This is a genomic window from Pseudomonas plecoglossicida NBRC 103162 = DSM 15088 (assembly GCF_000730665.1).
In the GTDB taxonomy this organism is placed as follows: domain Bacteria; phylum Pseudomonadota; class Gammaproteobacteria; order Pseudomonadales; family Pseudomonadaceae; genus Aquipseudomonas; species Aquipseudomonas plecoglossicida.
The window spans coordinates 1-54,526 of the sequence record NZ_BBIV01000035.1 but is presented as its reverse complement, the minus strand read 5'-3'; the positions used below and the strand labels follow the sequence as shown (position 1 = coordinate 54,526).

At 63.7% G+C, this 54,526-nt stretch carries 51 protein-coding genes and 4 pseudogenes (1 of these 55 cut by a window edge); 30 read left to right on the top strand and 25 right to left on the bottom strand.

Annotated features, from left to right (window positions below; all coding sequences use genetic code 11):
- Both PPL01S_RS18790 and PPL01S_RS18785 read right to left on the bottom strand, forming a co-directional pair.
- Nucleotides 1-1,434, bottom strand: partial view of a sensor histidine kinase gene (locus PPL01S_RS18790; protein WP_028625782.1) — the 5' portion only. Its footprint begins 597 nt before the window's first position; the window shows 1,434 of its 2,031 coding nt (coding positions 1-1,434); it begins with the start codon at nucleotides 1,432-1,434; its stop codon lies beyond the left edge, outside the window.
- A gap of 39 nt (nucleotides 1,435-1,473) precedes the next feature.
- Nucleotides 1,474-2,391, bottom strand: coding sequence for a putative 2-dehydropantoate 2-reductase (locus PPL01S_RS18785; RefSeq protein ID WP_028625783.1), 918 nt, complete (start codon nucleotides 2,389-2,391; stop codon nucleotides 1,474-1,476).
- A 99-nt stretch (nucleotides 2,392-2,490) separates the two neighbouring features.
- Here PPL01S_RS18785 and PPL01S_RS18780 point away from each other — a divergent pair, with 99 nt between their 5' ends.
- From PPL01S_RS18780 to PPL01S_RS18770, 3 genes and pseudogenes are all read left to right on the top strand, one after another.
- Nucleotides 2,491-2,976: a YajQ family cyclic di-GMP-binding protein gene (locus PPL01S_RS18780; RefSeq protein ID WP_016395531.1), complete on the top strand. Its 486-nt coding sequence runs from the start codon at nucleotides 2,491-2,493 to the stop codon at nucleotides 2,974-2,976.
- Between the two features lie 114 nt (nucleotides 2,977-3,090).
- Entirely contained in the window at nucleotides 3,091-3,930 is an 840-nt protein-coding gene (locus tag PPL01S_RS18775; RefSeq protein WP_016395532.1) for a mechanosensitive ion channel family protein, read from the top strand.
- A gap of 118 nt (nucleotides 3,931-4,048) precedes the next feature.
- Nucleotides 4,049-4,843 (top strand): annotated as a pseudogene (locus PPL01S_RS18770) (MFS transporter); the annotation flags it as partial.
- A 187-nt stretch (nucleotides 4,844-5,030) separates the two neighbouring features.
- Here PPL01S_RS18770 and PPL01S_RS18765 read toward each other — a convergent pair.
- Both PPL01S_RS18765 and PPL01S_RS18760 read right to left on the bottom strand, forming a co-directional pair.
- Nucleotides 5,031-6,578, bottom strand: coding sequence for an AmpG family muropeptide MFS transporter (locus tag PPL01S_RS18765; RefSeq protein WP_028625784.1), 1,548 nt, complete (start codon nucleotides 6,576-6,578; stop codon nucleotides 5,031-5,033).
- 43 nt (nucleotides 6,579-6,621) lie between these two features.
- Complete coding sequence (locus PPL01S_RS18760; RefSeq protein WP_028625785.1) at nucleotides 6,622-6,975, bottom strand: MGMT family protein; 354 nt, start codon at nucleotides 6,973-6,975, stop codon at nucleotides 6,622-6,624.
- A 153-nt stretch (nucleotides 6,976-7,128) separates the two neighbouring features.
- Here PPL01S_RS18760 and PPL01S_RS18755 point away from each other — a divergent pair, with 153 nt between their 5' ends.
- The 5 genes from PPL01S_RS18755 (at nucleotide 7,129) to groL (ending at nucleotide 11,714) form a co-directional block, all read left to right on the top strand.
- The gene (locus PPL01S_RS18755; protein ID WP_028625786.1) at nucleotides 7,129-8,139 is read left to right on the top strand and encodes a DUF481 domain-containing protein; all 1,011 of its coding nucleotides are present in this window, start codon (nucleotides 7,129-7,131) and stop codon (nucleotides 8,137-8,139) included.
- An 83-nt stretch (nucleotides 8,140-8,222) separates the two neighbouring features.
- Nucleotides 8,223-8,954, top strand: a complete 732-nt coding sequence (locus PPL01S_RS18750; RefSeq protein WP_016395537.1) for a HugZ family pyridoxamine 5'-phosphate oxidase — start codon at nucleotides 8,223-8,225, stop codon at nucleotides 8,952-8,954.
- 67 nt (nucleotides 8,955-9,021) lie between these two features.
- On the top strand, nucleotides 9,022-9,483 hold the full coding sequence (locus tag PPL01S_RS18745) for an FxsA family protein (protein WP_016395538.1): 462 nt from the start codon (nucleotides 9,022-9,024) through the stop codon (nucleotides 9,481-9,483).
- A 245-nt stretch (nucleotides 9,484-9,728) separates the two neighbouring features.
- The gene (locus PPL01S_RS18740) at nucleotides 9,729-10,022 is read left to right on the top strand and encodes a co-chaperone GroES (protein WP_016395539.1); all 294 of its coding nucleotides are present in this window, start codon (nucleotides 9,729-9,731) and stop codon (nucleotides 10,020-10,022) included.
- A 48-nt stretch (nucleotides 10,023-10,070) separates the two neighbouring features.
- Nucleotides 10,071-11,714, top strand: coding sequence for a chaperonin GroEL (groL, locus tag PPL01S_RS18735; protein WP_028625787.1), 1,644 nt, complete (start codon nucleotides 10,071-10,073; stop codon nucleotides 11,712-11,714).
- Nucleotides 11,715-11,810: 96 nt separating this feature from the next.
- Here the strand turns inward: groL and PPL01S_RS18730 are convergent, their stop codons facing one another.
- Complete coding sequence (locus PPL01S_RS18730; RefSeq protein WP_016395541.1) at nucleotides 11,811-12,539, bottom strand: phosphatase PAP2 family protein; 729 nt, start codon at nucleotides 12,537-12,539, stop codon at nucleotides 11,811-11,813.
- 180 nt (nucleotides 12,540-12,719) lie between these two features.
- Between PPL01S_RS18730 and colR the strand changes: the two genes are divergently transcribed.
- From colR to PPL01S_RS18705, 5 genes are all read left to right on the top strand, one after another.
- Entirely contained in the window at nucleotides 12,720-13,403 is a 684-nt protein-coding gene (colR, locus tag PPL01S_RS18725) for a two-component system response regulator ColR (protein ID WP_003255215.1), read from the top strand.
- Nucleotides 13,393-14,697, top strand: a complete 1,305-nt coding sequence (locus PPL01S_RS18720) for a sensor histidine kinase (RefSeq protein WP_016395542.1) — start codon at nucleotides 13,393-13,395, stop codon at nucleotides 14,695-14,697. Before colR ends, PPL01S_RS18720 begins: the two co-directional genes overlap by 11 nt.
- 127 nt (nucleotides 14,698-14,824) lie before the next feature.
- Nucleotides 14,825-15,505, top strand: coding sequence for a class I SAM-dependent methyltransferase (locus PPL01S_RS18715; RefSeq protein ID WP_016395543.1), 681 nt, complete (start codon nucleotides 14,825-14,827; stop codon nucleotides 15,503-15,505).
- Nucleotides 15,506-15,511: 6 nt separating this feature from the next.
- On the top strand, nucleotides 15,512-16,213 hold the full coding sequence (locus PPL01S_RS18710; protein ID WP_016395544.1) for a lipopolysaccharide kinase InaA family protein: 702 nt from the start codon (nucleotides 15,512-15,514) through the stop codon (nucleotides 16,211-16,213).
- The gene (locus PPL01S_RS18705) at nucleotides 16,210-16,440 is read left to right on the top strand and encodes a hypothetical protein (RefSeq protein WP_016395545.1); all 231 of its coding nucleotides are present in this window, start codon (nucleotides 16,210-16,212) and stop codon (nucleotides 16,438-16,440) included. The genes PPL01S_RS18710 and PPL01S_RS18705 overlap by 4 nt, the downstream gene beginning before the upstream one ends.
- Before the next feature lie 111 nt (nucleotides 16,441-16,551).
- Here PPL01S_RS18705 and PPL01S_RS18700 read toward each other — a convergent pair whose 3' ends face one another.
- The 9 genes from PPL01S_RS18700 to PPL01S_RS18660 all read right to left on the bottom strand — a co-directional run bounded on the left by PPL01S_RS18700 (nucleotide 16,552) and on the right by PPL01S_RS18660 (nucleotide 30,014).
- Nucleotides 16,552-19,596: a multidrug efflux RND transporter permease subunit gene (locus tag PPL01S_RS18700; RefSeq protein ID WP_016395546.1), complete on the bottom strand. Its 3,045-nt coding sequence runs from the start codon at nucleotides 19,594-19,596 to the stop codon at nucleotides 16,552-16,554.
- A 13-nt stretch (nucleotides 19,597-19,609) separates the two neighbouring features.
- The gene (locus tag PPL01S_RS18695) at nucleotides 19,610-20,758 is read right to left on the bottom strand and encodes an efflux RND transporter periplasmic adaptor subunit (RefSeq protein WP_016395547.1); all 1,149 of its coding nucleotides are present in this window, start codon (nucleotides 20,756-20,758) and stop codon (nucleotides 19,610-19,612) included.
- 158 nt (nucleotides 20,759-20,916) lie between these two features.
- Nucleotides 20,917-22,014, bottom strand: a complete 1,098-nt coding sequence (locus PPL01S_RS18690) for a DUF1513 domain-containing protein (RefSeq protein ID WP_016395548.1) — start codon at nucleotides 22,012-22,014, stop codon at nucleotides 20,917-20,919.
- 2 nt (nucleotides 22,015-22,016) lie between these two features.
- On the bottom strand, nucleotides 22,017-23,081 hold the full coding sequence (locus PPL01S_RS18685; protein ID WP_016395549.1) for an imelysin family protein: 1,065 nt from the start codon (nucleotides 23,079-23,081) through the stop codon (nucleotides 22,017-22,019).
- 19 nt (nucleotides 23,082-23,100) lie between these two features.
- Nucleotides 23,101-24,525 (bottom strand): di-heme oxidoreductase family protein, encoded by a 1,425-nt coding sequence (locus PPL01S_RS18680; RefSeq protein ID WP_016395550.1) that lies wholly within the window; start codon nucleotides 24,523-24,525, stop codon nucleotides 23,101-23,103.
- Nucleotides 24,526-24,712: 187 nt separating this feature from the next.
- Entirely contained in the window at nucleotides 24,713-26,050 is a 1,338-nt protein-coding gene (locus PPL01S_RS18675) for an imelysin family protein (protein WP_028625788.1), read from the bottom strand.
- 160 nt (nucleotides 26,051-26,210) lie between these two features.
- The gene (locus tag PPL01S_RS18670; RefSeq protein ID WP_016395552.1) at nucleotides 26,211-28,262 is read right to left on the bottom strand and encodes a putative bifunctional diguanylate cyclase/phosphodiesterase; all 2,052 of its coding nucleotides are present in this window, start codon (nucleotides 28,260-28,262) and stop codon (nucleotides 26,211-26,213) included.
- Between the two features lie 269 nt (nucleotides 28,263-28,531).
- The gene (locus tag PPL01S_RS18665; RefSeq protein ID WP_016395553.1) at nucleotides 28,532-29,128 is read right to left on the bottom strand and encodes a superoxide dismutase; all 597 of its coding nucleotides are present in this window, start codon (nucleotides 29,126-29,128) and stop codon (nucleotides 28,532-28,534) included.
- 286 nt (nucleotides 29,129-29,414) lie between these two features.
- Complete coding sequence (locus tag PPL01S_RS18660) at nucleotides 29,415-30,014, bottom strand: LysE/ArgO family amino acid transporter (protein ID WP_016395554.1); 600 nt, start codon at nucleotides 30,012-30,014, stop codon at nucleotides 29,415-29,417.
- Nucleotides 30,015-30,103: 89 nt separating this feature from the next.
- Between PPL01S_RS18660 and PPL01S_RS18655 the strand changes: the two genes are divergently transcribed.
- The 3 genes from PPL01S_RS18655 (at nucleotide 30,104) to PPL01S_RS18645 (ending at nucleotide 32,944) form a co-directional block, all read left to right on the top strand.
- On the top strand, nucleotides 30,104-30,994 hold the full coding sequence (locus PPL01S_RS18655; protein ID WP_016395555.1) for a LysR family transcriptional regulator ArgP: 891 nt from the start codon (nucleotides 30,104-30,106) through the stop codon (nucleotides 30,992-30,994).
- Nucleotides 30,995-31,039: 45 nt separating this feature from the next.
- Entirely contained in the window at nucleotides 31,040-32,035 is a 996-nt protein-coding gene (locus PPL01S_RS18650) for an NAD-dependent epimerase/dehydratase family protein (protein ID WP_016395556.1), read from the top strand.
- A gap of 87 nt (nucleotides 32,036-32,122) precedes the next feature.
- Nucleotides 32,123-32,944, top strand: a complete 822-nt coding sequence (locus PPL01S_RS18645) for a coiled-coil domain-containing protein (RefSeq protein WP_016395557.1) — start codon at nucleotides 32,123-32,125, stop codon at nucleotides 32,942-32,944.
- Nucleotides 32,945-33,010: 66 nt separating this feature from the next.
- Here the strand turns inward: PPL01S_RS18645 and PPL01S_RS18640 are convergent, their stop codons facing one another.
- On the bottom strand, nucleotides 33,011-34,060 hold the full coding sequence (locus tag PPL01S_RS18640; RefSeq protein ID WP_016395558.1) for an alkene reductase: 1,050 nt from the start codon (nucleotides 34,058-34,060) through the stop codon (nucleotides 33,011-33,013).
- A 17-nt stretch (nucleotides 34,061-34,077) separates the two neighbouring features.
- The gene (locus PPL01S_RS18635) at nucleotides 34,078-34,380 is read right to left on the bottom strand and encodes an ArsR/SmtB family transcription factor (RefSeq protein ID WP_016395559.1); all 303 of its coding nucleotides are present in this window, start codon (nucleotides 34,378-34,380) and stop codon (nucleotides 34,078-34,080) included.
- 150 nt (nucleotides 34,381-34,530) lie between these two features.
- Between PPL01S_RS18635 and PPL01S_RS18630 the strand changes: the two genes are divergently transcribed.
- A complete protein-coding gene (locus tag PPL01S_RS18630) occupies nucleotides 34,531-35,127 on the top strand; it encodes an acyl carrier protein phosphodiesterase (RefSeq protein WP_016395560.1) in 597 nt (198 codons plus the stop codon).
- Between the two features lie 21 nt (nucleotides 35,128-35,148).
- On the opposite strand, the gene PPL01S_RS18625 is transcribed toward PPL01S_RS18630, so the two are convergent.
- Nucleotides 35,149-35,937, bottom strand: coding sequence for a lysophospholipid acyltransferase family protein (locus PPL01S_RS18625; protein WP_016395561.1), 789 nt, complete (start codon nucleotides 35,935-35,937; stop codon nucleotides 35,149-35,151).
- Nucleotides 35,937-36,692, bottom strand: coding sequence for an L-ornithine N(alpha)-acyltransferase (gene olsB / locus PPL01S_RS18620; RefSeq protein ID WP_016395562.1), 756 nt, complete (start codon nucleotides 36,690-36,692; stop codon nucleotides 35,937-35,939). Before olsB ends, PPL01S_RS18625 begins: the two co-directional genes overlap by 1 nt.
- Nucleotides 36,693-36,836: 144 nt before the next feature.
- Between olsB and PPL01S_RS18615 the strand changes: the two genes are divergently transcribed.
- The 6 genes from PPL01S_RS18615 (at nucleotide 36,837) to PPL01S_RS18590 (ending at nucleotide 41,581) form a co-directional block, all read left to right on the top strand.
- Nucleotides 36,837-37,724 carry an acyl-CoA dehydrogenase middle domain-containing protein gene (locus tag PPL01S_RS18615; protein WP_016395563.1) on the top strand — a complete coding sequence of 296 codons (888 nt, stop codon included), beginning with the start codon at nucleotides 36,837-36,839 and terminating at the stop codon, nucleotides 37,722-37,724.
- A gap of 67 nt (nucleotides 37,725-37,791) precedes the next feature.
- Nucleotides 37,792-38,874: a serine hydrolase domain-containing protein gene (locus tag PPL01S_RS18610; protein ID WP_028625789.1), complete on the top strand. Its 1,083-nt coding sequence runs from the start codon at nucleotides 37,792-37,794 to the stop codon at nucleotides 38,872-38,874.
- Nucleotides 38,871-39,167 (top strand): hypothetical protein, encoded by a 297-nt coding sequence (locus tag PPL01S_RS18605; RefSeq protein WP_016395565.1) that lies wholly within the window; start codon nucleotides 38,871-38,873, stop codon nucleotides 39,165-39,167. Before PPL01S_RS18610 ends, PPL01S_RS18605 begins: the two co-directional genes overlap by 4 nt.
- Before the next feature lie 44 nt (nucleotides 39,168-39,211).
- On the top strand, nucleotides 39,212-39,793 hold the full coding sequence (locus PPL01S_RS18600; protein ID WP_016395566.1) for a YceI family protein: 582 nt from the start codon (nucleotides 39,212-39,214) through the stop codon (nucleotides 39,791-39,793).
- Nucleotide 39,794: 1 nt separating this feature from the next.
- A complete protein-coding gene (locus PPL01S_RS18595) occupies nucleotides 39,795-40,952 on the top strand; it encodes a phospholipase D-like domain-containing protein (protein WP_016395567.1) in 1,158 nt (385 codons plus the stop codon).
- Between the two features lie 50 nt (nucleotides 40,953-41,002).
- The gene (locus tag PPL01S_RS18590; RefSeq protein WP_016395568.1) at nucleotides 41,003-41,581 is read left to right on the top strand and encodes a DJ-1/PfpI family protein; all 579 of its coding nucleotides are present in this window, start codon (nucleotides 41,003-41,005) and stop codon (nucleotides 41,579-41,581) included.
- A 103-nt stretch (nucleotides 41,582-41,684) separates the two neighbouring features.
- On the opposite strand, the pseudogene PPL01S_RS25190 reads toward PPL01S_RS18590, so the two are convergent.
- Nucleotides 41,685-41,831, bottom strand: a pseudogene (locus PPL01S_RS25190) (nuclear transport factor 2 family protein); the annotation flags it as partial.
- Between PPL01S_RS25190 and PPL01S_RS18580 the strand changes: the two are divergent.
- A pseudogene (locus tag PPL01S_RS18580) lies at nucleotides 41,831-42,316 on the top strand (GNAT family N-acetyltransferase); the annotation flags it as partial. The pseudogenes PPL01S_RS25190 and PPL01S_RS18580 sit on opposite strands and share 1 nt — an antisense overlap.
- A pseudogene (locus tag PPL01S_RS18575) lies at nucleotides 42,313-42,729 on the top strand (nitrilase-related carbon-nitrogen hydrolase); the annotation flags it as partial. The pseudogenes PPL01S_RS18580 and PPL01S_RS18575, both read left to right, overlap by 4 nt.
- Before the next feature lie 60 nt (nucleotides 42,730-42,789).
- Here the strand turns inward: PPL01S_RS18575 and PPL01S_RS18570 are convergent.
- Nucleotides 42,790-44,313, bottom strand: coding sequence for a fumarate hydratase (locus PPL01S_RS18570; RefSeq protein ID WP_016395572.1), 1,524 nt, complete (start codon nucleotides 44,311-44,313; stop codon nucleotides 42,790-42,792).
- Nucleotides 44,314-44,562: 249 nt separating this feature from the next.
- Between PPL01S_RS18570 and PPL01S_RS18565 the strand changes: the two genes are divergently transcribed.
- Complete coding sequence (locus tag PPL01S_RS18565) at nucleotides 44,563-45,483, top strand: iron-sulfur-binding ferredoxin reductase (RefSeq protein WP_028625790.1); 921 nt, start codon at nucleotides 44,563-44,565, stop codon at nucleotides 45,481-45,483.
- A 126-nt stretch (nucleotides 45,484-45,609) separates the two neighbouring features.
- Here PPL01S_RS18565 and pyk read toward each other — a convergent pair whose 3' ends face one another.
- On the bottom strand, nucleotides 45,610-47,064 hold the full coding sequence (pyk, locus tag PPL01S_RS18560; protein ID WP_016395574.1) for a pyruvate kinase: 1,455 nt from the start codon (nucleotides 47,062-47,064) through the stop codon (nucleotides 45,610-45,612).
- 226 nt (nucleotides 47,065-47,290) lie between these two features.
- Between pyk and PPL01S_RS18555 the strand changes: the two genes are divergently transcribed.
- The 3 genes from PPL01S_RS18555 to sbcB all read left to right on the top strand — a co-directional run bounded on the left by PPL01S_RS18555 (nucleotide 47,291) and on the right by sbcB (nucleotide 49,642).
- Entirely contained in the window at nucleotides 47,291-47,680 is a 390-nt protein-coding gene (locus PPL01S_RS18555; RefSeq protein WP_016395575.1) for a tetratricopeptide repeat protein, read from the top strand.
- A gap of 119 nt (nucleotides 47,681-47,799) precedes the next feature.
- Nucleotides 47,800-48,159: a PilZ domain-containing protein gene (locus tag PPL01S_RS18550; protein ID WP_016395576.1), complete on the top strand. Its 360-nt coding sequence runs from the start codon at nucleotides 47,800-47,802 to the stop codon at nucleotides 48,157-48,159.
- 46 nt (nucleotides 48,160-48,205) lie between these two features.
- Nucleotides 48,206-49,642 carry an exodeoxyribonuclease I gene (sbcB, locus tag PPL01S_RS18545; protein ID WP_028625791.1) on the top strand — a complete coding sequence of 479 codons (1,437 nt, stop codon included), beginning with the start codon at nucleotides 48,206-48,208 and terminating at the stop codon, nucleotides 49,640-49,642.
- A gap of 69 nt (nucleotides 49,643-49,711) precedes the next feature.
- On the opposite strand, the gene mvaT is transcribed toward sbcB, so the two are convergent.
- Nucleotides 49,712-50,089, bottom strand: coding sequence for a histone-like nucleoid-structuring protein MvaT (gene mvaT, locus PPL01S_RS18540; RefSeq protein ID WP_008097674.1), 378 nt, complete (start codon nucleotides 50,087-50,089; stop codon nucleotides 49,712-49,714).
- 286 nt (nucleotides 50,090-50,375) lie between these two features.
- Between mvaT and purU the strand changes: the two genes are divergently transcribed.
- Nucleotides 50,376-51,227: a formyltetrahydrofolate deformylase gene (gene purU / locus PPL01S_RS18535; RefSeq protein WP_016395578.1), complete on the top strand. Its 852-nt coding sequence runs from the start codon at nucleotides 50,376-50,378 to the stop codon at nucleotides 51,225-51,227.
- 263 nt (nucleotides 51,228-51,490) lie between these two features.
- Here the strand turns inward: purU and gpgF are convergent, their stop codons facing one another.
- Genes gpgF through gpgS form a run of 3 tightly spaced genes read right to left on the bottom strand, consistent with a single transcriptional unit; the run spans nucleotide 51,491 to nucleotide 54,358 of the window.
- On the bottom strand, nucleotides 51,491-52,483 hold the full coding sequence (gpgF, locus tag PPL01S_RS18530; protein ID WP_028625792.1) for a glucosaminyl phosphatidylglycerol flippase: 993 nt from the start codon (nucleotides 52,481-52,483) through the stop codon (nucleotides 51,491-51,493).
- On the bottom strand, nucleotides 52,480-53,244 hold the full coding sequence (gene gpgD, locus PPL01S_RS18525; protein WP_016395580.1) for an N-acetylglucosaminyl phosphatidylglycerol deacetylase: 765 nt from the start codon (nucleotides 53,242-53,244) through the stop codon (nucleotides 52,480-52,482). The genes gpgF and gpgD overlap by 4 nt, the downstream gene beginning before the upstream one ends.
- Nucleotides 53,237-54,358 carry an N-acetylglucosaminyl phosphatidylglycerol synthase gene (gene gpgS, locus PPL01S_RS18520; RefSeq protein WP_016395581.1) on the bottom strand — a complete coding sequence of 374 codons (1,122 nt, stop codon included), beginning with the start codon at nucleotides 54,356-54,358 and terminating at the stop codon, nucleotides 53,237-53,239. Before gpgS ends, gpgD begins: the two co-directional genes overlap by 8 nt.
- Nucleotides 54,359-54,526 lie beyond the last annotated feature (168 nt).

Sequence of the window (54,526 nt, the reverse complement as noted above, 5' to 3'; positions counted from 1 at the left end):
GCCATCGAGCAGCTGGGGCACCTCGCGGTTTTCCAGGTAACGGTTGACGCTGGGCAGGTCGATGCCCAGCTCGCTGGCCTGTTCCTGGTTGCGCGGCAGCTCCGGCGACAGGCGCCGACGAATGTTCTGCACGTTGTGCAGGATCGCGCCCAGCGGGTTGTTGATTTCGTGCGCCATGCCGGCTGCCAGGCCGCCGACCGAGAGCATTTTCTCCGACTGCACCATCATTTCCTCGAGTGACAGGCGCTGGGTGATGTCGTCGATACGAATGACCACGCCACGGCCACCACCGCCCATCAGCGGGTAGAAAGTCAGGGCGTAGTGGCGCAGGTCGTCGCCCTTGGGCCAGGTGACCCGCTCGATCTTCGCCACCCGATGCTTCTCCACGGTTTCCTTGAGCTGCGGCAGAAACGGCTTGAGGGGCTCGAAGGCGATGAAGATCGGCTGGTTCAGCGCCTCGTCCAGCGGCGTGCCGGAGAGCACCGTGGCTTCGTGGTTCCACTGGGTGACGTAGAGTTGTTCGTCAAGGGCGATCAAGGCCGACGGCATGGAGTCGATGATGCTGTTGAGGTAGTTCTGGAAGCCCGTCAGTTTCTTCTCGATCTTGCTGCGCACCTGGACTTCCAGCTCCAGCTTGCGGTTGGTATGGCGGGTTTCCTCGGCCAGGCCCTGGGCCTGGTCATAGGCCATCTGGAATTCGTCGCGGGTGCGCTTGAGCTGTTGTTCGCGGGCTTCGATACGCGACAGCATGGTGTTGAAGGCCTGGGCCAGGCTGCCGATCTCGTCGTCGTTGCCACGGGTGGCACGCAGGGCGTAGCTCTCTTCGCGGGTGACCTGACGGCTGAGCTCTTCGAGCTGGTTGATCGGCTGGGTGATCAGGCGCTTGATCTGCCGGGCGATGACCAGCCACAGCAGCACGCTGAACACCAGGATCGCCAGGCTGGCGCTCAGCGTGCCGGTGTAGAAGGCGATCGGCAGTTCGCTGCTGGCCACCAGCAGCAGGTGCGCAGGCGGGCTGGCCTCGCGGGGAATGCGAATCAGCTGGGTGCTGCGAAACTCCATCAGCCGCCAGCCATCGATGTTGCGGTATCGCTTGGGCAGGGCGAGGGGTTCACCATGCTGCAACTGGGCGAGCATGCGCCCATCGCCGCCATACAGGGCTGCGGCGCGCAGCGGGGTGTAGCTGTCCAGCTCCTTGAGCAGGGCTGTGGCGTTCTCTGCATTGTCACCCGCACGAGCCGACAGCTGCGGGTTGGCCACCAGCCGGCCGATGGTCTGCAGCGCCTGCGGCGCCATGCTTTCCTGGGTGATCCAGTAGGCGGCGCTGATGAAGGTCAGGTTGGCCACCAGCAGGATGGTCACCAGCAGCACCAGCAGGGCGGCCAGCAACTTCTGCCCGACCGGGAGGTTTTCCAGGCGTTGGCGCAGGGTCATGGGCGAGGCAATGTCCGTATCCGGTTGTAGGGGGCCGCGTCAGGCGCTGGGCAACTCGCGCGCTCGCAGGTTATCGACCAGGCGCTGGTGCAGGCGTTCCAGCCGTGGCAGCGCCCCGCCATGTCGCGCTGCCACCCTGCAGGCGTGGCCGAGCAGGTAATGCACCTCGGTACGCCGGCCGGCGCGCACGTCCTGGTACATGGAAGAGTAGTTGGCTGCGGTGGCGAGGATTACCCGTTGCACTTCCTCGCTCAGGTTATCGGCAGCCTCCGGCTGGCCGCAGCGCTGCAGCAACTCGCCCAGTTCGTCACACAGGCCGTCGACTTCGTCCAGGTACCCGAGCAGGCCGCCATTCTGGCAGTCGTGCAACACGGTCAGCGGATTGATGGCGCAGTTGAGCGCCAGCTTGCGCCACAGGCGGGTGAGGATATCCACTGTCCACTCGGCAGGGATACCGGCGTCCCGCAGATCGTCGAACCATTCAGGGATGCCAGGGCTGGCCGGATCGCCCAGCCAGTTGAAACCCTGCCCGGCAAAGCGCACCTGCCAGTCGTCCTCGCGGTATGCGCCTTCGGTACTGGAGGCGAATATGCAACGGGCGTGGGGGACCTGGTCGGCGACTTCGTCCTGGCTGCCCAGGCCGTTCTGCAGCAGGACGATTTCCGCCCCCTCGGCCAGTCGCGGGGCCAGGCGAGCGATCGCAGGCCCGGCGTCATAGGCCTTGCAGGCCAGCAGCAGGCGGTGGATCGGCCCACTGGCGTCGGCCGTTTCGGCGGGGATCGCGTAGCGGGTGGCCCGATCCTGTTCCGCCAGGGTCAGGCCGCCGGCCTGTTGATAGGCATTGAGCCGCCGCCCATCGCGCAGGATCAGTCGCGTTGCCTTGCCCGCCCGTGCCAGGCGGCAGGCCCAGAGGCTGCCGAGGCTACCGGCGCCGAGAATATGCCAGGTGCTGCTCATCTGCGTTTCGCAACCCGTTATAATGAGTCCGCATTTTAACCGTCAAACCCCGCGCGCTCCATCTTCATGCCGAGCGCGCTTTTATTTTGGAGATCGACCATGCCTTCGTTCGACGTGGTATCGGAACTGGACAAGCACGAAGTGCAGAACGCTGTGGACAATGCCATCAAGGAACTTGACCGTCGCTACGACCTCAAGGGCAAAGGCACCTTCGAGTTCAAGGAGAAGGACCAGACCGTGCTGCTGACCGCCGAGGAAGAGTTCCAGCTCGAGGCGATGCTGGAAATCCTGCGCCTGGCCCTGGTCAAGCGCAAGATCGACGTCAAGTGCCTGGAAACCAAGGATCCTTACCCTTCGGGCAAGGAAAAGAAGCAGGAAGCCAAGTTCCGCGAAGGTATCGACAAGGACCTGGCCAAGAAGATCGTCGCTGCGATCAAGGACGGCAAGCTCAAGGTCCAGGCCGCCATCCAGGGCGAGCAGGTGCGTGTCACCGGCAAGAAGCGCGATGACCTGCAGGAAGCCATTGCCCTGCTGCGCACCAAGGAATTCGACATGCCGCTGCAGTTCAACAACTTCCGCGACTGATCGAAGCGCCGCCCGGAACCCCGATGGCGCAATGATGTCCATGGGGGCCATGGCCGCGTAAATCTGCGCGGCCCGATTTACCGTGTACTTGCCGTTCGGCATCAGGAGATGAACATGGATTTGAACGCTGAAGTCGATCAACTGGTCCGCCAGTCGCAGACCTGGATCCCGATGATCATGGAATACGGCAGCCGCCTGTTGCTGGCGCTGCTGACACTGGCCATCGGCTGGTGGTTGATCAACAAGCTCAGCGCGCGTCTGGGCAAGCTGGTCGGCCTGCGCGCCGACGCGGCATTGCAGAGCTTCATCAGCACCTTGGCCAACATCGTGCTCAAGGTACTGCTGATGGTCAGCGTGGCGTCGATGATCGGTATCGAAACCACCTCGTTCGTCGCCGCCATCGGTGCCGCCGGCCTGGCCATCGGCCTGGCCCTGCAGGGCAGCCTGGCGAACTTCGCCGGCGGCGTGCTGATCCTGATGTTCCGCCCGTTCCGCATCGGTGACTGGATCGAGGCCCAGGGGGTAGCGGGGACCGTCGACAGTATCCAGATCTTCCACACCGTGCTGCGCACCGGTGACAACAAGACCGTGATCATGCCCAACGGTGCCCTGTCCAACGGCATCATCACCAACACCAACCGCCAGCCGACGCGCAAGGTCGTGTTCGACGTCGGCGTGGATTATGACGCCGACCTGCAGAAGGCGCGCAACGTATTGCTGGAGCTGGCGCAGGATCCGCGGGTGTTGCCAGACCCGGCGCCGCAGGCAGTGGTCGCGACCTTGGGTGACAGCTCGATCACCGTGTCGTTGCGCTTGTGGACCAAGACCAGCGATTACTGGGATGTGGTGTTCATGCTCAACGAGCATGCGCGTGACCGGTTGAAGGCCGAAGGCATCGACATTCCGTTTCCGCAGCGCGTGATTCGTGTGGTGCAGGAAACGGCTGCTCAGTAACGCCGCACTGTAATCGGGGGGGCCGCTCTGCGGCCCCATTTTTTACACTTGCTCACAGCATGATCGCGCCTTTTCTGGCATATACCCTGACCCCACCTGTCTGCACCCGATACCCACCATGACGCCATTGCTGCACATCACCCCCCGCCGAGCCCTGCTGTTCGGCCTGACCCTGGCCCTGTTCGAACTGCTGACCTACCTGGCCAGCGACGCCGTCATGCCAGCCATGCCCGTGGTGGTCGATCACCTGAGCGCCAGCCCCGAATACATCCCTCTCGCGCTCAACCTGTACCTGCTCGGTGGCGTGGTCCTGCAGTGGCTGATCGGCCCGCTGGCCGACCGCTATGGTCGTCGGCCGTTGCTGCTGGCCGGGTGTGCCTTCTTCGGCGTGGCCTGCCTGGCGACCTACTGGGTGCAGGACATCGGTCTGTTCAACCTGCTGCGCCTGCTGCAGGGCATCGGCCTGGGGTTCGTGGTGACGGTCAGCTATCCGGCACTGAACGAAGCGTTCAGTGAAGCCGACGCAGTGCGGATGATGGCCCTGCTGGCCAACATCGCCTTGCTCTCGCCATTGTTGGGTCCGCTGGTAGGGACCTTGATGCTGCAGTGGCTGGACTGGCGCTGGCTGTTCGTGGCATTCGCCATCGGCGCGGTGCTGTGCTGGTTGCAGCTGTACCGCCTGATGCCGGAAACCCTTGGAGTGGAACGCCGCGACGGCTCGTGCCTGGTATTCACCCCGATTCACCTTCTGCCGCTGCTGGCGGGCTACGGCCAGTTGCTGGCCAACCGCAAGTTCGTTGCGGGCAGTGCGGCACTTGGGCTGGTGGGCCTGCCGCTGATCGGCTGGATCGGCCTTTCGCCGGTACTGCTGATTCACGATGAAGGCCTGAGCACGATGGCCTATGCGCTGTGGCCGGGGCGTTGGCGCTGTGGCCGTTGTGGTTTGTCGTCGGTGGGCGACCAGGGGAAGGGGCTGTAGCGCAGTAGTGGCCGCGCCGGCCCTATCGCCGGCAAGCCGGCTCCCACAGGAGGGGAGCGCGGTGCTATCTGTGTGGGAGCCGGTTTGCCGACGACAAGGCCAGTACAGTCAGCGACACATCTCAGGGCCGCTCGGCCGCCGAACTCTCCACCGGCACCTGCTTGCCTCGAAGGGTCTCCTGACGCCAGTGCAAGGCAATCAGGATCAACGTCGGCACGCCCAGCAGCGCAGTGATCAGGAAGAAGTCGTGGTACCCGAACTTTTCCACCATCACCCCCGAATAGCCCCCGATCAGGCGCGGCAGCAGCAGCATGATCGAGCTCAGCAGCGCATATTGCGTGGCCGAGAACTTCAGGTTGGTCAGGCTCGACAGGTAGGCGACAAAGGCCGAGGTGGCCAGACCTGAACTGAAGTTGTCCAGGGAGATGGTCACCACCAGCATCTCCAGGTTCGGCCCCATGTCGGCCAGCATCAGGAACAGGATGTTGGTCGCCGCCGAGGCCGCACCGCCGATGAACAGGATCGGCAGGATGCCGAAGCGCACGATCAGCAGGCCGCCGGCACCGGCGCCGACCAGGGTCATGATCAGACCGAAGACCTTGCTGACGCTGGCGATCTGGTCCTTGGTGAAGCCCATGTCGATGTAGAACACGTTGGCCATCACCCCCATCACCGTATCCGACATGCGATAGGTGGCGATCAGCCCGAGCAGCAGCAGCGCCTGCCAGCGGTAGCGGGTGATGAAGTCGTTGACCGGCGTGAGCACTGGAGCCAGGCCGCGACGGCCCAGGCTCGACAGGCACGCCCAGCTCAGCAGCACATAAAGGATCAGGCGCAGGAACGCCCGGTCTTCGAGCAGCAGGTCAAGCGGGCTGGCCTCGCCGGAGATGACGGTGGACCAGCCGGTGTTGAACATCTGGGTGAAGCTGGCAGGCACCGACACCAGCAGGATGATCAGCACGAACACCGAAGCCATCTGGTGAACCGGGCCATAACGTGCCGCCGACAGCTGGGTGCGCATCGGCACGGGCGGCTCACGCATGATCAGGGTGGTGAACACCGCTGGCACCATCAGCACACCGAACAGCACATAGGTGCCTGCCCAGGCTTTGTGCAGGTAACTGAAGCCGGTCGAACCGAACCATTCGGCGAAGAGCAGCGCGCCGGCGGTGGCGAGCAGGGCGGCCACCCGGTAACCGGCCATGTAGCTGGCAGCGAGCGCTGCCTGGCGCTGATCGTCGGCGATCTCCAGGCGATAGGCATCGACCGCGATGTCCTGGGTGGCCGAGGCGAAGGCCACCAGCACGGCCAGGGCGATCAGCCACGAAAGGTGTTGCTGCGGGTCGCACAGGCTCATGCCGACCAGGCCGATCACCACCAGCGACTGCGACAGCAACAGCCACGAACGGCGTCGACCGAGCCCGCCCAGCAGCGGCAGGCGCCATTGGTCGAGCAGCGGCGACCACACCCACTTGAAGGCATAGGCCAGGCCGATCAGGCTGGCATAGCCAATGGTTTCGCGGGCCACACCGGCTTCGCGCAGCCATACCGAAAGGGTCGAGAACACCAGCATGTAGGGCAAGCCGGCGGCAAAGCCGAGCAGCAGAAGCACCAGGGTTGACGGGCTGGCATAGGCAGCAAGCGCAGCGCGCCAGGTTTTACGGGGCATGGGCCAACATCTGCCTCAAATTTGCGAAAACAAAACGCGCATTCTAACCGCTGTGCTCCATCGGGCGCCAGCCATGGCGTGTCATATCCACACGATTATTGGTCACGTTAACGCCCTCCGCACGCAGTCGTGCACGCTGTTCATCGCCCGCTGGGGTCCCCAGCGCCAGGCTCAAGCGTCCACCCGAGCCCAGTACCCGGTGCCAGGGCAGGCGGGTGTCGCCGGGTAGCTGGCCGAGGGTGCGACCGACCCAACGTGCTGCCCGGCCCAATCCTGCCAGTTCGGCCAATTGCCCATAGCTGACCACCTTGCCTTCGGGCACCTGGCCGAGCACCGAATAGAGGGCCGTTCGTCGGGCCTCCGGCGTTTGCAAAGCATGCTCATATGGCTCGGACATCAGAGCCTCCCTGGCCTGGCGTGAAACCGGACGAGTGGTCGCGGTAAATGAGTATTGAACTCGATGGCATGCTGGTCGGTCTTTCCTTGCTCTGGTCGTCGGCATCTGGATAATGCCCGGCTTTTTTCGTCGAATCGAACCCGTAGCCCGCTTATGTATTCTAGATCCTTGTTTTGCCTGTTGACCGCCTGCCTGTTTGCCGCCCCCGTTCTTGCCGACACCGTCTGGATGAAGAACGGCGATCGTCTGAGCGGCAAGATCCGGGTGTTCGACGGTGGCAAGCTGCTGCTGGAAACACCCTACGGGGGTTCGATCTCGCTGGACTGGAAACAGGTCCAGACCCTGGAAAGCGATCAGGAACTGCTGGTCAAGCAGGACGCCTACAACGGCGAGAAGGCCAAGTCTCTGAAAGCGGCCGAGGCGGGCAAGGTGACCCTGGCCAACGGTGAGGCGCCCAAGACCGTCGAGCTGGCCAGCATCCAGCAGATCATGAAGCCCAAGCCTGTGGTCGAGGATCTGATCTGGAAGGGCAATGTCGACTTGGCGATGGATTACCAGCGCGCCGAAAGCGACAGCGACGACTACGACATCGACTTCAAGACCACGGCCAGGCATGGCCGCTGGCGGCACAATGCCGAAGGCGAATACAACCGCGAGTCCCAGGACGACGAAACCACCACCAACAACTGGAGCGCCGAGTACGCGCTCGACCGCTTCCTCACCGAGCAGTGGTTCTGGCAGGGGCGCCTGGAGTACAAACGCGACCATATCGAGGACCTGGCCCGCCAGCGTACCGTGGGTACCGGCCCTGGCTATCAGTTCTGGGATGACGAACTGGGTGCCTTCTCGCTTGGTTCGCTGATCAACCGCACCGATTTCGAATACCGCGATGGCGCCAAGGACAACTTCTATTCGGCGGCGGTCAAGTGGGACTACAACCGCTACCTGATCGGCAAGAAAGTATCGTTGTTCACCAATGGCGAGCTCGCCAAGCCGTTGGGGGGTGTGGCCAACTACTCCCTCGATGCCGAGGTCGGGCTGCGCTACAAGGTCACCGAATGGGCGTCGCTCAACCTCAAGGCGGAAAAGGACATCATCAGCGGCACGTCCGAGAACGACCTGGACAAGACCCGCTATACCGCCGGCTTCGGCGTGACCTGGTAAAGCAGGCGATCACGCCTGGTGGCAGTGGAGGGTGATAATGCTTATCTTGTCACCCATCCCTTCCGCCGCCAGGAGCGCCTTCAGTGAGTAACAACGCCATTCGCCCCGCCCGGGAACTGCTGCTCAAGGAATACCGCGGTGTGCTCTCGACCCATTCCAAGTCCATGCCTGGCTTCCCGTTCGGCTCCGTGGTGCCGTACTGCCTGGACGCCGACGGCAACCCGCTGATCCTCATCAGCCGAATCGCCCAGCACACCCACAACCTGCAGAAGGACCCCAAGTGCTCGCTGCTGGTGGGCGAGCGCGAAGCCGAGGACGTGCAGGCTGTCGGTCGTCTCACCGTGATGGCCGAGGCGCACAAGCTGGTCGACGAGGCCGCTGTGGAAGCTGCGGCCGAGCGCTACTACCGCTACTTCCCCGATGCTGCCAACTACCACAAGGCCCACGACTTCGACTTCTGGGTGCTGCAGCCGGTACGCCACCGCTACATCGGCGGCTTCGGGGCGATCCACTGGCTCGATCAGGTCACCCTGGCCAACCCGTTCGCGGGCAAGACCGAGGCCAGCATGATCGAGCACATGAACAGCGACCACGCCAACGCCCTCGCCCACTACGTCGAGCTGAGCGAGCTGCCGCGCAGCGCGCAAGCGCAGATGGTCGGCATCGACAGCGAAGGCATGCACCTGCGTATCGGCCAGGGCATCTACTGGTTGCCTTTCCCGGCGACTTGCAATACGCCGACACAAGTTCGCGAAGCCCTGGTTTTGCTGGCGCGCGCCGACCAATGGCCGGCTGCGACTGAAGTCGAAGCTTGAAATCACGCATGCACGCATCCATGTCATGGTCTTACAGGAAGGTTCTCTTCCGTCGAGGAATCCTTTGATGCGTGCTTTTCTATTGCTGTTTCTCCTGTTCCCTGTGCTGGAGCTGTTCGTTTTCGTGAAGGTCAGCGCGGCCATCGGTTTCTTCCCGGCGCTGCTGCTGATCATCGCCGGCTCCGCCTTGGGTGTGCTGGTGATGCGCGTGGCTGGCCTGGCCACGGCCCTGCGTGCCCGTGAAAGCCTGCAGCGTGGCGAACTGCCTGCCGAAGACATGTTCCAGGGTCTGATGCTGGCGGTAGGAGGCGGCCTGTTGCTGCTGCCGGGCTTCATCAGCGACGTGCTGGGCGTGCTCTGCCTGCTGCCGTTCACCCGTCACCTGGCCGCGCGCAAGTTGCGTCAGCGCGCCGAAGCCCAGGCCATGCGCCAGCGTGCATTCCAGGATGACCCGTTGCAGCCACAACCGCGAGACAGTGGCCATCGCCCCAATGTGATCGAGGGCGAATACGAGCGCCGCGACAAGTGAACACCCCCTGGGGCCGCCAAGCGGCCCCAGCCTTTTTCAGGCGGTGAAAAATTTTCCAGGCCAAGCCTTGTAATTGAATATGGCGGCCTCATGTATGTGGTCACCGCAAGGTTTCTGGTGGCGACACCAGACATGACACAGGTGGTTCGTACGTAGCGAGCCATCCCCCGGCAACGCCGGACCGCATCAACCCCCGCCGGTGTCGATACCGGCCGATGAAAACCACAATTTGGGAGAGATCGACAATGAAGCTTCGTCCTCTGCATGACCGCGTAGTCATCCGTCGCAGCGAAGAAGAATCGAAAACCGCTGGCGGTATCGTCCTGCCGGGTTCGGCCGCTGAAAAACCAAACCGCGGCGAAGTTGTAGCCGTCGGCGCCGGTCGCATCCTGGACAACGGCGAAGTACGTGCGCTGGCCGTGAAAGTGGGTGACAAAGTGGTTTTCGGCCCTTACTCGGGCAGCAACACCGTGAAAGTCGATGGCGAAGACCTGCTGGTCATGGCCGAGAACGAAATCCTCGCCGTTATCGAAGGCTGATTTCCCCGACTTCCCGTTACTCCAAAGAATTTCAAGGATTAAACGATCATGGCTGCTAAAGACGTAAAATTCGGCGACTCCGCTCGTAAGAAAATGCTGGTTGGTGTCAACGTTCTGGCTGACGCGGTAAAAGCGACCCTGGGCCCGAAAGGCCGCAACGTGGTCCTGGCCAAGAGCTTCGGCGCGCCGACCATCACCAAGGACGGCGTTTCCGTCGCCAAGGAAATCGAGCTGAAAGACGCCTTCGAGAACATGGGCGCCCAGCTGGTCAAGGAAGTCGCTTCCAAGGCCAACGACGCTGCCGGTGACGGCACCACCACCGCTACCGTCCTGGCTCAAGCCATCGTCAACGAAGGCCTGAAAGCCGTTGCTGCCGGCATGAACCCGATGGACCTCAAGCGCGGCATCGACAAGGCCACTGCTGCCGTCGTCGCCGAGCTGAAGAACCTGTCCAAGCCATGCGCCGACTCCAAGGCCATCGCTCAAGTAGGCACCATCTCCGCCAACTCTGACGACTCCATCGGCAACATCATTGCCGAAGCCATGGAAAAAGTCGGTAAAGAAGGCGTGATCACCGTTGAAGAAGGCTCGGGCCTGGACAACGAACTGTCCGTCGTTGAAGGCATGCAGTTCGACCGTGGTTACCTGTCGCCGTACTTCGTCAACAAGCCGGACACCATGGTTGCCGAGCTGGAAGGCCCGCTGCTGCTGCTGGTCGACAAGAAGATCTCCAACATCCGTGAGCTGCTGCCAGTTCTGGAAGCCGTTGCCAAGGCCGGCCGCCCACTGCTGATCGTTGCCGAAGACGTTGAAGGTGAAGCGCTGGCTACCCTGGTAGTCAACAACATGCGCGGCATCGTCAAGGTTGCAGCGGTCAAGGCCCCAGGCTTCGGCGACCGCCGCAAGGCCATGCTGCAGGACATCGCTGTCCTGACCGGCGGCCAGGTCATCTCCGAAGAAATCGGCCTGTCCCTGGAAACCGCTACCCTGGAGCACCTGGGTAACGCCAAGCGCGTCATCCTGTCCAAGGAAAACACCACCATCATCGACGGCGCTGGCGTTGAAGATGACATCCAGGCGCGCGTCAAGCAGATCCGTGCCCAGATCGAAGAAACTTCCTCGGACTACGACCGTGAGAAGCTGCAAGAGCGTCTGGCCAAGCTGGCTGGCGGTGTTGCCGTGATCAAGGTCGGTGCCGGCACCGAAGTTGAAATGAAAGAGAAGAAAGCCCGCGTTGAAGACGCCCTGCACGCTACCCGTGCAGCCGTTGAAGAAGGCGTGGTGCCTGGCGGTGGTGTTGCCCTGGTCCGCGCCCTGAACGCGATCGCTGACCTGAAAGGCGACAACGAAGACCAGAACGTCGGTATCGCCCTGCTGCGTCGCGCTGTTGAAGCGCCGCTGCGCCAGATCACTGCCAACGCCGGCGACGAGCCAAGCGTTGTGGCTGACAAGGTCAAGCAAGGTTCGGGTAACTTCGGTTACAACGCTGCAACCGGCGAATACGGCGACATGATCGAGATGGGCATCCTGGACCCAGCCAAGGTCACCCGTTCGGCCCTGCAAGCTGCTGCTTCGATCGGCGGTCTGATGATCACCACCGAAGCCATGATTGCTGATGCTCCGAGCGAAGCCCCAGCTGGCGGCGGCATGCCAGACATGGGCGGCATGGGTGGCATGGGCGGCATGATGTAAGCCAGCCTTACCCCTTGCACCAAGAAAAAGCCCCGCCTAGTGCGGGGCTTTTTCGTTTTCCTGTACCTGTCTCGGGGCCGCAAAGCGGCCCCTGGTTCAGGCAACGCTGCGCTCGGCGGCCGGCACTTCGGCCACGCCCTTGCGATACAGCACCAGGTAATACGACCCCAGCCCGATCAGCCAGCAGAACACGGCCGTCCACACGTTGTGCGAAAGAAAGTGCGCGCCCTGCATCATTCGCCCAAGCGACAGCACCGAGCCGGCCACCAAGGCAACCGCGAACGCCACCCGTGCCAGCCGTGGGCGCCGGTCACGCAGCATGAAGAACAGGCCGAACAGGCAGAAACCGGTCGCTGCATGCCCTCCCGGCCAGCACATCCCAGGCTTGTTGGTAGCCGGGCGCGGCTCCAGCAGCTTGCTGTAGGTTTCCTTGCCGCCGAACTGGGTCAGGCTCCACGGGCACTGCACCTGGGTAACCTTCTTCAGGGGCGTGACAAAGGCAGTGGACAAGCCCAGTGCCAGAACCAGGCAGCCGAGTTCACGGCGCCAGCCGAACAGGCGTTTCCGGTAAAAACTCGACGCAAAGGCGACCACCGACATGAGCCCCAGCAGAATCACCCCTTGCTTGACGCGGTCATGCAGGATGTTTTCCAGCAGGTAGCTGTGCCGGCCGATGAACTGGCCGGCCGTCTGGTCGAAGAACAGGTTGGCCACATCCATGTCGACCGAGGTCAGTTCCAGCAGGATCAAGGCCACGGCGATGGCCAGCGGAATGCCGAGGTACAGCCAGACGTTGATCGGGCGAGGACGAGGGGTCGGGTGCATGACGGCTCCAGGGCACGAATGAGGCGGGCATTGTCGAGTGCCCGCTATTCTGTGTCCGTGAAGGAGCAGTGAAAAAACTGTCAACATCGCTGAATTGACCGTGGGGCTGGCACAGCCAGGGCGATGGCCTTAAGCTGCGCCTGCCGCGCACCCACGCGAAGCGCCGCTCAGGAGAACCCGATGCGTATTCTTTTGGTTGAAGACAACCGCGATATTCTTGCCAACCTGGCCGACTACCTCGGCATGAAAGGCTACACCGTCGATTGTGCCCAGGATGGCCTGTCCGGCTTGCACCTGGCTGCCACCGAACACTACGACCTGATCGTGCTCGACATCATGTTGCCCGGCATCGATGGCTATACCCTGTGCAAGCGCCTGCGCGAAGACGCCCGCCGCGACACCCCGGTGATCATGCTCACCGCCCGTGACCAGCTGGATGACCGCCTGCAGGGCTTCCGCTCCGGTGCCGACGATTACCTGCTCAAGCCGTTCGCCCTCTCGGAACTGGCCGCGCGCATCGAAGCGGTACTGCGCCGGGCCCAGGGCGGTGGACGCCGCACCTTGCAGGTCGCCGACCTCAGCTACGACCTCGATACCCTCGAAGTCACCCGCCAGGGACGCCTGCTCAAGCTCAACCCGGTCGGCCTCAAGCTGCTTGCCGTGCTGATGCAGAAAAGCCCGCACGTGCTGCGCCGCGAAGTCCTCGAAGAAGCCCTGTGGGGCGACGACTGTCCGGACAGCGACAGCCTGCGCAGCCATGTGCACCAGCTGCGTCAAGTGATCGACAAACCGTTCGAAAAGCCCCTGTTGCATACCGTCCATGGCGTCGGCTATCGCCTCGCCGAGGGTCGCGATGGAGTTTAAGCAGAGCCTTGCACAGCGCATCATCATCGCCTTTGCGCTGATGAGCGCGCTGGTGGCCGGGGCCTTCGCCTTCGGCATCGTCGCCACCGTGCACCTGGTCGAAGAACGCCTGATCTCCTCGGTGCTGGGTGGCGACCTGCAACGCCTGTTGCGCATGGACAGCGTCAGTGACTGGAGCCACCGGCCGCGCCCCGACCAGCTGTTCTACTTCAGCGGCGGGCCCGACGACTTCGAATTGCCCAAGGACCTGCGGCACCTGGACGTCGGTTTCCATGAAGTATTCCGTGACCAGCTGTCCTACCACGCCATGGTCGAGATCGTGGATGGTCGGCGCTATGTGCTGCTGCAGGATCAGAGCGATTTCGAAGAGCGCGAGCGGGTGTTGTTCGCCGTGGTCGTGGTCGGTTTCGTGCTCAGCCTGGTGCTGGCGGTGGTGCTGGGCTGGCTGCTGGCCCGCCGGGTGATGGCGCCGGTGATCCGTCTGGCCCGCCAGGTGCGTCATCGCGACCAGCTGCTTGGCCTGGCACCACCGCTGGCGCCGGATTATGCGGCGGACGAAGTCGGCCAGCTGGCGGTTGCGTTCGACGATACCCTGGGCCGGCTGCGCGATGCGCTGACCCGTGAGCGGCTGTTCACCAGCGATGTCAGCCATGAACTGCGCACGCCCCTGATGGTGCTGGCGACCTCATGCGAGCTGCTCATGGAGAACCCCAACCTGGATACCCGGTCACGCAACCAGGTGGAGCGGATCGCCCGAGCCACCGAAGAAATGCGCGAGCTGGTCAAGACCTTCCTGATGCTCGCCCGCGCCCAGCGCGACCAGGGCGCCGTGGCCTCCCAGGCGAACCTGCGCGAGGTGGCCGATGACCTGATCGGGGTGTGGCGCGACACCATCGAGCAGAAGGGCCTGACCCTGTACTACGACGGTCGGGTCAGTGCCGGGCCGTTGTTGTACAACGCGACCTTCCTGCAATCGGTAATGGGCAATCTGTTGCGCAATGCTGCGCATTACACCGATGGTGGCTACATCCGCCTCAGTCTGCAGCCGAACGGCTTCAGCGTCGAAGACAGTGGTGTGGGCATCCCTGAAGAACAACGCGAGGCGATGTTCCAGCCGTTCGTGCGCGGTGACGAGCGCCGCGGCGAGGGCCTGGGGCTGGGCTTGTCGCTGGTGCAACGGATCTGTGACGACCAGGGCTGGCGCGTGACACTGACGGCGACTGCACCGCATGGCTGCCGCTTCCAGGTCGACTTGAGCCAGGGCGCGGAGAAAACCGACCCCACGCAACTTTAGACAGGCGGTGAAACAGAAATGCGGTGAAACATGTTGCTGGGCGGATAACATTTTTTTCACATTGGCATAACCTGTTTCCCACGCTTCGTTTCCTAAGGTGAGCGCACTGCAAGCCTGGAGACGCACAATGCGCAACCCGATCAAGCTCGAATTTTCCGAGAAGTACGACCAGCAACACGCTCAGGAGTACTTCCTCAAGCACCAGGATGGCCTGGCTCGTCGCATGTCCCACAAACGCGACGAACAGCTGGCACGCCGTGCCCTGGCGCTGGCAGGAGAACCGGGCCTCGTGCTTGACCTGCCTTGCGGCGCGGGCCGGTTCTGGCCCCTGCTGGCGGAAAAGCCGAACCGGGTGATCATTGGTGCCGACAACTCCGAAGCGATGATCCAGACAGCCTGCGCCTCGCAACCGCCGGAGGTGGTGGCACGGGTACGCCCTTTGCAGACATCGGCATTCGCCATCGACCTGCCGGACAACTCGGTCGACAGTATCTTCTGCATGCGCCTGCTTCATCACATCGGCGACGCGGCCCACCGCAAGACGATTCTGTCTGAATTTCAAAGGGTTAGCCGTGACAGTGTAATCCTGTCATTGTGGGTGGATGGCAACTTCAAGGCCTGGCGGCGCAAGAAGCTCGAGCAAAAGCGCAACGCCAAGGCCGAGCAGGACAGCTACCAGAATCGTTTCGTGTTACCGACCGAAACGGTTGAAGAAGAATTCAAGGCCGCCGGCTTCAGAATCCAGGAACGCCTCGACTTCCTCCCGTTCTATGCCATGTGGCGGGTTTATGTATTGCGTAAGGGGTAGTGTTTGATGGCTGTAGCCCAGCGTGAGGAGTCACGGTTCGATTTTTACTGGCGCCAGCAGGGCGAATGGGTCGAGGAGCCCAACCAGCGGCGCGGTGGTGAAAGCGGTGTGCAGCGGCTGAACGATGCCAATGGCAAGATGTTGTATGCCAAGCGTCAGGTCGGGCACATCTACCGAAGCCTGCTGCATCCGTTCGGCCGACCGACCGTGCTGCGTGAGCTCGATGCATTGAACAGCTTCGAGCAGCTGGGCGTGCGTGTACCGCGCATCGTCTTCTGCGGTGCCGAGCGCGATGCCGATCACCAATGGCGCGCACTGTTGGTCAGCGAAGCGCTGGATGGCTTTGTCGAACTCGACACCTGGCACGCCGAGGGCGCCCGGGAGCGTTATCCGCAGGTGGTGCACGAGCGCATGCTCAAGGATCTGGCCGACAACCTGGCGCGCATGCACCTGGGGCATTGGCAGCATGGTTGCCTCTACGGCAAGCACGTGTTCATCAAGGTGATCGGCGAGGGCGAGCAGGCTCGCGTCGAGGTGGCCTTGCTCGATCTTGAAAAATGCCGCCGGCGCATCAGCTGCCAGCGCGCGGCGGGCAACGACCTTCGCCAGTTGCGCCGCCATTCGTCGCTCGATGACACCGAATGGCAATCGCTGCTCTATTTTTACCAAATGGCGTTTGGCAGCGCTGTCAAAGGGTTAGGGCAATGAAACTAGAAATCGCTCGAGCTTTGTTCCTGGTGGCCGGTTTGGCCGTGACCACGGTGGCGTTCGCCGCCTGGGAAGAACCACGGCCTGTGGTCTTCAGCAAGGCCGAGATGGCCGACCAGTGCGCCTTGCCGCGGGTCGTCAAGCAGGAACAGGCGCAGGTCCGGCCTGACCAGGACCTGCTGCTGTTCCTGTTCGGCATGCACCAAGGGCTGCGGGCTTCCGGCTGAGCCTGGTTCGAGCAACATGAAGCCCCGCTGATGCGGGGCTTCTGCTTTTTCCATGTTGGCTTCATCGCCGGCAAGCCGGCTCCCACAAATGTCCGCGGCGCTGAGGCCAGATCAGGCAATTGCAGGCTCCGGGGCTTTACTCTTGTGCGCCAACAGCGTGTAGATACAGGGCAACACGAACAACGTGAACAGCGTCCCGATCGACATCCCGGTCGCAATCACCGTGCCGATATCGAACCGGCTCACGGCCCCGGCCCCCGTCGCCAGGATCAGCGGCACCATGCCAAACACCATCGCCGCGGTGGTCATCAGCACCGGCCGCAGGCGAATGGCCGCCGCTTCCTCGATGGCCTCACGTACGCTCAGGCCGCGCTCCTCACGCAACTGGTTGGCGAACTCGACGATCAGGATGCCGTGCTTGCTGATCAGGCCGATCAGCGTGACCAACCCTACCTGGGTGTAGATGTTCATGCTGGAAATACCCAGGAACAGCGGCAACAGCGCCCCGCATATCGACAATGGCACCGTCACCAGGATCACCAGCGGATCGCGGAAGCTTTCGAATTGTGCCGCCAGCACCAGGAAAATGATCGCCAGCGCCAGGCCAAAGGTCACCCACAGCGCACTGCCTTCCTGGACATACTGGCGCGCGGCACCGGCGTAATCGAAGGAGAACCCCTCCGGGGCTTCCTCGCGGGCGATATCGCTCACGGTCTGCAGCGCTTCACCGATGCTGACCATCGGTACGCCCTGGATGATCGCCGAATTGAGTTGCTGGAACTGGTTGAGCTGGCGCGGCCGGGCGCGGTCGCTCAGGGTGATCAGGGTCGACAGCGGCAGCAACTGGCCCTGGTCATTCTTCACGTAGTAGCTGTTGAGCCAGCCAGGGTTGTCACGGTAGGGCCGTTCGACCTGGGCGATCACCTTGTAGCTACGGCCTTCGAGGGTAAACCGGTTGATTTCCGCTTCACCAAGCAAGGTCGCCAGGGTACCGCCCAGGGTGTCCATGGACACGCCCATCTGCGCCGCCTTGGAGCGGTCGATATCGACCACCACTTCGGGCTTGTCGAAGGCCAGGTCGATGTCGAGGAAGGCGAACTTGCCCGACGCCTGGGCCCGCTCCTTGACCCGTTGGGCCACCTCCAGCAGGGCCGGATAGTCGCCGGCGGTATTGATCACGAACTGGAACGGCAGGCCTTCGCCAGTGCCCGGCAGCGATGGCAGGTTGAAGCCGAATATCTGCAGGCCGCCGATTTCCTCGAGCTTGGCCTGCACCAGCGGCAATACCTCCATCTGCGTGCGCTCACGCTCGTTCCAGGGCTTGAGCAGGAAACCACCGATACCACTCTGGACGCCGTTGAACCCATTGATCTGGAACGACGAGTAATACTCGGGAAAGGCCTTGAACAGCGGCGTGAACTGGTCGGTGTAGGCATTGAGGTAGTCGAGGTTGGCCGGCTGCGGCGAGTTGCTCATCATGAAGATCACGCCCTGGTCCTCGTTGGGCGCCAGTTCGTTCTGGGTGAACTTGAGCAGCACCGGGATCAGGCACAGGATGATCACGGCGAACACCAGCACCACCGGGCGGCTGTCCAGGGTGGCATGCAGCAGGTGCTGGTAGCGCACCTTCAGGCGCTCGAACAGCTGGTCCAGGCGATGGGCCAGGCCGCTGGGGTTCTGCTCCTGGCGCAGCAGCAGGGCGCACATCATCGGCGACAGGGTCAGGGCGACGATGCCAGAGATGATCACCGCCCCCGCCAAGGTCAGGGCGAATTCCTTGAACAAGGCGCCCGTGAGGCCGGTGAGGAAGCCGATCGGCGCATACACCGCCGCCAGGGTGATGGTCATCGACACCACGGGCATGGCGATTTCCCTGGCACCCTCAAGGGCTGCGTCGAAGGGGGACTTGCCTTCTTCCATGTGGCGATGGATGTTCTCCACCACGACGATGGCATCGTCCACCACCAGACCGATGGCCAGCACCATCGCCAACAGGGTCAGCAGGTTCAGCGAGTAGCCCATCATCTGCATGAAGAACAGCACGCCGATCATCGACAGCGGAATGGTCACCACCGGGATCAGCACCGACCGCAGGGCCCCCAGGAACAGGAATACCACCACGATGACGATCAGCACCGCTTCGCCGAGGGTCTTGATCACCTCGTCGATGGAGGCCTGGATGAACAGCGTGGCATCGTAGGCGATCGATACCTTGAGCGCCGACGGCAGCTGGCTCTCGAGCTCCGGCATGATGCGCCGGACTTCCTTGATCACCTCCAGCGGGTTGGCGGCGGGGGTGGCCTTGATGCCGATGTACACCGACGGGATGCCGTCGAACGAGCTGACTGTGTCGTAGTTCTCCGCCCCCATCTCGACCCGTGCCACATCGCCCAGCAGTACCCGGCTGTCGCCTGCGGTCTTGACCGGCAGCGCGGCGAAGGCCTCGGCCGATTTGAGTTCGGTGCTGGCGTTGATGCTGGTGACCACGTATTCGCCTTTCACCTCGCCCGCAGCGGAAAGGAAGTTGTAGCGGCGCACGGCGTTGGTCACATCGACGGCCGAAAGGCCGAAGCCTGCCAGCTTCACCGGGTCGATCCAGATGCGCATGGCGAACACCTGGTTGCCGAGGATTTCCGCCTCGGCCATGCCCGGCAAGGTGGCCAGCTTCGGCTGGATGACCCGCGACAGGTAGTCGGTGATCTGCGGGTTGCTCATGTCCTTGCTGTAGAAGCTGATGTACATCAGCGCCGAGGCGTCGGCGGCTTCCTTGCTCAGCACCGGGTCTTCGGCGTCCTGCGGCAGCTGGTTGCGCACTTCGTTGGCCTTGGCCAGCAGCTCGGTGAACAGCCGGTCGCTGTCGGCCCCGATGCGCGCATAGATGGAGATGATCGAGAAATTCTGCCGGCTCACCGAGGTCATGTAGTCGATGCCTTCGGCACTGGCCAGGCTCTGCTGCAGCGGCTGGGTGATGTAGCCCTGGATGGTCTCGGCGTTGGCCCCGGGGTAGGCGGTGGTCACCGTGATCAGGGCGTTCTCCATTTGCGGGTACTGGCGGATCTGCAGCTTGCTCCAGGCCTGGAAGCCCAGCAGCAGGATCAGCAGGCTGACCACGCTGGCCAGTACCGGGCGACGGATGAACGGGTCGGTGAACGCCATGCCTGCCTCCTCGTCAGTCCGCGCGCGGGGCGCTCTGCTCGGGCTTGAGCGCGTTGTCCTGGCCGATGCGGATGGCCGCACCGGGGGTGAGCTTGAGCTGCCCGGCGGTGACCACCTGTTCGCCCGCCTTCAGCCCCTTGGTGACGACCACCACGCCGTCTCGGCGCTCGCCGGTCTGCACGGTGCGTTGCTCGGCAGTGAGTTTCGCCTGGCCGCCCTCATCCTGCTGCGGGTTGCCGTCCTTGTCCTTTGCGGGGGTGGCGACATACACCGAGTTGCCATAGAGCGTGTAGGTGATTGCGCTTTCCGGTACCACCACCTGTGGGCGCGGGTCAGGCAGCAGCACCAGCAGGTTGGCGAACATGCCCGGCAGCAGCTTGCCGTCGGGATTGGCCATGGTCGCGCGTACCAGCAGGTTGCGCGTGCTTTCCTCGACCTTGGGGTTGATCGCGCTGAGGCTGGCGGGGAAGGTCTGGCCCGGATACGCGGCCACCTGGACCTGCACCTGCTGGCCGAGGCTCAGGTGCGGCAGTGCCTGTTCCGGCACGTTGAAATCGACATAGAGGCTGGACAGGTCCTGCAGGGTGGCGATCACCGTACCGGCGGCCAGGTAGTCGCCGACATCCACCTGACGGATGCCGATGGTGCCGCTGAACGGGGCGCTGATGCTCTTCTTGGTCTTCGATGCCTTGAGCTGGTCGACCACGGCCTGGTTGCGCCGGTACTGGGCGGTAAGGCGATCGAACTCGCCCCGGGAGATGGCCGAGTCGCCCACCAGCTGGCTGCCGCGACCGAAGTCGACCTTGGCCAGGCCCAGGTCGGCCTGGGCGGTGCCCAGCAGGGCAGTCTCCTGGTCGTCGTTGAGCTGCAGCAGCAACTGGCCGGCCTTGACCTTCTGGCCAGAGTCGAAGTGCAGGGATTTGACGATCCCTTCCACCTCGAGGCTCAGTTCGACGCCCTGCAGGGCCTTGAGGCTGCCGACGGCGGGCAGGCGCTCCTGCCATTGGCGCTCTTCGGCCAAGGCCGCAGCCACGGTGATGGGTGGCTTCGGGGCCGAGAACATCTGGATCTGCTGGTAGATCGAGAATGCCTTGTAACCCCCCAGGGCCAGCACGATCAGCACAACGACGGCCAACATGATGAGCATGCGGCGGCGCAGCATAAGTCCGGTTCCTTGGATACGTGATTGTTATTCGTTTGACACGACAACGGGCGATCCTGCCCACGTGCGGATGGAGGAAGTATCGACTGTTTTTTGCTGGGGGGGAAATGGATTGTCTGAAGCGGCCCTATCGCCGGCTTGCCGGCGATGAGGGCGGCTCAGGCCAGGTGCAGGTGGTTGTCCCAGAACCCGGAAGGCAGGTTCATCGGTTGCCCGATCAATTCAGCTTGGCGGCAATCATAGAACCGGCAACGCCCCTGCCCGGAGGTCACCACGAAACCCTCCTTCACCGCACCAACCCCCGCACAATCGGGCATCGGCGCATCCAGCTTCACCGCGCCGCTGTCCAGGTCCCAGATGAACAGCCGGTTGGCCCGTGGCGCGGTCAACGCCACCAGGCGAAGGTCGCTGTGGATGGCCACGCTGGCGGTGTACTGGGCCATCGATTGCAATTGCCGCTCTGGCACCGGGAATGCCTTGAACGGCTCACCCGGGCGCTTGATCGCCAGCAGTTCGGCAGTTTCGTCGGCATCGCCCATGAACTGCTGGCAAGCGGCGATGGTGCCGTCGCTGCCAATGGCCAGGTGGCGCACGCTGTTCATCTGCTGGGCCAGGGTTTCCTTGCTCAGCAGGGTGCCGTCGCGCTGCATCAGCACCAGGCTCGGCTGCATGGCATCGAGGTTCATCTCGACCCGGCTTTCGGCCTCGGTGCGAATGCCGCCGTTGGCCACCACCAGGGTTTCCCCGTCGGGCAACCAGGCCACTTCATGGGGGCCGATGCCGTGGGTCGGGATTTCACCGGTATGCACCAGGCGTTCACCGTCGAAGCGGTAGACGCCCAGCACGCCGCGGCCCGGGTCGGTGGTGTCGTTCTCGGTGGCATACAGCCATTCGCCGCCGTTGTGGATCACCGCGTGGCCGTAGAAGTGCCGGTTCGGCTGCGAGGTGACGGTTTGCAGCAGGCGCCCGTCGCGCAAGTCGACCAGGTAGCTTTCGGTGCCGGGACGGCGTGCGACGAACAGGGCGATCGGCAGGCTCGGGTGGTTGATGATGGCGTGGCAACGCTGGGCCACCTGGGTGCTGAACACCTGGGTGCCGTCCAGGCGGAACCCGACGGCGTAATGCTTGCCGTCGCCATCGTCACGCGCCGACAGCAGCAAGGGTTCGCTGCCTTTGTTGCGAAACAGGCTCCAGCCGCCCAGGGTCAGGGCGCTGAGCAAAACGCTACCGAGTTTGATTGCCTGGCGTCGCAGCATGATCAGTCACCGTCGTTGGCATTGAAGCCCAGTTGAATGTTCAGCGCCTTGGCCAGTTCGCCTTCGTGCAGGCGGTGGACGACGTTGAGCGCTTCGTAGATCTGGTTCAGGCTCTGCTGGCCGGCGTCGTCGGCCAGCAGCTCGCCCAGGGTCTTCTGGTTGTCGGCCAGCAGCTTGAGGGCGCTGGCGTAGGCGTCGTCGATCTTCTGTGCCAAGGCTTTCTGGTCACTGCCCAACAGGCCGCGCAGGCCCTGGTTGTCGACCCCGACCCAGACGGCCTGGGCAGCCTTGAGGCTGGCCTCGAGGCTCTTGAGCGAGGCATGGCTGCGCCAGGCTTCGGCCTGCAGCGGTTGCGCGATGCCCTTGCTCTGGCGGCCCATGGGCGCGCCAAGCTTCTTCTTCAGGGTGTCCAGGGCGGTGACCTGGGCACGCAGCAGGTCGGCGATCGCTTCGTGGGAATCGGCGTAGCGCTGGTTGGGGAACTTGGTCATCTGCGAGAGCATGCCGTCGGTGCTGTTCCAGCCCTTGAGAATCTCTTCGGCAAGCGCCTTCTGGTGTTCACCGATGGCGACCAGCAGCGGACAGTAGCGGGCCTTCTGCTCGGCGCTGGCGATGTCCGGCTTGCTGTCGAAGAGGATGTACTCGTAGGCCGACAGGCCGCGCACGACGACGCTGGCCTTGGCCAGCGAGGCGGCATCGACGGGCTTGTCGCCGTTGACCAGTTGCTCGACCTGGCGGCCGACCAGGTTCTTCTTGTCGGGCCAGAACTGCACTTGCCAGGCGCGGTTGCCTTCGGCCAGCGGGCCGACCAGCAGAGGCTGCAGCTCGGCCCAGGCCTTTTGCGCATTGAGGAAGTCGGCGCGGGCGGTTTCCAGGCTTGCCTTGCCTTCGCAATAGGCCAGGGCGCTGCTGGCCAACTGGCGGTCGGCTTCGACCCAGCGGCTGTAGGTCGGCAGGATCACCTGCTTGGCGATGGCGGCGGACGTCACCGCCTGCGGGTCCTGCGGCGAACAGGCACCGAGGGCGAGTGCGGCGAGGCTTGTGAACAACAGTTTGGGTCGGAACATGCCCGGCTCCTTGCGCGTTTCAAAGTGAGTTCAGGAACGCCAGCAGCGCGGCGCGCTGCTCGGCATTGAAGGTCAAGACGTGGTCGCGCGCCGCCTGCGCTTCGCCGCCGTGCCAGAGCACGGCCTCGAGCAGGTTGCGGGCGCGGCCGTCGTGCAGGTACTGGGTGTGGCCACTGACCGTCTCGTTCAGGCCGATGCCCCACAACGGTGGGGTGCGCCAGTCCTGGCCGTTGGCGGCGAATTCGGTACGCTCGTCGGCCAGGCCCGGGCCCATGTCGTGCAGCAGCAGGTCGCTGTAGGGGCGGATCAGTTGCCCGGCCAGCTCGGGTTCGGCGGCGTCGCTGGCCGTGGTGAACTGCGGGGTGTGGCAGCCTTGGCAGCCGGCCTCGAAGAACAGGTTCTTGCCGGCCAGCACCTGCGGCGCGTCGACCTCTCGTCGGGCCGGCACGCCGAGATTGCGGGTATAGAAGGTGACCAGGCGCAGGATGTTGTCGCTCACTTCCTTTTCGCCGCCAGTGCCGTCGCCATTGGCGGCAGCCAGGCAGGCGGTCTGCGCCGGGGTGCAGTCGTCCTGCGGTAGCAGGGTACTGGTCAGGCCCATGTCGCCGGCGAAGGCATGCACGTTCTGCTGATTGACATTGGGTTGCCCGGCTTTCCAGCCGAAGCGGCCGACCACGGTCTTGCCCAGGGCGTCGTCCCACACGCGGTTGGCGCGGCCGCGAATGCCGTCGCGGTTGAGATCGTCCGGGTCTTCATTGGCGAGGAGGTCGGCTTCGGGGATGGCTTCGAGCAGGCCCAGGCCGATCATCGGTGGCGCCACCCGGGCCGAGAAGCGGGTGTCCGGGTGCATCGGCCCATAACCGAGCTGGCTGATCTGCAGGGTCGGACGACGCAGTTCGACCTGCTGGCCATCTTTGAAGGTGACGGTCTCGTTGTCATAGCTCACCCGCACCTTGCCCTCGGGGGCCACGCCTGGGATGGCCATGTCTTGCAGCTGGGTGCCGTAGACCGGTTCGGGCACCACGCCCAGGCGCTCGATCTGCTTGGCCAGGTACGGCTGGTCGGGGATCGACAGGCGCACCAGCATGCCCACTGCGTTGCTGTCGTCAGGCTCCGGTGGGTGGCCGCGGCCGTCGCGCACATGGCAGTTCTGGCAGGCATTGGTATTGAACAGCGGGCCCAGGCCGTCGCGCGCGGTGGTGGTGGAGGGGGCGATCACCCAGGGGCTGCGGAAGAAGCTGTTGCCGACGGCGAAGTCCAGGCGCCGCTCGGGCGACAGGTTGGCCGAGGGCAGGGAAAAGGCATTGCGGTCACTGCGCTGGACGGTCGCCTGGCCAGCTGACAACGCTTCGCCGGGCTCGGCCTGGGTGAAACGCGGGGCGTCGTCACAGGCAGCGAGGGCGAGGGCCAGCAGCAAGGAGATTCGGGACAGCGACGAGGACATGCACAATCCTGGGCGTGGACTATAAAACCGGCGTGCAAGCTTAGCAGGACAGGGATGTTTGAATAAGAGCAATTTGCAATTGCCAGATGAAATTGGCGTCAGCTCGGGCCCAATTGCCGGCGATAGGGCCCGAAAGAAAAAAGGCGACCCGAAGGCCGCCTCATTTTCAGAACCACAACCGCCCGAATCAGAACTCGTGGTCGGCAGTATCCGGGTTCAGGTTGGCGATACCCAGCTTGCCAGCAGCCTGCTCGATGGCACCGGTCTGCTTGACCAGGGAGGCAATGGCATCCCGCACGATCTGGTTGCCGGCAGCGTTGTCGGCGGCGATCAGCTGGTCGTAGTGCTCGCCCTTGAGCGCGTGGTCGACGATCACCTGAAGCTTCGCCTCGGTGGCTTCCAGGTCGGCCTTGAGGGTCGCATCGGCTGCCGGGTCGGCCTTGGCCACCAGCGACGACAGGCTCGGGCCGGTCATCTTGGTGCCGTCGGCACGGGTGTACTCGCCCAGGTAGACGTTGCGGATGCCCTTGGCGTCATAGAAGTGCGAGTAGTGGGTGTTGTCGCTGAAGCAATCCTGCTCGTCTTCCGGCGAGTTGGCTTCCAGCGAGACCTTCATGCGCTCGCCGGCCAGTTCGCCCAGCGACAGGCTGCCCATGCCGAACAGCATCTTGCGCAGGCCGTCGGCCACAGGTTCGGCTTCCAGGGTGGCGCGGTAGTTGTCGGCTACGTTCGGTGCCCAGTTGCCGACCATCTCTTCGAGGTCCTTGACCAGCAGTTCGGTCACCGCCTTCAGGTAGGCACGACGACGGTCGTTGTGGCCACCGGTGGCGCCTTTGCCTTCCAGGTAGTCCGAAGCCGGGCGGACACCGGCGCCTGGGCCGGTGCCGTTGAGGTCCTGGCCCCAGAGCAGGAATTCGATGGCGTGGTAGCCGGTGGCGACGTTGGCTTCGGAACCGCCCAGCTCGTTCAGGCTGGCCAGTTTCTCGGCGGTGATGTCCTTGACGTCGACCTTTTCTTCGCCAACCTGCACCTGGGTGTTGGCGATGATGTTGGCGCTGGCGGCCGGGTTGCCCAGGGCGTGCTCGTAGCTCTTGTCGACGTAGTCGATCAGGCCTTCGTCCAGGGGCCAGGCGTTCACTTGGCCTTCCCAGTCGTCGATGATGGTGTTGCCGAAGCGGAACGCCTCGCTCTGCAGGTACGGTACGCGTGCGGCTGCCCAGGCGGCCTTGGCGGCCTTCAGGGTGTCGTCGTTGGGCTTGGCGAGGAATGCGTCGATGGCGCTCTGCAGGGTCTTGGCAGTGCTCAGCGAGTCGCTGTACACGGCGTAGACCATGTCGGCGTAATGCTTGACCACGGCCTTGCCGGCCACTTCGTCGACAGCCCCAGGCGCCGCAGCGGTGGTGCTGGCGGCAGCAGGTGCCTGTGCTTGCGGGGCGGCAGCCTTTTCATCCTTGCTTTCGCCGCAACCGGCGAGGGCGATGGCGATGGCCAGCAGACTGGCCGAGGCCAGAGGCATACGAATCATTATTGGTTTTCCTGCGTCGTGTGGTTGGACCAAGGGGTTAGGCCGTGCGCCGTGGCACGCGAAACGGCAACATCATGCGAAAGATTTGCATTTGCTGTAAAGGGGCCAGCGCGCAATTCGTGCAAATGCGCGTCATGGCCTGTAACCCGGGGTGCTGGCGCTACAGCGCGGAAACCTGATTGCGCTGCGCCTGCTTGAGGAAATGGGTCAGCTCGCGCGCCGGCAACGGCTTGCTGTAGAGGTAACCCTGACCTTCGTGGCAGCCCTGGGCGATGATGTAGCTTTGCTGCTCGGCCGTCTCCACGCCTTCGGCGATCACCTGCATGCCCAGGCTCTTGCCCAGTTGGATGATGGCGCGAACGATGGTGGCGTCGTCATCGTCGTCGAGCAGGTCCTGGACGAAGCTCTTGTCGATCTTGATCTTGTCCAGCGGCAGCGATTTCAGGTAGCTCAGCGACGAGTAGCCGGTGCCGAAGTCGTCGATGGCGATCATCGCCCCCGAGCGGCGCAGGCTGAGCAGGTGCTGGGCAGCGGTGCTGATGTCCTCCATCAGGCCGGTTTCGGTGACCTCCAGCTCCAGGCTGCGCGGCGGCAGGCGGTAAGCCTGCAGCAGGTTGTTGACCACGCGCGGCAGCTCGTTGTGGTGCAACTGCACGGTGGACAGGTTGACCGCCATGCGCAGTTCGCTGAAGCCCAGGTCATGCCATTCGCGCAGTTGCCGGCAGGCCTGGTCGAGGACCCATTCGCCGATGCCGATGATGCTGCCGTTCTGCTCGGCCAGGGGGATGAACTGGTCGGGCGGGACCATGCCCAGTTCCGGGTGCTGCCAGCGCAGCAGGGCCTCGACGCCGACCACACGGTGGTCGCGATAGCTGATCTGCGGTTGATAGACCAGGTACAGCTGGTTGCGCGGCAGGGCTTCGCGCAGGTCTTTTTCCATCTCGCGGCGCCGGCGCATCTCGCTGTCGACACTGGCGATGTAGAACTGATAGCGATTGCGCGAACGGGCCTTGGCCAAGGTCATGGTCTGTTCGGCCTTCTGCAGCAGCTTTTCGGTGCTGTCACCGTCTTCGGGGAACAGGGTGATGCCGATGGTGGCGCGCAGGCGGATCTGCTGGTGATCGAGGTCGAAGGGTATCTCGAGGTCGTCGAGAATGCTCTGGGCCAGCTCGGCGGCTTCGTACGGCTGCTCGATGTTGGCCTGGACCAGGGCGAACTGGTCGCCCCCCAGCCGCGCCAGGGCACCGAGGCGACCACTGTGGGCGCGCAGGCGGTCGGCAAAGGCCAGCAGCAGCTGGTCGCCGGCCTGGTAGCTGAACTGCTCGTTGATGCCCTTGAAATCGTCCAGGCCCACGCACAGGACGGCCACCCGATGCTGCAGGCGGCCGCCATCGGCAAGGATCTTGTCGAGCTGTTGCTGCAACTGCTGGCGGTTGGGCAGGCCGCTGAGGAAGTCGTACTGGGCCATGCGCTGCAGGCTGTTCTCGGCCTCGTGACGCAGGTGGGTGTTGCGTTCGATCGAGGCCAGCAGCTGGTTGGCGGTATTGACCCAGAGGCCCAGCTCGTTCTTCTCGTGGCCCTTGAGCTGGGGGATCTGGTGCTGGCTGGGGCGGTCGGGGTTGATCTGGGTGAGGTGTTCGATGATCTTCGACAGCGGCTTGGTCAACAGCCAGTGGTAGACCAGGTACAGCACCAGGCCCATGGCCATTGCACGCAGCACGCCGGAAATGAAGATGATGATGGCGTTGATCAGGAAGTCTTCACCGTAGGACGCGGTGTCGAGGGTGATGCTCAGATCGCCGTAGTACTCGCTGTAGGGGCCGCGTCCGACCAGTTGGGTGGTGTAGGTGCGTTCCTGGCCGAGGATCAGGTCGGTCAGCCAGCGCATCGACATGTCCTGCAGCGGGCGAGACTTCTCGGCAAGCATGGTCTCGTTGGGGTGGCCGATCGAGGCCTGGCGCACCGACTCATCCTGGAACAGGCCTTCCATGACCTGCATGCCCATTTCCCGATCGAGGCTGTAGACCGCCTGGGTGGAGGGGTCACGGAACATGTCGAGGATGCGCTGGGCGTCATTGTTGACGGCTTGGCGGGTCTTGTAGGCGTCGTAGACGATTTGCGCGCAACTGAGGACGACACCGACCGCCAGCGCCGAGAGGAGCACGACCCTGAGCAACTTGACCGATAAGCTGTTCCGCAATTCCAGCTTCAATGGGGTTTCCTTAATCCATGCGCGTGGCATCATTTTGCCACCAGCGTTGGCAATACACTATTGGCCGTGCGGCGCTCCTGAGTAGTGTATCGGTTGCTTGAGCCTGCAACTTGAGAACGCTGTAGCGAATGTCCTGATCTTTGATGTTAGCGCGCTATGACGGTGGAGCAAGAGCTTGGTCCACCGGCGTGTCATTTGCCGTCGGGTGGACGGACATGACATAAAAAACCCGGCGCGAAGGCCGGGTTTTCTGTTCAAGGCTTGAGCGATCAGGCCTTGAAGGTCTTGCCTTCGAACTGTTCGGCAACGAAGGCCCAGTTGACCAGGTTCCAGAACGCCTCGACGTACTTCGGACGCAGGTTGCGGTAGTCGATGTAGTAGGCGTGCTCCCAGACGTCGCAGGTCAGCAGCGGGTTGTCGCCGCTGGTCAGCGGGCAGCCGGCGCCGATGGTGCTGGCCAGGGCCAGGGAACCGTCAGCCTTCTTCACCAGCCAGCCCCAGCCGGAACCGAAGGTGCCGACCGAAGTCTTGGTGAACTCTTCCTTGAACTTGTCGAAGGAACCGAAGGCGGCGTTGATGGCGTCAGCCAGGGCACCGGTCGGCTGGCCGCCGCCGTTTGGCGACAGGCAGTTCCAGTAGAAGGTGTGGTTCCAGACTTGAGCGGCGTTGTTGAAGATGCCGCCCGAAGAGCTCTTGACGATCTCTTCCAGGGTCTTGCCTTCGAATTCGGTGCCTGGGACCAGGTTGTTCAGGTTCACGACATAGGTGTTGTGGTGCTTGTCGTGGTGATACTCCAGGGTTTCCTTGGAGATGTGCGGCTGCAGGGCATCGTGGGCGTACGGCAGCGGCGGCAATTCAAAAGCCATGGTGGATCTCCTGATTCAGGTCTAGTTCGCGGTTTGCGCAAGGCCGATCACGGGCGGCCCTAGGTGCGTCGGCGAGTTTGTACTCTTTGCGACGCAAGGGCTGGATCATAGCACCAGCCCCGGCTCATAACCACGCAACAAAGATAGGGAATAGAGGTTCCGGAGCGGTTTGCCGCCGCCGACCGGCGGTGGAGGGATGTCGCTTGAACTGGCCTCATCGCCGGCAAGCCGGCTCCCACAAGGTGCACTGGTGGGAGCCGGCTTGCCGGCGATGAAGCCCTTGAGGTCAGTTGAAGATCAACTGCGCAGCCACCGCGAACATCATCACCGCCACCATCAGGTCGAGCATGCGCCAGGTGGTCGGGCGGGCCAGCCAGGGCGCCAGCCACGCCGCGCCGATCGCCAGGGTCGAGAACCACAGCGCCGAGGCGCTTGCGGCACCGGCTACATAGGCGCCGGGCACGGTCTGCTGGGCGCCGAGCGAGCCGATCAGCAGCACGGTATCGAGGTAGACGTGCGGGTTGAGCAGGGTCACCGCCAGGGCACTGAGCAGCACCGCGCGACGGGAGCGCATGCCCTGGCCTTGCTGGTGCTGCAGGCTCTGTTTGGAACAGGCGCTGCGCAGCGCCTTGGCCCCGTACCAGATCAGGAACACCGCGCCGCCCCAGCGAGCGATGGCGAGCAGCGTCGGGTTGTGCGCCAGCACCGTGGCCAGGCCGAACACCCCGGCCGCCACCAGGATGGCGTCGCAGACGATGCACAGCAGCGCTACCGGCAAATGATGCTCACGCCGCAGGCTCTGGGCGAGGACGAAGGCGTTCTGTGCGCCGATGGCCATGATCAGGCCGAAGGCCACCAGCATGCCGTTGAAATAGCTTTGCCACATGGCAGGAACTCCAAAGAAGATGTGGCCATTGTGCGGATTGGCCATGTATAAGAAAAACAAATAACGCTGATCCGTCATTAGGAAAATCGATGTTCGACTACAAGTTGCTGGCCGCCCTCGCGGCGGTGATCGAACAAGGCGGTTTCGAGCGCGCCGCGCAGGTGCTTGGGCTGTCCCAATCGGCCGTCTCGCAGCGCATCAAGCTGCTCGAAGCGCGGGTCGGCCAGCCGGTGCTGGTGCGCGCGACACCGCCTGGTCCGACCGAGGTCGGGCGGCAGTTGCTCAACCATGTGCAGCAGGTGCGCCTGCTGGAGCGCGACTTGCAGCGCCAGGTGCCGGCCCTGGGTGAAGAGGGTATGCCCGAGCGCTTGCGCATCGCCCTCAACGCCGACAGCCTGGCGACCTGGTGGGCCGGCGCGGTGGGCACATTCTGCGCCGAGCATCAGCTGTTGACCGACCTGGTCGTGGAAGACCAGGAAGTCGGCCTCAAGCGCATGCGTGCCGGTGAAGTGGCGGCCTGCCTGTGCGGCAGCGAGCGGCCGGTGGCCGGCGCGCGCAGCCTGCCCCTGGGCGCCATGCGCTACCGGGCGCTGGCCAGCCCCGGGTTCATGGCGCGGTATTTCCCGCAGGGCTTCGAGGCCAGGCGCCTGGCTCGCACACCGGCCATCGTCTACGGGCCGGACGATTTCCTGCAGCACCGTTACCTGGCTTCGCTGGGCATTCAGGACGGCTTCCTGCACCATCTGTGTCCTTCGTCCGAAGGCTTCCTGCGCATGACCGAGGCGGGCCTGGGCTGGGGCCTGGTGCCCGAATTGCAGGCCCGAGAGCAGCTGGCCAGAGGTCAACTGGTGGAAATCTGTGCCGATACGCCTATCGATGTGCCGCTGTACTGGCATCATTGGCGCAATGGCGGCGAACTGCTCGCGCAATTGACCGAGCACCTGCGGCATACGGCACAGCACTGGCTGGTGCCCTTGTAGCCGTGGCCGGCGTCTGTTGCATCTGAAATCAACGCGGAGTCATACATGCGAATTCTGGTCACCGGCGCGAGCGGCTTCATTGGCGGGCGCTTTGCGCGCTTTGCCCTGGAGCAGGGCCTGGACGTGCGGGTCAGCGGCCGGCGCGCCGAAGGTGTCGAGCACCTGGTCAAGCGCGGCGCGCAGTTCATCCCCGGCGACCTGGGCGATGCCGAGCTTGCCCGGCGCCTGTGCCAGGGCGTCGAGGCCGTGGTGCATTGCGCCGGTGCGGTGGGTACCTGGGGGCGCTACCAGGACTTCCACCAAGGCAACGTGGTGGTCACCGAAAATGTCGTCGAGGGCTGCCTCAAGGAACATGTGCGCCGCCTGGTGCACCTGTCGTCGCCGTCGATCTATTTCAACGGCCGCTCGCGTGTGGACATCCGCGAAGATCAGCTGCCGCGCCGTTTCCACGACCACTATGCGCTGACCAAGCACCTGGCCGAGCAAAAGGTGTTCGGTGCCCAGGAGTTCGGCCTGGAGGTGCTGGCGCTGCGCCCACGCTTCGTCACCGGAGCGGGTGACGCCAGCATTTTCCCGCGGCTGATGCAGATGCAGCGCAAGCACCGCGTGGCGATCATCGGCAACGGCCTGAACAAGGTCGATTTCACCAGTGTGCACAACCTCAACGAAGCGTTGCTCAGTGCGCTGTTCGCCGAAGACCGTGCCTTGGGCCAGGCCTACAACATCAGCAACGGCCACCCGCTGCCGCTCTGGGATGTGGTGAACTATGTGATGCGCCAGATGCAGCTGCCCCAGGTCACCCGTTATCGTTCATACGGCCTGGCCTACAGCCTGGCCGCGCTGAACGAGGGTGCCTGCATGCTCTGGCCCGGGCGCCCGCAACCGACCCTGTCGCGCACCGCAATGCAGGTGATGAGCCGCGATTTCACTCTGGATATCAGCCGCGCCCGCCAATTCCTGGATTACCAGCCCAAGGTGAACCTGTGGACAGCGCTGGATGAATTCTGCGCCTGGTGGAAGCATCAACCGTTTGGCCAGTGAACCTGACCCGCTGATGATGGTCATCAGTGCGCCGCGCGAGCGGTTTATACTCATGCCTCTTTGCTACTACTGCGGTTGAAGCCATCCATGCGTAACGATGCCCACGACGATTTCGATGATGTGCCCACCTTGCGTGCCGGCACCCCTGATGACGATGAACTGCTGCCCGCACACGTTTCGCGCAGCCGCCGCAAAGCCGCGAAGCCGGTCAGCACTGGCCCGCTCTGGGCATTGCTGGCAGCATCGTTCATTGCCCTGGCGGGGTTGGGGGGGTGGAGTTTCCAGCAGATCTCGCTGATGGAGCAGCAGCTGGTGGCTACCCAGGAAAGCTTTGCCCGCATCAGCGAGGAAGCCGCCGGACGCTTGCAGGCCATCAGCGGCAAGGTCGACGCCAGCGAATCCACCGTCAATACCGGCAGCGAGGCGTTGAAGCTGCAGATTCGCCAGTTGCAGTCCAGCCTGGCCGAGCAGGGCAAGCAGCAGCAGGGCGTGGCTGGCCAGACCGGCGACCTGGGCAAGCGCCTGGAGCAGGTGCTGGCCGATACCCGTGAACAGCAGAAAGCGGTTACCGAGCTGCAGGCTCAGTTGCAGGCGCAGTTGAAAGCGGTGAATGGCGAGTTGGCGGCACTGCGCTCCGGGCAGGTGGATGGCGGCAAGCTCGAGGGTCAGTTCAAGAGCCTGAACGATGAAGTGGCGGCGCTGAAGAAGCAGGGCAACCTGAAAGCGGCCGTCTACAGCCTTGAACAGGACGTACTGGTGCTCAAGACCCAGATGGAGAACCGCACGTCTTCCTCGAGCGGCGCGACCGTGCAGGAGTTCGATGCCTTCCGCGGGCAGACCACGCGCAACCTCAATACCCTGCAGAGCCAGATCCAGAACCTGCAGCAGCAGATCAATGCCCGACCTTGAGATCAGCTGAGCCTTGATCGCCGGCTTGCCGGCGATTGGGTCGCAAAGCGGCCCCAGCTATCTCACTTACAACCGCGGATAATCGATATACCCCACCGGCCCCTTGGCATAGAAGGTCTCCGGATGCGCCTGGTTCAGTGGCGCATCCGCCGCCAAGCGCGCCGGCAGGTCCGGGTTGGCGATGAACGGCACACCGAACGCTACTGCATCCGCGCTGCCATTGGCCAGGGCGGCACTGGCACTGGCCTTGTCGAACCGCTCGTTGACGATGTAGGGGCCGCCGAAGGCTGCCTTGATCTGCGGGCCGATGCTGTCGTCGGCTTGCTTCTCCCGCGAGCAGATGAAGGCGATGCCACGCTTGCCCAGTTCCCGAGCCACATAGGTGAAGGTTTCGCCGCGGTCGGCGTCGCCCATGTCATGGGAGTCGGCACGCGGCGCCAGGTGCACGCCCACCCGTCCCGGCCCCCAGATCTCGATGGCCGCATCCGTCACCTCCAGCAGCAGCCGCGCGCGGTTTTCCAGAGAACCACCGTAACGGTCGGTGCGCTGATTGGTGCTGCTCTGCAGGAACTGGTCGAGCAGATAGCCATTGGCGCCGTGGATTTCCACGCCATCGAAGCCGGCCGCCTTGGCGTTCTCGGCCCCGCAGCGGTAGGCCTCGACGATATCGGCGACTTCTTCGGTTTCCAGCGCACGCGGGGTGGGGTACTCGGTGATCGGGCGCACCAGGCTGACATGGCCCTTGGGCTGGATCGCGCTGGGTGCCACCGGCAACTCGCCGTTCAGGTAGCTGGGGTGGGAGATGCGGCCGACATGCCACAACTGCAGGAAGATGCGCCCGCCAGCGGCGTGCACGGCCTTGGTGACATTGTTCCAGCCGCGTACCTGCTGGTCGTTCCAGATGCCCGGGGTGTCCGGGTAGCCGACGCCCATCGGCGATACCGAAGTGGCTTCGCTGAGGATCAGCCCGGCGCTGGCGCGCTGCACGTAGTACTCGGCCATCAGCGCATTGGGCACCCGGCCCTCGTCGGCGCGGCAGCGGGTCAGCGGCGCCATGATGATGCGGTTGGGCAGTTGCAGATCGCCCAGCTGGATCGGATCGAAAAGCGTGGTCATGGGAAATACCTGCCTTGTCAGAGTGTTTGGCGCAGCTGTTCGAGGAACGCCTGGATAAGGGTTTCATTGCGCTTGAAGAAGTGCCATTGGCCTATCTTCTGGCTGCTGATCAGCCCGGCCCGCTGCAACGTGGCCAGGTGAGCGGAGACGGTCGACTGCGACAGGCCGCAGCGCTGGTCGATCTGCCCGGCACAGACGCCCTGCTCGGTGCTGTGGTGCTGGTCAGGGAACTGCGCGGCCGGGTCTTTCAGCCAGTGGAGGATTTCACGTCGGACCGGATGGGCCAGGGCCTTGATGATTTCGTCGAGATCGATGCTCATGTCGTCACTCGTGATGTACCGGTATATCGCGATAGGACGAAATATAAATCGTTGTTTCGCGATATTGAAATATGAATGGGTGCTTAGCTGAGCACGAATCGCTATATCGCGTTATAACGATATGTCTGAGGCCGGTGCTAGACTGCGCACATGAACTACCTCGCACATTTGCACCTGGGTGGCCCGGCACCGCAACAACTGCTGGGCAGCCTGTATGGCGATTTCGTCAAAGGCTCGCTGGAGGGCCGATTCCCGCCTGCCCTCGAGGCGGCCATCCGCTTGCACCGGCATATCGACAGCTATACCGACCAGCACCCGCTGGTCCTGGCGGCGTTGGCGCGCTTTCCGCGTGAGCGGCGGCGCTTTGCCGGGATCGTCCTGGATGTGTTCTTCGACCATTGTCTGGCGCGGCATTGGGCGGATTATGCCGAGCAACCGCTGGCGCAGTTCACGGGTGATTTCTACCGGGTGTTGCTGGCGGAACCGGCGTTGCCAGGCCGGCTGGCACGGATTGCGCCGTTCATGGCGGCCGACGACTGGCTGGGGGCCTATGGCGATTTCGTCACCCTGGAGCAGGTGTTCAAGGGGATTGCCCGGCGCTTGTCGCGGCCGGAGGGGATGACGGGCGTGATGGGCGAGCTGGAACGGTTGTACGAGCCGTTGCTGGCGGATTTTCGCGCCTTCTATCCACAGTTGCAGGCATTTGCGGCGGCGAAACGAGCCCCATCGCCGGCTTGCCGGCGATGAGGCCAGTACAGTCACCCTCGATCAGGCAGCCCGAGCCTGCTTGCGAGGCGCCACCTCTACCTCCCCAACCCCGAACAGCGCCACCTCGATCGCCTGCTGCGCCTGGAACGCCAGCGCCGCACGTTCCTTGCCCACACTGCCGATCGGCTGCAACAGGTGAATGCACACTTCGCTGCGTGGTTCGGCGAATAGCCGCAACAGGTGCGAAACCAGATCGTCATCGCCGATGAACGGCGCAATCGGGTCCGGTTCGCCCCCCCGCAGATACTGGATGGCCACCGGTTGTACGGCCATGCCCCGGTCGATGGCACCGGCCAGCAAGCGACCGTGGAAGGTGCGCAACTGGCGCCCGTCGGTGGTGGTGCCTTCAGGAAAGATCAGCAGCGGCCGTGCCTGGCCCAGCTGTTGCGCGATCTGCTCGCGCAAACGCTGGCCGTCGCCGCCGCCACGGCGGATGAACAGGGTGCCGGCCTTTTCCGCCAGCCAGCCGGCCAGCGGCCAGTGACGTACTTCGGCCTTGGACAGGAACGACAGAGGCAGCAGCATGCCGAGTAGCGGAATGTCGGTCCACGAGACATGGTTGCTGACCCACAGCATCGGCCGTTGCGGCAGCTCGCCGATCACCCGCACGTCGAAGGGCAGGGCGGCTACCAGGCGCTTCATGAACAGGCAGGCCCAGCGCTGGCGGCGGTCGAGTGGCGCCTTGAACCCCAGGCGTTCGCCGACGGCAATGACGCTGGCCATGAGCATGCCGAACAGCAGCACCAGCAGCAGCCGCGAGAGGCGGGCCAGCACCCGCAGCCGGGGCATCAGACGGCCGCCTTGAAGTGGCGCGCGTAGCGCGGGCAGAGGTCGTCACGCTTGAGCAGGATGAATACATCGGCCACCTGGAAATCCTCGTCCCAGCAGGGCTCTCCGCAGATCTTGGCACCCAGGCGCATGTAAGCCTTGAGCAGCGGCGGCATTTCGGTGATGACGTTGTTCGGCAGAGCCAGGGAGGGCAGCGGGTTCTTCGGTTCGGCACGCAGGTGTTCGGTGCACAGGTAGCGTTCGCGCAGGCGTTGCATGATTGCATGGGCTTGCACGCCGCCATCCTGCATCGGGATGCTGGCGCAGCCCATCAGGTAACTGTAGCGACCCTCGTTGAGCACTTCGGCCAGCTCGCCCCAGAGGATGGCGATGGTGCCGCCATTGCGGTAGTCGGGGTCGACACAGGTGCGCCCCAGCTCAAGGATCGGCCCTTGCAGTTGCAACAGGCCGTGCAGGCTGAATTCTTCTTCACTGTAGAAACGCCCCAGGCTGCTGGCAGCCTGGTGGTCGAGCAGGCGGGTGGTGGCCACCAGCTCGCCGGTGCTCAGGTCGCGCACGCCGATGTGGCGGCAATGTACGTCGTAGTCGTCCATGTCCAGGCCCTGTTCGGCGCCTTTGAGCTTGGCCTTGAATTGCGCGCTGAATACTTTGTAGCGCAGCGCCTGTGCTTCTTGCAGGGCGGCTGCTCCAACCAGGCGTTCGGCTTGCAGACGGCGTTCAGTGCTGTTGTCGCCAGAGCGAGCGATCCGAGTCATTGCGAGTCTCCATAAGCCAGCCATGAAAGGTTGCGGCCGGTCGGCTTTGTTGTGCAAAGTCAGCCTAGGTAGGCGCGGTGTCACGCCGGTGAACCTTTGGTGATGCTTGCGTGACAGCCCCCAGAGCCCCACGAGGAGCATGCGATGGCTTGGTTGCAACGACTCAACGACCCTCTGCGCCAGACGCTGGCTGGCACCCTTGGCGAGACCTACAGTGCCCAGCTCGAACGACTCGGCTTGGCTTGCCCGTTCGAACTGGCGGTGCTGGGAGGCCGCGCCATGGCCACCCCTGGGCTGGCATTCCTGATGGGCTACCAGGCAGCCCTGCGCGTGCTCTGGCCCAGCGCTCCGGCCAGTCTCGGCGCGCTGTGCGCCACGGAGCGGCGCAGCGTGCGCCCGGCGGACATGCAGACGCGCCTCGAGGGCTTGCGCCTGAATGGCAGCAAGGATTTCGTCACCGCTGGGCTGGATGCCGAATGGTTGCTGGTGGCAGCGCGCAGCGAAGGGCCGGGCGAAGGGCCGCGGTTGAACTTGACGGTGGTCTACCCCGGCGAGCCTGGGGTGACGCTGGAAGCGTTGCCGACCTTGCCATTGATGCCTGAAGTGGGGCATGGGCGGCTGCGCTTGCAGGATGCGAGCTGCGAGTTGCTGGCGGGCGACGGTTGGGATGCCTACGTCAAACCGTTCCGTTCGCTGGAGGATCTTTACGTGCTGGCGGCGTTGGCTGCCTGGCTGTATGGCGTCGCCCAGGAGTGTGGCTGGCCGCAGGATTTGCGCTTGCGCCTGTTGGGATTGCTGGCGGGCTGCGCCGAGGGGAGTCGCCAGTGCGCCGACAGTGTGGGCTGCCATTTGTTGCTGGGTGGCTTGTTCGCCCAGTTCCAGGCGCTGCGAGGGGCGCTCGACGAGGCGCTGTCGGCAGGGCCGGTGCAGTGGGCGCAGCTGTGGCAGCGGGACCAGGGCGTGCTGGCGCTGGCCACGGCTGCGCGGGAAAAGCGTCTGGCCAAGGCTTGGACTGCAGCAGGGTTGTCATGAAAGCTTGAGAAGCTCTGGGGTCCTTTGGAACCTGGGGCTGCTGTGCAGCCCCAACAAGGCAAGCCCCATGCTCAAGACCCTGCTGGCCGTCATCAGCCTGTTCGCCATGCCTGCCTGGGCCGAAGACTGGCCCGACCCCGATTGGCCAATCGACACGGTGTCCAGCAACTGGCAATCGGTCGACGCCTACGCCTTCCCGCAACGCAACGCCAGCGAACGCAGCGGCATCCGTACCGACGCCCTGCTGATCATCCGCGACGGCCGCATTGTCCATGAACGCTACAGCCCCCCCACCACCGCCAACAGCGCCCACCTGACCTGGTCGGTGAGCAAGAGCGTGCTGGCCACCGTACTGGGCGTCGCCCAGGGCGAGGGCCGGTTCCAGTTGCAAGACCCGGCCGCGCGCTTCTATCCACCGATGCAGGCTCACCCCGATGTGCGTCTGGCGGACTTGTTGCACTGGGCCAGCGGCCTGGATTGGCAGGAAGACTACGAGTACGCACCGCTCAAGTCCTCGGTCGTGGCCATGCTCTACACCAGCGGGCGCAACGACATGGCGGCCTACACGGCAGCCCGTCCCAGTGCCGACACACCTGGCCTGCGTTTTCTCTATTCCAGCGGTGATAGCAATGTGCTGGCTGCCGCGTTGCGCGGCATGCTCGATGCTCAAACCTATGCCGACTACCCGTGGCAGGCGCTGTTCGCCCCGCTGGGCATCACCAGCGCAGTCTGGGAGCGAGACGGCACGGGCACATTCGTCGGTTCTTCCTATCTTTTTCTCACTGCCCGGGACCTGGCGCGCATCGGCCTGCTGATGCAGCGCGAAGGCCGCTGGCGCGATCGCCAGTTGCTGCCGGCAAGCTGGATTGCCTTCAACCGCGCGTTGTTCACCCGGGCCCGGGCCATCCCCGGTGAAGCCAACCCTGGCGGCCACTGGTGGCTGAACCAGCCCTTGCCGGGCAGCCCTCGACCTTGGCCCGACGTACCCGCAGATGCCTTTGCTGCCCTCGGTCATTGGGGGCAGGCGCTTTACGTATTGCCCGCGCAGAAACTGGTGATCGTGCGCTACGGCGATGACCGCGGTGGCAGCTACCGCCATGACGAGCTGCTCAAGCGTGTGCTGGCGGCGCTGCCACGGGAGGGGACATGAAACGTCTGGTGTTGCTGCTGGTGGTCGCGCTGTTTGGCTGGGCTTGGCTGGAACGTCAGGCGCTGGCGGATTTCCCCGGCATCCTGTCGGCCTATTCGGCGAAGGAGTACTGCTCGTGCCGCTTCGTCATGGGCTTCGAGCAGGCGTATTGCCGCGCTTATGTGAAACAGTGGCTACCCTTGAGTCAGCTGGAGGAAGACAGCCAGCAGCGCGTGGTCAGTGCTGGCGGGCTGGGCCAGCACAACCGGGCCGCCTGGCAAGGTGCGCAAGAGGGTTGCCGCTTGCTGCCATGACAGTGGGCGGTTAAGGTTGCCGGTCAAGTTTCACGAGATCTGTCATGTTCAAGCTGCCCCGTCTTTTGCCGGCCCTGCTGCTGGCCCTGTGCCTTCCCGCCCATGCCAACTGGCACCTCGATGGCGAGTCATCACGCTTGTCGTTCATCAGTGGCAAGAACGGCGATACCGCCGAGGTCCATCGCTTCCTGGTGATGCATGGCACGGTGGATCGCAAGGGCGCGGCGGCACTGCGTATCGAGATGGACTCGGTCAGCAGCGGCATTCCGCTGCGCGATGAGCGCATGCGCGACGACCTGTTCGAAGTCGAGCGCTTCGCCGAAGCCACGGTGAAGGCGCAGATCGACCTGCGGCCGATCAATGACCTGGCCAACGGTGCGCAGATCGAGCTGCGTCTGCCGCTCACCGTCACCGTGCGTGGCCAGTCGCACAACTACAACGCGCTGCTGTTGGCCACCCGCCTCGATGAGCGGCGATTCCAGGTGGTGACCCTCGAGCCGCTGATCCTCAATGCCAACGACTTCGCCTTGCTGCCCGGGTTGGAAAGCCTGCGCAAGTTCGCCAAGCTCACCTCCATCAACCCTACGGTACCGGTCAACGCGGTGCTGATCTTCAACGCTCGCTGACATGCCGGGGCCGGTCTTCCCCTGGCGGGATGGCAACCAGTTCGAACTGCTGATCGACGGCCCCGAATTCTTCCCGTGCATGCTCCAGGCGATCGCGCGGGCCGAGTTCCAGGTGGACCTGGAGCTGTACCTGGTCGAGGCCGGTGCATGCGCCGAGGCGGTGGTCGAGGTACTGGAGCAGGCGGCGCGACGCGGCGTGCGGGTGCGTTGCCTGTTCGACGACTATGGGGCGCTGGCCTTTACCTCCGCGCTGCGCGAGCGGCTGGTGGAGGCAGGTGTGTTGCTGCGCTGGTACAACCGCCTGCGCTGGAAACGCGGCTTTCGCAACCTGTACCGCGACCATCGCAAGCTGCTGCTGGTGGACGAAACGTGGGCGGTGGTGGGTGGCACGGGAGTCACCGACGAGTTCTGGACACCGTCCGAAGCGACCAGCGAGTGGCATGAAGTGATGGTGCAGATGCAAGGGCCGGTGGTAACCGACTGGCAATTGCTGTTCGACCGCCAGTGGCATGCCAACAACCGTCGCACCGCCTGGCGCCCTGCCGAGGGCTTCGGCCTGCCGCGCCTGCCCAAGGTGCCGGTGCAAGGGCAGGGCATGGGCCGGGTGGCCTATGCCGACGCCCGCCAGCACCAGGACATCCTGCATTCGCTGGTGCGCGCGCTCAACAGCGGCAAGCAGCGCGTGTGGCTGGCCACGCCTTACTTCCTGCCGACCTGGAGTGTGCGCCGCTCGTTGCGCCGGGCCGCCAGCAAAGGCGTCGATGTGCGCCTGTTGCTGACCGGGCCGCGCACCGACCACCCCTCGGTGCGCTATGCGGGCCACCGTTACTACCCGCGTTTGCTGCGCGCTGGCGTGCGCATCTACGAGTACCAGCCGTGTTTCCTGCACTTGAAGATGGTCCTGATCGATGACTGGGTCAGTATTGGCTCATGCAACTTCGACCACTGGAACCTGCGCTTCAACCTGGAGGCCAACATCGAGGCGCTCGACCCGCCCCTGACGGCCGCGGTACAGGCCAGCTTCGAGCGCGATTTCGCCTTGAGCGAGGTGGTCGACCTCGACCACTGGAACGCGCGTCCCCTGTGGCGACGGGTCAAGCAACGGGTTTGGGGCTGGCTGGACCGGCTGGTGGTCAATTTGCTCGACCGGCGCGACTGACAGCGACTATCGTGCAGTGACCGTTCACAAGCGATGCGAGGGTGACTGCGATGACGGCAAAGAAGATTCTCATGCTGGTGGGCGACTACGTCGAGGATTACGAGGCGATGGTGCCCTTCCAGGCGTTGACCATGGTGGGTCATACGGTGCATGCGGTGTGCCCGGAAAAGGTCGCGGGGCAGACCGTGCGCACGGCGATCCATGACTTCGAAGGCGAGCAGACCTACAGCGAGAAGCCGGGGCACAACTTTGCCCTGAACTATGACTTCGTCCGGGTCCGCGCCGAGGGCTACGATGCGTTGCTGATTCCAGGTGGGCGTGCCCCGGAGTACCTGCGCCTGGAAGAGAAGGTGCTGGACCTGGTCAGGGCCTTCGACCAGGCCGGCAAGCCGATTGCGGCGGTCTGCCACGGGGCGCAACTGCTTGCCGCAGCCGGCGTGCTGGAAGGGCGCGAGTGCAGTGCGTATCCGGCCTGTGCGCCGGAAGTGCGGTTGGCGGGTGGTAAGTTCATCGATATCGCCATCGACCAGGCGCATGTGGATGGCAACCTGGTCACCGCGCCGGCGTGGCCTGCGCATCCGGCATGGCTGGCGGCGTTCCTGAAAGTGCTGGGGACACGTATTTCCTGATCTGGCCTCATCGCGGGCAAGCCCGCTCCTACAGGTACAACGGCGGCCTCAGGCTTGCGCTGTACCTGTAGGAGCGGGCTTGCCCGCGATGAGGCCAGTAGCTTCACTCCACCTGCTCTACCCAGTCATTGAGGTTGTAGTAGTTGGTCACCCGGGCAATCTTCCCGCAGTGGATGTAGAAGAACGCCCCCGCCGGCAGCACATAGGTCTGCCCATTGGCTGCCGGCAACCCCTCGTCATCGGCCAGATACGCCGGAATACGAAGCCGACTACCTGGCGAGCTACGCCCGCTCCGGGCGCAGCCTGGTGGTGTTGGCCCTGGACGATGGCCAGGTGGTGGGTGCCTCGACCGGCGTGCCGCTGGTGGACGTGGCGCCTGAGTTCCAGCAGCCGTTCCTGGCCCAGGGGCGCGACCCTGCCAGCGTCTACTACTTCGGCGAATCGCTGGTATTGCCGGAGTACCGAGGGCAGGGCCTGGGCGTACGCTTTTTCATCGAGCGCGAGTCCTATGCCCACAAGCTCGCGGAGTTCGACTACTGCGCCTTCTGTGCGGTCGAGCGGCCGGGCGTGCACCCGAGGCGGCCTGCGGATTACAAGCCACTGCACGGCTTCTGGCGCAACCGGGGCTTTCTGCACGACCCCTCCCTGCGCACCCACTACGCTTGGCGTGACCTGGACGAGCAGGATGTTTCGGAAAAGATCATGTCGTTCTGGGCCAAGGAGCTGCCGATTTGATTCGCCTCGCAGCCTGCCAGTACGCCATCGAGCTGCATGAAACCTGGGAGGCCTATGCCGAGCACTTGCAGGACCTGTGCGCCGAAGCTGCGCAAGCCGGAGCAAGGTTGCTGTTGCTGCCGGAATATGCCGGGCTGGTGCTCAGTGGTCAGCTGCAGACCGGGCAGCGTGGTGACCTGGAGGCTTCGATCGCTGGCATTCAGTCGCTGATCGAGCCGTGGCTGGCGTTGTGCGCGGGTATTGCCCGGCGCTGGGGGGTGTACCTGCAGCCGGGCAGCTTGCCGGTGCTCGACCGCGATGGGCGCTATCGCAACCGGGCCTGGCTATTTGGCCCACGAGGAATGCTGGGGTATCAGGACAAGCTGATGATGCGGCGGGTGGGGGAGGAGGGGCAGGTGTTTACGCGGTGGGATTGGCCCGAGCAGTTCGAGCGAATTGTTTGAATTGGGGCCGCAACGCGGCCCCAATGCAGATTACTTCACTTCGACTGCCAGGCTCTCGGCAATCTTGCCCTGCCACAGCGCGGGACCTGTGATGTGCACGGACTCGCCGTTGCTGTCGACCGCGACGGTGACCGGCATGTCCTTCACTTCGAACTCGTAGATTGCTTCCATGCCCAGTTCGGCGAACGCCAGGACCTGAGACTTGCGAATGGCCTGGGCCACCAGGTAGGCGGCGCCGCCAACGGCCATCAGGTACACGGCCTTGTTGTCCTTGATCGCTTCGATGGCGGTCGGTCCACGCTCGGACTTGCCGATCATGCCCAGCAGGCCGGTCTGTTCGAGGATCTGGCGGGTGAACTTGTCCATGCGGGTGGCGGTGGTCGGGCCGGCTGGGCCTACCACTTCGTCACCGACCGGATCGACCGGGCCGACGTAGTAGATGAAGCGGCCTTTGAGGTCGACCGGCAGTTCTTCGCCGCGGTTGAGCATCTCGACCATGCGCTTGTGCGCGGCGTCGCGGCCGGTGAGCATCTTGCCGTTGAGCAGGATGGTCTCGCCCGGCTTCCAGCTGGCGACTTCTTCCGGGGTGATGTCGTCGAGGTTGACGCGGCGGGCGCTCGGGCCGGCTTCCCAGACGATTTCCGGGTAGGCGTCCAGCGACGGCGCTTCCAGCTCGGCCGGGCCGTTGCCATCGAGCACGAAGTGCGCGTGGCGGGTGGCGGCGCAGTTCGGGATCATGCACACCGGCAGCGAGGCAGCGTGGGTCGGGTAGTCCATGATCTTGACGTCGAGCACGGTGGTCAGGCCGCCCAGGCCCTGGGCGCCGATGCCCAGCTGGTTGACCTTGTCGAACAGCTCCAGGCGGATCTCTTCGAGGCGGTTCTGCGGGCCACGGGCTTTCAGTTCGTGGATGTCGATGGACTCCATCAACACTTCCTTGGCCATGACCGCGGCCTTCTCGGCGGTACCGCCGATGCCGATGCCGAGCATGCCAGGCGGGCACCAGCCAGCGCCCATGGTCGGGACGGTCTTGAGGACCCAGTCGACGATCGAGTCGGACGGGTTGAGCATGGCCATCTTCGACTTGTTCTCGGAACCGCCGCCCTTGGCCGCGACATCGACTTCGACCTTGTCGCCAGGGACGATCGAGTAGTGGATGACGGCCGGGGTGTTGTCCTTGGTGTTCTTGCGGGCACCGGCCGGGTCGGCCAGGATCGAGGCGCGCAGGACGTTCTCAGGCAGGTTGTAGGCGCGACGCACACCCTCGTTGATCATGTCGTCGACGCTCATGGTGGCGCCGTCCCAGCGCACGTCCATGCCCACGCGGATGAACACGGTGACGATACCGGTGTCCTGGCAGATCGGGCGGTGGCCGGTGGCACACATGCGCGAGTTGATCAGGATCTGGGCGATCGAGTCGCGTGCGGCAGGCGACTCTTCACGCAGGTAGGCTTCGTGCATCGCCTGGATGAAATCGACGGGGTGGTAGTACGAAATGAATTGCAGGGCGTCGGCGACGCTCTGAATCAGGTCGTCTTGCTTGATCACGGTCATGCAGCGCGCTCCTCTTAAAGACGGGAACATTCAAAAAGACGCTCGACGGTGCCGACCAGCGTGTCGAAGCGCCTTGCAAGGCGCCGGCAGGTCAGGCCGACGGAAAAAGGCGCGGCAGTATAGCGCGCATCCGTGCCGGGCACACCTGCGGCCGGTCTGGACCATGGTCGGCATCCGGTGGGCATCCTTTTTGCTGCCGCCCGGCGCTTGGCTTACAGTGAGCCGCAGACATCTGGAGAAACACCGACCATGCCCGAACTATGCGTGGGCGAGCGCCGCTGGACGGTGCCCACCGGCAGCAACCTGCTCGATGCCCTGAACGAGGCAGGGCTGAATGTGCCTTACAGCTGTCGGGCCGGTAGCTGTCATGCCTGCCTCGTGCATTGTCTCGACGGCCTGCCTGCCGATGCCTTGCCAGAAGCGCTGGCCTTGGAAAAGCACGCCCAGGGCTGGCGACTGGCTTGCCAGTGCCGGGTGGTGGGGGACTTGCGTGTGGCGATATTCGACCCACGACTGGACGGTATGCCTGCACACGTCTGCGCGCTGGAATGGTTCGGTGATGTCTTGCGTTTGCGCCTTCAGCCCGAGCGAGCGCTGCGTTACCAGGTCGGTCAGCATATGGTGCTGTGGAACGGAACGGTCGCACGGCCCTATTCCTTGGCGAGCCTGCCGGGGGAGGACGCTTTCCTGGAGTTCCACATCGACTGCCGGCGGCCAGGTGCCTTTTGCGACAAGGCGCGCGGGTTGCGGATTGGCGACGAAATGCGCCTGGGTGAACTCAGGGGTGGGGCGTTGCACTACGACCCGGACTGGCAGGCGCGGCCGTTGTGGCTGCTGGCGGCAGGCACCGGGCTTGCGCCTTTATGGGGCATCTTGCGCGAGGCGCTGCGACAGGGGCATCGCGGCGAGATCAGGGTGATCCACTTGGCCCATGACCACGCAGGGCATTACCTGGCTGAGGCGTTGCTGGAAATGGAAGGGGTGACGGTGGAACAGGTGCTGGCGGACCAGCTGGATGAAGCGCTGGCGGGTTTGCGCCTGTTTTCGCGGCAGACTATCGCGCTGGTGTGTGGCTCTGCGGGGAGTGTCGAGCGCTTTGCGCGGCGGCTGTTCATTGCAGGGGTGCCGAGGAACCAGGTATTTGCCGATGTGTTTGTCGAGCATGCCTGAAAGGAGGTGCTGCATTCGCGGGCTTCATCGCCGGCAAGCCGGCTCCCACAGGGATAAAGCGTGCGCCCTTCCTGTGGGAGCCGGCTTGCCGGCGATGGGCCGCAAAGCGGCCCCCGTTGGAGCAGATCAACCGACCAGCGGATCACCGACATGCAGGATCTTCATGCCGTTGGTGCCACCGATGGTGTGGTAGCTGTCGCCTTTGGTCAGGATTACCCAGTCACCCTGTTCCACCAGCCCACGCTTGAGCAGCTCGTCGACCGCGGCCTGGCTCACCTTGTCGGCCGGCAGCGAGGCCGGGTCGAAGGCGATCGGGTAGACACCGCGGAACATCGAGGTGCGAGCCTGGGTGGCGCGGTGTGGGGTCAGCGCGAAGATCGGCACGTGCGAACGCAGGCGCGACATGATCAGCGGGGTGTAGCCACTTTCGGTGAGGGCGATGATCGCCTTGACGCCGGGGAAGTGGTTGGCGGTGTACATGGCCGCCAGGGCGATGCTTTCGTCGCAGCGCTCGAAGGTGGTGTGCAGGCGGTGGCTGGACTTCTGGTTGGTCGGGTGCTTCTCGGCACCCTGGCAGATCCGCGCCATGGCCTGGACGGCTTCGATCGGGTAGGCACCGGCAGCACTTTCGGCCGACAGCATCACCGCATCGGTGTTGTCGAGCACGGCGTTGGCCACGTCGGACACTTCGGCGCGGGTCGGCATCGGGTTCTGGATCATCGACTCCATCATCTGGGTCGCGACGATCACCGCCTTGTTGTTGCGGCGGGCGTGCTGGATGATCTTCTTCTGGATGCCGATCAGCTCGGCGTCGCCGATTTCCACGCCCAGATCGCCACGGGCAACCATGACGGCGTCGGAGGCGGCGATCAGGCCATCGAGGGTCTCGTCGTCGGCAACGGCTTCGGCGCGCTCGATCTTCGCCACCAGCCAGGCGCTGCCGCCGGACTCGTCACGCAGCTTGCGGGCGTATTCCATGTCCTTGGCGTCACGCGGGAAGGACACGGCCAGGTAGTCCAGGTCCATTTCCGCAGCCAGCTTGATGTCGGCCTTGTCTTTTTCGGTCAGGGCCGGAGCGGTCAGGCCGCCACCCTTGCGGTTGATGCCCTTGTGGTCCGACAGCGGGCCACCGACGATCACCACGCAGTGCAGGGCGTCTGCCGTGGCGGTCTCGACGCGCATGACCACGCGGCCGTCGTCGAGCAGCAGTTCGTCACCGACGCCGCAGTCCTTGACCAGGTCGGGGTAGTCGATCCCGACGATGTCCTGGTTGCCTTCGGTCAGCGGGTGGGCGGTGGAGAAGGTGAACTTGTCACCCACTTTCAGTTCGATGCGCTTGTTGCTGAACTTGGCGATGCGGATCTTCGGACCCTGCAGGTCGCCCAGCAGTGCGACGTGGCGGCCATTCTTGGCGGCGATGTCACGGATCAGGCGGGCGCGCGCCTTGTGCTCGTCCGGAGTGCCGTGGGAGAAGTTCAGGCGTGCCACGTCCAGGCCGGCGAGGATCAGTTGTTCGATCACTTCCGGCGAGTTGCTGGCGGGGCCAAGGGTGGCGACGATTTTGGTACGGCGGATAGTCATGCACAGACTCCTATAGTGAAGCGCAGCGAAAGGCTACTCCTGAATCGCGCTGTAGTCATTGTTCCGTTGCACTACCTGCAAGCCGCGCAGGTAGGTCAGCTGCAAGGTACAAGCGGTAAGCTGCAAGCGCATGTGCACAGGTATTTCTTGCAGCGTGTGGCTTGCAGCCTGAAGCTGAAGAAATGCTCGGGCGGGCCGATATACTGCCTATCAAAGGAGATCCCCCATGCGAGCCCTGATCGTTTTAGCCCTGGCGGCGGCCAGCACCGTCGGCTGCACCCGCTGGTCGATGGACCATCACTTGAACAACGCCTACCGCGCCTATGACCGGGGCGACTGCCAGAAGGTCATGCTGGAATTGTCCCAGGTCGACCGTACCAGCCGTGCGCGGCCCTTCATTCACCCTGAAGTGTCACTGCTGCGCGGCCAGTGCCTGGAGCGTCAGCAGCTGTACGTGGATGCCGCGCAAACCTATGAGTACCTGATCCAGCAGTACCCGAACAACGAGTACGCCTACCGCGCCAGGGCACGCCTGCAAACCCTTGAGAAACTGGGGCATTACCGCAGTGGCCAAGCCTCGGTGGCCACGCCTGTGAATACTGCTCCTTGGCGTTAACACCAAGGTGTCAATAATTTCACGGGATTTGCCCGCCGCGCTGCGCTAACCTGTAACTCAGTTGTTACAAAAACCGCCAGTACCTTGCATTCCTGGCATTGGTACGGACTGCATGTGTCATGTTCAACAAGCGCCATATCGAACGCCACCAGCTGCCTTGCGCGTTGAAGGTGTTCAATCGTTTCACCGATCAGCCGATGGGTCAGTTGGGTAATGCCTCTGAAGACGGGTTGATGCTGATCAGCCAGCTGCCGGTGCTGGTCGGGCCGGATTTCGAGCTCCAATTGCGCGTACCGCTCTCCAGCGGCGGCTTCCAGTGCATCAACCTGACAGCCAGTTGCCTGTGGTGTCGCGAAGACCAGACGCCAGGTCATTACGATTCTGGCTTCATGCTGTTGCAAGCGCCGCGTGAATACGAAGATTTCGTCCGCTCGCTGCGCGACTATTTCAGTTTCCGCCCGGCCAACGCTTCCGTCTGAGACGAGGTCCGCTAGAATCGGGTCGACCTCGATTCAGGACGACCCCGTGACTTCCAGCATCTTCTGGCACGACTACGAAACCACCGGCATCAACCCACGCTGCGACAGGCCGCTGCAGGTGGCGGGTGTGCGCACCGACTTCGAACTCAACGAGATCGAGCCGCCCATCAATCTTTATTGCCGTCCCTCCGACGACATCCTGCCGCATCCGGCAGCCTGCCTGGTGACGGGTATCACGCCGCAGCAGCTGGCCAGCCAGGGCCTGTGCGAAGCCGAGTTCATGACCCGGGTCCATCAGCAGCTGGCTCGCCCAGGTACTTGCGGTGCGGGTTACAACACGTTGCGCTTCGACGATGAAGTGACCCGTTACAGCCTGTACCGCAACTTCTTCGATCCTTATGCCCGCGAATGGCAAGGCGGTAACAGCCGCTGGGACTTGATCGATGTGGTTCGCACGGCCTACGCCCTGCGCCCGGAGGGCATCCATTGGCCGCAGCAGGACGGGCGCACCAGCCTGCGCCTGGAGTTGCTGAGCCAGGCCAACGGCATCGACCATGGGCATGCCCACGAGGCACTTTCCGACGTGCGGGCGACCATCGCTCTGGCACGCCTCATCCGGCAAAAACAGCCCAGGTTGTATGAATGGCTGTTTCAGCTGCGCAGCAAGCACAAAGTACTGGAGCAGATTCGCTTGTTGCAGCCGCTGGTACATATATCCGGGCGCTTCTCGGCGGCGCGTAGTTATCTGGGTGTGGTCTTGCCGTTGGCCTGGCATCCGCACAATCGCAATGCGCTGATTGTGTGCGACCTGCATCAGGAAACCCTACCGTTAATAAGGGAAAGTGCCGAAGTACTTCGTGAGCGTTTGTATACCCGTCACGAGCAATTGTCAGAGGGACAATTACCGGTCCCGCTCAAGTTGATACAGATCAATCGCTGCCCGGTGTTGGCGCCGCTTTCGGTACTACGTCCGGCGGATCAGCAACGGCTGGGGATCGACTTGGCACTTTTGCAATCGCGTGGCGAAGCGTTGGCCAATCAACAAGCCGAGTGGCAGGACAAGCTGGCAGATATCTATGGCAAGGATGAATTTGCCCCGAGTGAAGATCCGGAGCAGCAGTTGTATGACGGTTTCCTGGGCGACCGTGATCGTCGCTTGTGCGAGCAAGTTCGCACGCTGGATCCGGCGCAATTGGGCCAGGGCCATTGGATGTTCGATGACCCGCGCTTGCCCGAATTGCTGTTCCGCTACCGGGCTCGCAACTTTCCAGAGACCTTGAACAGCGAAGAACGCCAGCGCTGGCATGCCTTCTGCCAGCAGCGCCTGAGCGACCCGCAGTGGGGCGCGCCCAATACGCTGGGAGATTTCGAGCAGGCGCGGCAGAGCGCCTGGGCCAGCGCAGACGAAGCCGGGCGGCGGGTGCTGGAGGCTTGGCAAGTGCAGGCCCGAACGTTGTCAGAGCAATTTGCTATCGGCCATTGAAACGGGCAAACAAAAACGCCGGCTTCGAGCCGGCGTTCTTGTTTCAACAAGCAGGGCGTGAGCGGACGATCAGTCCAGCAGGGTTGCCCAGCTTTCAACCACATCACCACCCCATTTGGCTTTCCATTCTTTCAGGGTCTTGTGGTTGCCGCCTTTGGTTTCAATGACTTCACCATTGTGCGGGTTCTTGTATTGCTTGACCTTGCGTGCACGCTTGGTGCCGGTGGTCTTCACTGCGCCGCGCGGGGCTTTGCTCAATTTCGATTCTGGATCGAGCAGAGCGATAACGTCGCGCAGCGACTTGGAGTATTCACCCATCAGCGTGCGCAGTTTGCCTTCGAACTCCAGTTCTTTTTTCAGCTTGTCATCCTGGGACAGGTTGGCCAGGCGGGCCTGAAGTTCCTTGATGGCTTCTTCGGTGGCGCGGTACTCGTTGATCAGGGACATGGAGTGTTCCTTAATGCGTGTTCAGAAATGTGTGGGGCAATAATAGACAGGGGATACTCTCAAGTAAACATATTAATGAATGGGTTAATTGGGCTGTTGCAAAATATCTCAGGATTAAAAAAATTTACATATGGCCCTGCAAATGGGCATGAATGTCATCAATCCAGTTATGCCATGCCGCTGCGGCCAGGCCAGAGCCTGGGGCTGCGGAGGGTGCAATGCTTACTGCGTTTTTTGGGCCGGGCCGCTAGAATAGGCGCCTTTGCGAAGTTCTGGAGTCTTATTCATGCGCACCTATCGTCTGGTGATCGCCTGCCCCGACCGTGTTGGCATCGTGGCGAAAGTCAGTAATTTCCTGGCCTTGTACAACGGCTGGATCAACGAAGCGAGTCACCACTCCGATGAACAGAGTGGCTGGTTCTTCATGCGCCATGAAATTCGTGCCGAATCGTTGCCATTCGGTATCGATGCTTTCCGCGAAGCCTTTGCGCCGATCGCCGAAGAGTTCTCCATGACCTGGCGTATTACCGATTCGGCGCAGAAGAAGCGCGTGGTGCTGATGGCCAGCCGTGAATCGCATTGCCTGGCGGACTTGCTGCACCGTTGGCACACCGACGAGCTCGATTGCGAGATCCCTTGCGTGATTTCCAACCACAACGACCTGCGCAGCATGGTCGAGTGGCATGGCATTCCGTTCTTCCATGTGCCGGTCGACCCGAAGGACAAGGCGCCGGCGTTCGCCGAAGTCTCGCGCCTGGTCCAGGAACATGCGGCCGACGTGGTCGTGCTGGCGCGCTACATGCAGATCCTGCCGCCGCAGCTGTGCCAGGACTATGCAGAGAAAGTCATCAACATCCACCACAGCTTCCTGCCTTCGTTCGTCGGTGCCAAGCCTTATCACCAGGCAGCCCTGCGCGGTGTGAAACTGATCGGTGCGACCTGCCACTACGTCACCGAAGAGCTGGACGCCGGCCCGATCATCGAGCAGGACGTGGTGCGCGTGAGCCATGCCGACAGCATCGAGGACATGGTTCGCTTTGGCCGTGACGTCGAGAAGATGGTGCTGGCTCGTGGCCTGCGCTATCACCTGGAAGACCGTGTGCTGGTGCATGGCAACAAGACCGTGGTGTTCGACTGATTCGGGCATAGGGCCGCTTCGCAGCCCGATCGCCGGCAAGCCGGCTCCTACAGGTACTGCACAGGTCCCTGTGGGAGCCGGCTTGCCGGCGATCGGGGCGCACAGCGCCGCCAAGGAGTCATCTATGGCAAGCTCACGCAACAAGCCCACCGCTTCACCACCCCCCACCCTCGGCGAAGGCTGCCTGGCCCGCTACGACCCCGAAGCACTGAACGACGAAGACGGCACCGACTTCCCCGGCGCTGCCGATCTCTGGCGCCAGCTCAACCGGCCTGACCCCGCCAGCGCGCCAGCAGCGGACGCGCCAGCAGGCAGACAAACACCGGTCCGCCGGCCAGCAGGTAAAAGTAGTAAGTAACCGCACGCCAGATCAGAATCGCCGCCGCTGCGGTCGAGCTGCCCACCATTGGCGCCAGCAAGCTTGCCGAAGTCAGCTCGGCAGCCCCGGCACCGCCTGGCATCAGGCTGAACTGCCCGGCGCTGAGCGAAAGCATCTGCACCAGAAAGCTCGGTACCCACGAAAACTCCACGCCCAAGCCCCGCAATACCAGGAACAGCACACTGTAGCGCAGGCCCCAGTGCGCGCAGGTGAGGGTGAACACCAGTGCCAGGGTACGCTTGGGCAGCTGCCAGGTCTGGGCCAGGGCAGCATTGAAGTGCAACAGCTTGCGCGCCCATCGCCGTCTGAGCCGCAGGCCCATCCCCATGCGCTGCAGCAAGCGGCCGTTGAAGCGCATCACCGCGCGCCGGTAGCGCAGCAACCCCAGGACTGCCGCCAGTGCCGTGCACAACAGCAATGCGCTACCCAGCAACAGGCTTTCCTGGCTGCGGCCGAGGCTGTGGAACAGCGCGTAGCCGGCAATCGCCAACATCGCGCAGAAGAAGAACACCAGGTCGTTGAGCTGGTCGATGGCGAATACCGCACCGCTGCGGGCTGGGCCGATGCGGTCACGCGCGAGCAGGGCCATCAGCGTCAACGGCCCGCCGCTGCCACCGGGTGTGGTGCAAATGGCGAACTCGGTGGCCATCACCACGCCCAGGCTGCGCACGTGCCCGAGCCTTGCGCCGTGCTGGCCGAGCAGCAGGCGCAGGCGCACGGCATTGATGACCCAGCACAGCAGGATCATGCCCAGCAGGGTCAGCATCAGGCCGGGGTCGAAGGCCTTGAGCCTCGGCAGCAGCTCGCTGCCACCGAGCAGGGCTGGCACCAGCAGTGCGCAGAACAAGGCAAGCCCGAGCCAGGCGAGGCGATTCATGCGAGCACCTGGCGCTCCAGCCAGGCCGATTTGGTCAAGGGTTCACGGCCTTGCAGCAACAACGCGTCGAGCGTGGCCAGCCAGTAGTTGCGTGACGAGGGGTGGCGCATGTCCACCGGGTGCAATCCCAGGCGCAAGGTTTCGGCCTCGCGCCAGCGCCGCTGCTGCCACTCGCAAACCACCCGTGACAGCCCCCGACGCCAGGCGCTGCGAGCGCTCCAGACCATGCCAGGTGCGTCGAAGGCGGTGAAGTCGGGCAACCGGTACAAGTGCTGCGGGGTGCTGGTATAGCGCAGCGGCAATTGGCACAGGGCCTGGCGTGTACCTTGGCTCATCAGCCAGGCGGGTGCGACAAAGCCGGCTACCGGCCAGCCTTGCTGCTCGAACAGTGCCAGGCCATCTTCCAGGCGTTGCAGCGCCTGGGCGTGGTCGAGTGCATGGAATTCACCTTCGTGGGTGTACACGCGGCGCATGAAGTACTCGCTCAGGCTGCGTGGCGAGGGCCCGTCGTCGGCGTGGAAGAACCCGTGCAACGCCAGCTCGTCGCCTCGCGCCAGGCGCCGTTCGAGCAGGCGGCAGAAGGTCGGGGAGCGTGTCAGCGGATTGCGGTGATGGAAGTTGGGGACCACCAACCAGGTCATCGGCACGTTGTCCATTTCGTCGACCGCTTGCACGAACGGCTGGTAGTCCGGCCAGGTTTCCGGCGCTATGTCGTGCAGCACCAGCATCAGGCTGCGCGACGAGCCATCGGCCTCAGCCATGGGCGCGTACCTGCGGCTGATGGCCGAGCACCGCCTGGTAATGCTGAAGCAGGCCGCTCACCACGTTGTCCCACGAGTAATGCTGCTCGACGTGAAGGCGAGCCTGGGCGCCAAGCTTGCGCACCCCGGCTTCGAAGATTTCGCGTACCGCCGTGGCCATGGCCAGGCCATCGTTGGCACGGCACAGGCGGCCACACTGATCATTGACGATCTCGCTGAAGGCGCCGGCCCTTACCGCTACCACGGGTGTGGCGCTGGCCATCGCTTCGAGGATGACCAGGCCGAAGGTTTCCTGGTCGCCGGCGTGTACCAGCAGGTCGGCGCTGGCGACCAGCCGCGCGACTTCCTCAGGCGCGCAGAAGCGATCGATGACACTGACGTTGTCCGGCACGCTGGCGGGCATGTTCGAGCCGACCAGCAAGAGGTGGTAGGGGGTGCCCAGGTGCTGGATGCAGTCGAGCAACACGGGCAGGTTCTTTTCGCGTGAGCCGCGTCCGGCGAAAACCAGCAGGCGGCTGGTATCGGGTATGCCCAGCTGGGCGCGCAGTTGCAGGTCGCGGCGGCTCGGGTGGAAGGTTGCCAGGTCGACGCCGAGGCGTTGTACATGCACATCGCGTACACCCAGGCGGCGCAACTTGTCGGCCATCACCTGGCTGGGCGCCAGGACCCGGTCGAAATTGCCGTAGAGCTTGCTGACATAAGCTTCGACATTGGGCGTGAACCAGTTGCCCATGCGGTTGCTGACCAGCAGTGGCAAGTCGGAATGGTAGAAACCGATTACCGGCACATCGAGCTGGCGCCGTGCTTCCAGGGCTGCCCAGGCGGTCAGGTAGGGGTCGCCGACTTCGATCAGGTCGGGTTTGAGCCGGCGCAGCACATTGCACCAGGGGCCCAGCCGCACCGGAAAACGATAGCCGTTGCCAAAGGGCAGGGGAGGGGCGGGTACTTCATAGACGCCATTGGTGTGGCGGGCACTGGGGCCGGGGATCAACAGGCTGTGGCGCACGCCCTGAAGGGCATCGAGGCGGCGGTGTTTGGCATCAAGGTAAGTCCTCACGCCGCCGCTGGCCGGGGCGTAGAACATGGTGATGTCAGCGATGTGCACGATCAGCATCCCTCCGGGATCGTCTTCGGGTCTGTCATCCGGCTGTAACGGGCCGGCGATGACGCGCCTAAAGGTTGACCTTCCTGAAGGATAGTTTGTTCGATCGGGTTGGGCGGGGGAGTGGTGGCGAGTCCTTCGCCGGCAAGCCGGCTCCCACAAAGTCTGGGATGAGTCTGT

What these genes read in the sequence shown, in the direction of transcription:
- PPL01S_RS18785 (WP_028625783.1), bottom strand. Translation starts at nt 2,391, where the DNA reads ATGAGCAGCACCTGGCATATTCTCGGCGCCGGTAGCCTCGGCAGCCTC.
- PPL01S_RS18780 (WP_016395531.1), top strand. Translation starts at nt 2,491, where the DNA reads ATGCCTTCGTTCGACGTGGTATCGGAACTGGACAAGCACGAAGTGCAG.
- PPL01S_RS18775 (WP_016395532.1), top strand. Translation starts at nt 3,091, where the DNA reads ATGGATTTGAACGCTGAAGTCGATCAACTGGTCCGCCAGTCGCAGACC.
- PPL01S_RS18765 (WP_028625784.1), bottom strand. Translation starts at nt 6,578, where the DNA reads ATGCCCCGTAAAACCTGGCGCGCTGCGCTTGCTGCCTATGCCAGCCCG.
- PPL01S_RS18760 (WP_028625785.1), bottom strand. Translation starts at nt 6,975, where the DNA reads ATGTCCGAGCCATATGAGCATGCTTTGCAAACGCCGGAGGCCCGACGA.
- PPL01S_RS18755 (WP_028625786.1), top strand. Translation starts at nt 7,129, where the DNA reads ATGTATTCTAGATCCTTGTTTTGCCTGTTGACCGCCTGCCTGTTTGCC.
- PPL01S_RS18745 (WP_016395538.1), top strand. Translation starts at nt 9,022, where the DNA reads ATGCGTGCTTTTCTATTGCTGTTTCTCCTGTTCCCTGTGCTGGAGCTG.
- PPL01S_RS18740 (WP_016395539.1), top strand. Translation starts at nt 9,729, where the DNA reads ATGAAGCTTCGTCCTCTGCATGACCGCGTAGTCATCCGTCGCAGCGAA.
- groL (WP_028625787.1), top strand. Translation starts at nt 10,071, where the DNA reads ATGGCTGCTAAAGACGTAAAATTCGGCGACTCCGCTCGTAAGAAAATG.
- PPL01S_RS18730 (WP_016395541.1), bottom strand. Translation starts at nt 12,539, where the DNA reads ATGCACCCGACCCCTCGTCCTCGCCCGATCAACGTCTGGCTGTACCTC.
- colR (WP_003255215.1), top strand. Translation starts at nt 12,720, where the DNA reads ATGCGTATTCTTTTGGTTGAAGACAACCGCGATATTCTTGCCAACCTG.
- PPL01S_RS18720 (WP_016395542.1), top strand. Translation starts at nt 13,393, where the DNA reads ATGGAGTTTAAGCAGAGCCTTGCACAGCGCATCATCATCGCCTTTGCG.
- PPL01S_RS18715 (WP_016395543.1), top strand. Translation starts at nt 14,825, where the DNA reads ATGCGCAACCCGATCAAGCTCGAATTTTCCGAGAAGTACGACCAGCAA.
- PPL01S_RS18710 (WP_016395544.1), top strand. Translation starts at nt 15,512, where the DNA reads ATGGCTGTAGCCCAGCGTGAGGAGTCACGGTTCGATTTTTACTGGCGC.
- PPL01S_RS18705 (WP_016395545.1), top strand. Translation starts at nt 16,210, where the DNA reads ATGAAACTAGAAATCGCTCGAGCTTTGTTCCTGGTGGCCGGTTTGGCC.
- PPL01S_RS18700 (WP_016395546.1), bottom strand. Translation starts at nt 19,596, where the DNA reads ATGGCGTTCACCGACCCGTTCATCCGTCGCCCGGTACTGGCCAGCGTG.
- PPL01S_RS18695 (WP_016395547.1), bottom strand. Translation starts at nt 20,758, where the DNA reads ATGCTGCGCCGCCGCATGCTCATCATGTTGGCCGTCGTTGTGCTGATC.
- PPL01S_RS18690 (WP_016395548.1), bottom strand. Translation starts at nt 22,014, where the DNA reads ATGCTGCGACGCCAGGCAATCAAACTCGGTAGCGTTTTGCTCAGCGCC.
- PPL01S_RS18685 (WP_016395549.1), bottom strand. Translation starts at nt 23,081, where the DNA reads ATGTTCCGACCCAAACTGTTGTTCACAAGCCTCGCCGCACTCGCCCTC.
- PPL01S_RS18680 (WP_016395550.1), bottom strand. Translation starts at nt 24,525, where the DNA reads ATGTCCTCGTCGCTGTCCCGAATCTCCTTGCTGCTGGCCCTCGCCCTC.
- PPL01S_RS18675 (WP_028625788.1), bottom strand. Translation starts at nt 26,050, where the DNA reads ATGATTCGTATGCCTCTGGCCTCGGCCAGTCTGCTGGCCATCGCCATC.
- PPL01S_RS18665 (WP_016395553.1), bottom strand. Translation starts at nt 29,128, where the DNA reads ATGGCTTTTGAATTGCCGCCGCTGCCGTACGCCCACGATGCCCTGCAG.
- PPL01S_RS18660 (WP_016395554.1), bottom strand. Translation starts at nt 30,014, where the DNA reads ATGTGGCAAAGCTATTTCAACGGCATGCTGGTGGCCTTCGGCCTGATC.
- PPL01S_RS18655 (WP_016395555.1), top strand. Translation starts at nt 30,104, where the DNA reads ATGTTCGACTACAAGTTGCTGGCCGCCCTCGCGGCGGTGATCGAACAA.
- PPL01S_RS18650 (WP_016395556.1), top strand. Translation starts at nt 31,040, where the DNA reads ATGCGAATTCTGGTCACCGGCGCGAGCGGCTTCATTGGCGGGCGCTTT.
- PPL01S_RS18645 (WP_016395557.1), top strand. Translation starts at nt 32,123, where the DNA reads ATGCGTAACGATGCCCACGACGATTTCGATGATGTGCCCACCTTGCGT.
- PPL01S_RS18640 (WP_016395558.1), bottom strand. Translation starts at nt 34,060, where the DNA reads ATGACCACGCTTTTCGATCCGATCCAGCTGGGCGATCTGCAACTGCCC.
- PPL01S_RS18635 (WP_016395559.1), bottom strand. Translation starts at nt 34,380, where the DNA reads ATGAGCATCGATCTCGACGAAATCATCAAGGCCCTGGCCCATCCGGTC.
- PPL01S_RS18630 (WP_016395560.1), top strand. Translation starts at nt 34,531, where the DNA reads ATGAACTACCTCGCACATTTGCACCTGGGTGGCCCGGCACCGCAACAA.
- PPL01S_RS18625 (WP_016395561.1), bottom strand. Translation starts at nt 35,937, where the DNA reads ATGCCCCGGCTGCGGGTGCTGGCCCGCCTCTCGCGGCTGCTGCTGGTG.
- olsB (WP_016395562.1), bottom strand. Translation starts at nt 36,692, where the DNA reads ATGACTCGGATCGCTCGCTCTGGCGACAACAGCACTGAACGCCGTCTG.
- PPL01S_RS18615 (WP_016395563.1), top strand. Translation starts at nt 36,837, where the DNA reads ATGGCTTGGTTGCAACGACTCAACGACCCTCTGCGCCAGACGCTGGCT.
- PPL01S_RS18610 (WP_028625789.1), top strand. Translation starts at nt 37,792, where the DNA reads ATGCTCAAGACCCTGCTGGCCGTCATCAGCCTGTTCGCCATGCCTGCC.
- PPL01S_RS18605 (WP_016395565.1), top strand. Translation starts at nt 38,871, where the DNA reads ATGAAACGTCTGGTGTTGCTGCTGGTGGTCGCGCTGTTTGGCTGGGCT.
- PPL01S_RS18600 (WP_016395566.1), top strand. Translation starts at nt 39,212, where the DNA reads ATGTTCAAGCTGCCCCGTCTTTTGCCGGCCCTGCTGCTGGCCCTGTGC.
- PPL01S_RS18595 (WP_016395567.1), top strand. Translation starts at nt 39,795, where the DNA reads ATGCCGGGGCCGGTCTTCCCCTGGCGGGATGGCAACCAGTTCGAACTG.
- PPL01S_RS18590 (WP_016395568.1), top strand. Translation starts at nt 41,003, where the DNA reads ATGACGGCAAAGAAGATTCTCATGCTGGTGGGCGACTACGTCGAGGAT.
- PPL01S_RS18570 (WP_016395572.1), bottom strand. Translation starts at nt 44,313, where the DNA reads ATGACCGTGATCAAGCAAGACGACCTGATTCAGAGCGTCGCCGACGCC.
- PPL01S_RS18565 (WP_028625790.1), top strand. Translation starts at nt 44,563, where the DNA reads ATGCCCGAACTATGCGTGGGCGAGCGCCGCTGGACGGTGCCCACCGGC.
- pyk (WP_016395574.1), bottom strand. Translation starts at nt 47,064, where the DNA reads ATGACTATCCGCCGTACCAAAATCGTCGCCACCCTTGGCCCCGCCAGC.
- PPL01S_RS18555 (WP_016395575.1), top strand. Translation starts at nt 47,291, where the DNA reads ATGCGAGCCCTGATCGTTTTAGCCCTGGCGGCGGCCAGCACCGTCGGC.
- PPL01S_RS18550 (WP_016395576.1), top strand. Translation starts at nt 47,800, where the DNA reads ATGTTCAACAAGCGCCATATCGAACGCCACCAGCTGCCTTGCGCGTTG.
- mvaT (WP_008097674.1), bottom strand. Translation starts at nt 50,089, where the DNA reads ATGTCCCTGATCAACGAGTACCGCGCCACCGAAGAAGCCATCAAGGAA.
- purU (WP_016395578.1), top strand. Translation starts at nt 50,376, where the DNA reads ATGCGCACCTATCGTCTGGTGATCGCCTGCCCCGACCGTGTTGGCATC.
- gpgF (WP_028625792.1), bottom strand. Translation starts at nt 52,483, where the DNA reads ATGAATCGCCTCGCCTGGCTCGGGCTTGCCTTGTTCTGCGCACTGCTG.
- gpgD (WP_016395580.1), bottom strand. Translation starts at nt 53,244, where the DNA reads ATGGCTGAGGCCGATGGCTCGTCGCGCAGCCTGATGCTGGTGCTGCAC.
- gpgS (WP_016395581.1), bottom strand. Translation starts at nt 54,358, where the DNA reads ATGCTGATCGTGCACATCGCTGACATCACCATGTTCTACGCCCCGGCC.